Here is a 57671-nt window from a genome sequence, read left to right as displayed (position 1 = left end):
AGGCCGTGCCCGTACAGGCGTACGCGGACCTGGAGCCCTGGATCGAGCGGGCCGCGGCGGGCGAGAGCGGCGTCCTCACCGCCGACCGGCCCACCGTCTTCTTCACCAGCAGCGGCAGCACCGGCGCCCACAAGAAGATCCCGGTGACACCGAGCTTCATGCGCACCACCTTCTTCCCCTTCTACTACGCCGCCTGGGCGCCCCTGATCGAGCACTTCCCCGACGTCCTGCACCGCCCGGACGCCGTGCTCAACCTCAAGCACGACCCGCTCGCGGCCCCGCCCACCACCGCCTCCGGCCGTCCCCATGTCGGCGCCAGCCAGGTCGACTTCGGATCCGCCTTCGGTGAACCGCTGTCGGCCGAGCCCGGCACCGGCGCGCCCTGGGGAACCCTGCCGGTCGCGATCGAGGCCGACCGGCACCTGGAGAAGATGTACCTGCGGCTGCGTCTCGCCGTGGAGAGCGACGTGCGCTGCGTCATCGGGATCAACCCGGCGATGGTCGCCGCCCTGCCCCACCAGCTCGACCAGTGGTGGCCGCGCATCGTCAAGGACATCCGCGACGGCACCCTCGGCGGCGCGCCCCACGGCGCGCCGAACCCCGAGCGGGCCGTAGAGCTGGAGAGGCTGGCCCAGCGCCACGGCACGGTGCGGCCGGTCCACATCTGGCCGCACATGCGTGCCCTGTTCTGCTGGACCACGGGTCTCGCCTCGCTCTACCTGCCGCGCCTGCGCGAGGAGTTCGGCGTCGGGGTCACGGCATTGCCCGCTCCCGTCGCCGCCTCGGAGGGTCCCGTGGGCGTGGCCCTCGACCGGCACCGCTCCGCAGGCAGCCTCGTCGTGACCGCGTCGGTGTACGAGTTCGCGGACGCCGACGAGGACCTGTGCCCCGACACCGCCACCCTGCGCCCCGAGGAACTGGAACCCGGGCGGGACTATCACGTCGTCTTCAGCCACATCGGCGGCCTCTACCGCTACGCGGTGGGCGACGTCGTACGCGTCGTCGACCACGAGGACGGAGTGCCGCGCGTCGAGTACACCGGCCGCGCCACCCGGTCCGACCACGCCGGGGAGCGGCTGCGCGACGCCCAGGTCGTCCGGGCCCTGCGCAGCACACTGGACGCCGGTGGGCTCGAACTGCGCAATGTGGCCTGCCGAGTGACATCCCATCAAGAACAGGCGCCTGCCTACGAGTTCGCGCTCTCGGCGACGACGCCGTGGAGCGCGGACGAATCGGAGCGGTTCGCCGCCCGGCTGGACCAGGCCCTGCGCCACGAGTCGGCCGACTACCGCCGGGCACGCGCCGAGGGCCGGCTCGGCGCCCCCTTCCTGCGGCACCTGGACGCCGACGCGTTCCTGCGGGACTGGCAGACGCAGGTCGCGAGCGGCGTGCGCCCCACCCAGGTCAAGGACCGGCTCTTCCGGCAGGACCCGCAGCAGTGGGCCCGGCTGACCGCACCCGTCCCGAGCGGCGCCTGAGACACCGCGCCGCGAACACCCGTCACGGGCGGGCCCCCGGAGGGTCGAGCCACGGCCTTCGCACCCCGAAAGAGGACAAGGACAGCGATGACCGCATCACTGGACGCCGTCGAACGGACCGCGCTGCTGACCGCCGCCCTGCGAGCCGCCGAGACCCAGCGGCCGGACCGGCTGTACGAGGACCCGTACGCCGCGTCGCTCGCCGGGGACATCGGCCCCGATCTGCTCGCCGAGGTACGGGCGGCCACCTTCCCGCCCGGGCGGGCGCGCACCCTGCCGAGCACCCCCGACTACAACGCCATCCGCACCCGGTTCTTCGACGACTACCTGCGTCAGGCCGCGGCCGACCCGGACACCACCCAGATCGTGGTGGCCCCGGCCGGCATGGACTCGCGCGCCTATCGCTTCGACTGGCCCGATCGCGTGCGCTGGTTCGAGGTCGACCGGCCGGCGGTCCTCGCGTACAAGGCGGAACGGCTCCAGGGCGTCGCGCCGCGCACGGACCACCGCACCGTCGCCGTCGACCTCACCTCGCCCTCCTGGGAGGACGACCTCACGGCCGCCGGATACGATCCGGCCGTCCCGTCCACCTGGCTGCTGGAGGGACTGCTCTACTACATTCCGGAGCCGGACGCCCACCGCATCCTCGACCGGGTCGCGGCCCTCTCCGCGCCCGGCAGCCGCATCGCCGCGGACATCGTCAACGCCGCCGCCCTGACCCTCCCTCACATGCGCGGGCTGCTCGACGTGTTCGCGGGCTGGGGCTGCCCCTGGCTGTTCGGCACCGACGAGCCGGAGGCCCTGTTCGCCTCCCACGGGTTCACCGCGCGGGCGATCCAACCGGGGGAGGAGGGCGCCGACTTCGGACGCTGGCCCGACCCGGTGCCGCCGCGCGAGGAACGCGACGTGCGACGCGTCTTCTTCGTCCACGGAAGGCGGCGCTGACATGACGACCGCAGTGATCGCCGGTGGCAGCATCGCCGGACTCGCCAGTGCCCTGTCCCTGTCCGGCCTCGGCCACGGGGTGCTCGTCCTGGAACGCGCACCCGGGCCGCCGTCCCTCGCGGACGCGGCCGGCTGGGAGCGCCCGACCGTACCGCAGGGACTGCACGCGCACACCCTGCACTCCCTCGGCGTACGGCTGCTGGGCGAACGCGCCCCGCGGGTCCTGGAACGGGCCCGGGCCGCCGGCGCCGCCACCCTCGACCTCACCACCGCCCTGCCCCCGACGGCGACCGACAGCGCGCGCGAACCCGGCGACAGCGAACTGATCGGCCTCGGCTGCCGCCGCACCGTCCTGGAGAACGTGCTGCATCAGACCGTCCGGGACCTGCCCGGGGTCACCTTCCGGTACGACACGCTGGTGGACGGCATCGAACTGGACCGGTCCGGCACCCGCGTGCGCGCCGTCGTCACCGGCACCGGCGAGCGCGTCCCCGCCGACATCGTGGTGGACGCCACCGGCCGCCGCGCCCAGTCCCGCACCTGGCTGCGCGGCGCCGGCCTGCCGCTCGCGGCCGACCGCACCAGCCCCACCGGCATCAGCGGCTACTGCCGCTTCTACCGGCTCACGCACGGCACCTGGCCGGGACCGCTCAACCGGGGCAACGCCGTCGGCAACGTCTTCGGCCACTACGCCGGCGTCCTCCACCCCGCCGACAGCGGCACCTTCTCCATCACCCTGGCCACCTTGCCCGGAGACCGCGCCCTGCACGGACTGCGCACCGCCGAGGGATTCACCGCGGCGGCGCTCGCCACACCGGGCCTGGCACCCTGGCTGGACGACGGCGTCAGCGAGCCGATCTCCCCGATCCGCTCGATCACCTGCCCGCCCAACGCCCTGTGGGGCACGGCGAGCACCGCACAGCGCCCCGTCGCCGGACTGTTCCCCGTGGGCGACGCGGCCTGCGTCACCAATCCGCTCTACGGCCGCGGCATCTCGCTCGCCCTGCGGCACGCCTTCGAGCTCGCCGATCTGCTCCGCGCACACCCGGACGTGGACCTCGCCCAGCGCCGGGCCTTCGCCCGCACGACGCAGGAGCTGTTCCTGCCGTGGTACGAGCTGTCCGCCGCGTCCGACCAGCAGCGCATCGCCCGCTGGCGAGCCGCCGTCGAGGGCACCCCGGCACCCGTCCGGGCCGAGGGCGGCCCCACCGCATTCGAGCAGGTCATCGCCGCTGCCGCCACCGACGGCACGGTCTGGCGCGGGCTCACCCGCGTCCTCATGACGCTCGCCACGCCCGCCGAGGTCTTCGACGCGGACTTCCTCACCCGCGTCCGGCAGGCCCGGCCGCCCGCCGCGCCGGCCCCGCAGGGGCCCACCAGGGACGAGTTGGTCGCCCGGGTCAGGGCGGCCGAGGGGGCCTTTGCATGACCCCCGTCCCGGGGGAGCGGCCCGGGACCGGCCGCCACCGAGTGCTGCTCGCCCCGATCACCGTCACCCCGTCCAAGCCGCTGACCCCCAGCCACCTCAAGGGCCTGCTGTGGACGGACGTGATGTACCGGGCCACCCGGCCCCTCGCCGACGTCACCTACCGCTACAGCCACACCACGTACCACCCCACCGAACAGACCCTCGGCTTCTGGGAGTTCCTCGACCGGACCCGCGGCGACACCGACTACGGCGGGCTCACCGAGGACCGGATCGGCGAGCTCTACGTCGACTTCCGCGCCGCGCCCCGCGCACCCGCCGAGGCCCTGCGGCCGTACGCCGACGCGGCCGAACGCGGCTGGGTGCACCCCGCGAGCGCCCGCGTCCTGGAACTGTGGAGCGCGCATTACGCGGCGCTCGGCATGCACGACCCCGGACTGCTGGAACACCAGCCGCCCGGCCTCACCCTCGACGCCGCCCTGACCCGCCTCGCCGACCTCGGCATGTTCCTGGACCAGCGCGAGGTCGGCGGACCCGGCTACCTGGACCTCACCCGCTTCGGCATGCCGCTGCGGCAACTGGTCACCGCCGACGGCCGGCCCAACTACCTCGCCTGCGCCCTGCGCGAACTCCTGCCCCTGGCCCCCGACTTCGACGAGGTCGTCCTGCTCTACGACGGCGGCCTCGACCCCGACTACCAGCAACTGGAAAAGGTCCTCACGGCGCTCGGGCCCGGCGTGCGCCGGGTGAGCCTCGGTCGCGTCCCCATCGACGGCCGGATCCTCTCGGCACGCCACGGAGGATGGCGCGACGCACACGCCGGCGTCCTGCTCAAGGCCGCCTGCGAGGAGCACGACGTGGACGCCGTACGCCTGGGCATGCGCCTGTACTTCATCGCCGTGCTCGGACCCGGCCAACAGCAGTCCTTCCGGGCCGACCTGCTGCGCCAGAGCGTCAAGCGGGCCGAACGCCTCCTCAAGACCGCCCAGCACGAGGCATCGCCCTCACTGGAGGAACTGCTCGCCCGGCATCGCAAGGACCACCTGTACGTCGATCCCTACCGGCTGACGTCCTCCCTGCTCGGCAAGCGCCGCGCCGCACCCGCGGAGGAACTCCTGACGGCGGTGTTCCTATGACCCTGACCCAGCAGCACCTGCACGAGTGCGCGGCCGAACGCATCCGCGCCGTCCGCCCGGACCTGGCGGCCCGGTACCCCCTCGGAACCCGGGACGGACTCGCGGCCGCCCGGCGTGACATCGCCGCCGAGGACGCGGCCGCCGGCTCCCTGGCGGCGGTCGTCCTGCGCCGCTTCGACCTGGCCTCCTGGGCGCGGGACACCTGTGTGTTCGCGCTCGGCGTCGACCCCGACCGGGCGGCCGCCTGGCGGGCCTCCTTCACCCGCACCGTCTTCCTCGCGGGCAACCCGGAGCACCTGTGCGGCCGTTTCGACTTCGCCCACGTGGCCGCGGACCTCTCCGCGGCCTGGACCGCGCCCGGGCCACCGGAACGGACCGCCGGGCTGCGCAGGCTCCTCAAGCTGTTCGACGGCCCGGCCGGCGTGCCGAGCCGTCCCGACACCCTCGTCGGGATCCCCGGCGACCCCCGGCACACGGCCCGCCGCGCCCAGTGCCGGGACCTCTACGTCGCCACCGCCGGCGCGACGGTGTCCGAGACACTGGTGCATGTCAACCACGTGCTGGTGGAGGCCGTACTGGACGGCCTCATCGCACCGGGGGACCGGCTGGTCCTGCGCCAGGTGCCGCGCATGGTCGGGCTGTCCGCGCGCCTGGCCCGCGTGCGGGTCGTCCCCGACGACCGGCTCACCGGCCGGCTGAAGGCGACGGTCGCACTGACCGGGGAGACCTGAGGCGCCTCCCCGCCCGGAGGGGGATCTACGACGGACGCGGCGGGCCGGGCGGGAGGAGGCGGGCGAAGTCCAGCGTCCACGCGCGCTGTTCCTCCGTGTCGGGCACCCGGGTCCCCCGAGCCCGCTCCATGGCCGCCCACGCGGTCTGCGGGGCCATGCCCTCCAGGATCATCAGGGAGACCGCGATCAGCGAGGACCGTCCGATGGCGGCGCGGCAGTGCACCACGACATGGGCGCCCGCGCGCAGCTCTCCGGCGAGTTCGCGCAGCACCGGCAGCACTCGGGGGACGGAGGGCACCGTGAAGTCCGGGATGGGCAGGGCGACGAACCGCAGCCCGGCTGCCCCGGCGAGACGCGGCTCGTCGGCGAGCCCAAGGGCGGCGCGCTCGGCGTCGGGGAGCGCGCAGACGAGGACGTCGGCGCCGGCGCCGCGCACGGCCGCCAGGTCCTGGGGCAGGTGCCCGTGCCCGCGGGGCCTGGCCATGGTGCTCAGGCGCCCCGGTCCGCGCCTCCCGGCGACGGTGTGGAGGACCGGGGCGGACGGCTCGGTCACGGGGCGCTCGACCCCGGCGCGAGCCAGCGGTAGCGGCCACCGCACTCGTCGGTGAGCCAGCCGTTGAGGCTGCCCAGGCCCCGCTCGTTGACCTGCCCGTCGTGGATGCCGTAGGCCCGTTCCGGATCGACGGCGCGGACGAAGTCGATGGCCTCGTCCGTCTTCAGCCAGGACGCCTGGAGGGGGACCAGCAGCGTCTCCACCGGCCGGTCGGGGCGGTGCAGGGAGTCCCCCGGGTGGTAGAGGCGGTCCTCGACCAGGTAGCCCAGGTTGACGCAGTCGGGGAGGTCGCCGTAGATGCGCGCGTGCCGTCCGCCCGTCGCGGTCACCCGGAAGCCCGCCGCGGTGAACTCCTCGCCGGGGGAGACGCCGGTGAAGTCCAGGCCGGGGAGGTGCGCCGACTCGGGGGCGTAGACCGGCACGCCCAGCCCCCTCAGCCGCAACAGGTCCACGTGGTCGTCGTGTTGGTGGGTCACCAGGACGGCGTCCGCGCCGGCGAGCGCCTCGGGCTCGCTCCATATGCCGGGATCGATGACCAGTGTGCCGCCGTCGGGGTGCCGCAACCGGACACAGGCGTGGGTGTACTTGGTGATCCGCACCCGCGTGAGCATAGCCCGGGGGCTTTGCGATTCCCTTCGGGGAATGGCCGGAAACCGTCGGTCCGCCGGATCGCCGGATGGGTCCCCCGTCAGCAGCGACGACTAGAGGACAGGCGCGTTCCGGGGGAGTCGATATCCCGTCAACTTCGCCGTTGAGAGCCAGAGTTCACCTTGTGGTAAGGGAGGGGCCACTGTTAGCGTCGAATCATGGACATTTCAAACTCGAACGTCGAGGAGCTCGCCGACCTGGCCGAGCTGGAATTCTCTCCGATCACCCCGGAGGAAGCCGCTGACCTGGACGACCGTGTGTACCTGCTCGGTGTCCGCCCGGAGTTCGTGAACCGGTAGGTCCGCCCGCCAATCCGCCCCCGGACTCCGCGGGGGTTCGCTGCCATCAGGGGTTCACCACCGGGAACGGTGCCGGACCCCGCCACGGGGGATGGGGATTCAGTACGTGGTCAAGGATCATCTGCCGGACGGTCTTCCTGCGGATTCAGTGCTGCGGCTGCCGGTCGATGTCGCCGACGACACCCTCCGTGAGGCGATCGCCGAGCTCGATCCCGACCATCGTCTCGGGAGTGCGGAGCACCCCGTCTTCCTGACAGCCTGGCTGCCCTGCCTGAAGGGCGGCTGCCTGTCGTTCCTCGGAATGAGCCCTGCCAGTCGAGGATGGCTGGCAGGGCTCGCCGGCGACGGCTTCGCCGAACGCCGCTGGTCCGAACTCGTCGCCGCGCTGGCCGCGGTGGATCCCGACGCCGTGCTGCCGGACGACCCCGTCGAACAAGTCGTCGTACTCGTACGGGCGTTGACCGGATCCGAGTCGGGCCCGGCGCGGTTCGCGCTCGCCCGGCAGCCACTGTGGTGCGGCCCCCACGGCGGCAGCGGCCTCGCCCACTCCTGCGATCCGGCCACCGGCCGGCCCGGCCTGACCGGCTCCTACCTGGCCGGGGGATCCGGAGCCCAACTGCTGACCGAGGGCGGCGTGGATCTCGCCGAACTCATCGACACCCAGCCCTGGGGCCCCGAACTGCGGGCGGCGGTGGAGACCGCCGAGCGCGAACTCGACTGGCCGGCGAGGGTGGAGTTCGTCGTAGAACGAGGCTGTGACCGGCGGAGCAGGGTCACCGTCGTCCGGACCGCCCCGGCCCGACTGCGTGGTGCCGCTCTCCTGCACGCCGTCGCCAGCCGCTACGAAAGCGGCCGGTTGACCCCCGCGCAGGCGGTGCGCCTGGTCGAGCCCCTGGACGTCGAAGCGGCGCGGGCCGCGAGCGCGCGGTCCCTCGGGCTGCCGGTGGCCGCACGCGGCCTCGGAGTCTCCCCCGGGACCGCCTCCGGCACCGCCGTCTTCAGCGCGGCCGAGGCCGTCGCCGCGCGCGCCGACGGACAGCGTCCGGTCCTGGTCCTCACCGAGTCGAAACCGCAGGACCTTCCCGGCCTGCTGGCCGCCACGGCCGTCGTCACCGAGCGCGGCGGGCAGACATCGCACGCCGCCGTCGTGGCGCGCGGACTCGGGCTCCCGGCTGTCGCCGCCCTCGTCGACGGGGTCCTGGACACCGACGAGGCCGACGGCTCCAGGTTCCTGCGCACCACGCGCGGCGACACCGTCCGGGCCGGCGACCTGATCACCGTGGACGGACACACCGGAGTCGTCCACCTCGGCGGCCCGCAGCAGCCCTCCGCCGCACGTCACACCACCCCCCAGCTGCCCGGCTGGCTGGACGACGCGGTGTCCGGGCTGCCCGGCATCGCCGTCCGCGTGAACGCCGACACCGGCGCGGACGCCGCGGCCGGGCGGGCACTGGGCGCGAGCGGAGTGGGACTGTGCCGTCTGGAGCACATGTTCCTCGGCGAGCGCCACCAGGTGCTCCAGCGCGTCCTGATGGCACGCCCCGGCCCCGACATGACCGAGGACCTCGCCACCGTCCACACCTTCCTCCGGGCGGAGATCACCGACGTCCTCGCGGCGATGGACGGACTGCCCGTCACGATCCGTCTGCTCGACCCGCCGCGCCACGAGTTCCTCCCCGACCTGACCGAACTCGCCCTCACCGCGGCCACCACCGGCACGCCCGCCGACCGGGACCGGCTCGACATCACCCGCCGCCTGCACGAGCACAACCCCATGCTCGGAGTGCGCGGCGTGCGGATGGGCGTCCTGCTCCCCACGCTGACCGCCGTACAGATCGAGGCGCTGGCCCAGGCCACCCTCGCCCTGCGCCGCGCCGGCCGGGACCCACGGCCCGAACTCCTCGTCCCGATGGTGAGCACACCGGCCGAACTCGACTTCGTACGGGGCGTCCTCGACGAGGTCTGCGCCCGCCTGGGCACCTCCGCGGCCGAGGCCGGCATCTCGCTGGGGGCCATGATCGAGACCCCGAGGGCCGCGCTGCTGGCCCGGTCCATCGCCCGTCGCGCGGACTCCCTCTCCCTGGGCACCAACGACCTCACCGCACTCGTGTGGGGCCTGTCCCGCGACGACGCCGAACAGCATCTGCTGCCCGCCTACCAGGACATCGGCCTCCTCGACACCTCCCCCTTCGCCCGGCTGGACATCGAGGCCGTCGGAGTCCTGGCCCGCCAGGTCGCCGACGAGGCACGCGCCGTGCGCCCCGACATCACGCTCGGAGTCTGCGGCGAACAGGCCGCCGACGAGACGGCCGTGCGCTTCTTCGCCGCGGCGGGCTACCACCACATCTCGTGCGCGCCGCCACGGATCCCCCTGGCCCGGCTCGCCGCCGCCCGCGCCGCCGTCGCCCCCGAGACGGCCGCCGACCACCCGACGGAGGCGGGACGTTGAGCGAACCGGCGATCGTCGTGGAACAGCTCGGCCGCACCTTCACCGACCGCGGCCGGGACATCGTGGCCCTGCGCGACGTCAGCTTCCAGGTCGGGGCCGGCGAGATCGTGGGCCTGCTCGGCAGCAACGGTGCCGGCAAGACCACCCTCACCAAGATCCTCGCCACCCTGCTGCTGCCCACCACCGGCTCCGCCCGCGTCTTCGGCCACGACGTCACCCGCGACCTGCGCGCCGTACGCCGTATGACCGGCGTCGTCCTGGGTGGCGACCGCGGCCTCTACGCCAAGCTCGACGCCCGTGACAACCTGCGCTTCTTCGCCGTGCTCGCCGGCGTGGGCCGAAGGGGCCTGAACGCGAGACTGGACGCCGCCCTGGAGGAGGTCGGCCTGGCCGGGGCGGCCGACCGCGCTGTGGAGACGTACTCCAAAGGCATGCGCCAGCGGCTCCACATCGCCATCGGCATGATCGCCGAACCGCGCGTGCTGCTGCTCGACGAGCCCACCGTGGGCCTCGACCCGGTCGAGGCCGAACGGTTGCGCGGCACCGTCGCCGCACTGCGGGACACCGGCGTCTCCGTCCTGCTCACCAGCCACCATCTGCTCGACATCGAACGCCTCGCCGGCCGGGTGATCATCCTCGCCGACGGCACGCTGGCGGCGGATCTGCCGGTCGAGGAGTTCGCCCGGCAGGCCGGCTACACCGCCACCGTGATCGTGCGCGGCACCGGCAGCCCGCCCGACGCCGGAGCCCTGGCGTCGCCCGACATCGCCGTCGGCGGCGTCGACACGGCCGACACGGCCGACGGGGGGTGGACGCTCCGGCTGCATGTGCGGGACTGGAGCGTCGGCTCGTTCGGCCTGCTGGAGAAGGCGCTCGCACACGTCAGTGTCCTGGACGTGCGGATCGAGCCGGTGCGGCTGGAGGACGTCTACGCGCACGTGGCCGCGCGCCTGGCCGCCGGCCGGCAGGTGGGCGGAGTGCGATGAGCGGCGCCCTGTGGATGTTCGTGACCGCGTTCCGCATGGAACAGCGGGCGATGCGGCGCAACCCGCTGCTGCTGGTCAACTCCGGCATGCTGCCCGCCGTGTTCCTCGTCATCGCCGTGGAGACCGGCCGCCCCGGCCCCGACGCCGCCACCGAACTCGTCGTGGCGGTGATGCTCACCGCGCTGTGGGGCTCCACGGTGTGGATGAGCGGAGGCGTCCTGCGCCGCGAGCGCAGCTTCGGCACCCTCGCCCGCTGTGTCTGCGGAGTCTGGTCGCCGTATCTGGTGCTGCTGGGCAAGAGCCTGGGCGCGACCGTCACCAGCGTCGGCGCGATCCTCCTGAGCACCGGCGTCACCGCGGCCGCGCTCGACCTGCCGCTGAGCATGGCGCACCCGGCGTGGATCGTCCTGTCGCTGCTGGTGCTGGTGTGCTCCGGCACCGCGCTCGGCGCCCTGGTGTCCTGTCTCTTCCTGGTGACCCGCAACGGGCTGGTGTGGTCGCACGCGCTGATGTACCCGGTGTTCGCGGTGGGCGGGCTGCTCATCCCCGCCGACGCGCTGCCCGCGTGGCTGCGCTGGGCGCCCGATCTGCTCAGCCTGCACTGGATCAAGAACTGCCTGGTCGACGGCGCCACCGGCGGCGTCACGGCCGGGCCGCTCGGCATCGCGACGCTGCTGACGCTCGGCTACTTCTCCGCCGCGGGCCTCGCCTACCACCGGTCCGTCGAGACGTCCCGGAAGGAGGGGACGCTTGACCTCGCTTGACAGCGCCCAGCCCCCTTCCCTGCCGGTGCCCCTCTGGCGGGCGGCCGAGGCTGCCCGTATGGGCTGGCTGGAGTACCGGGCGGTCCAGACGCCCTCCGGCCTGCTCGGCGCGACCCTGCCGCGCGGGGTCCTGCAGATCCTGTTCTTCACCACGCTCGCGGGCGTGCTCGCCGGCCCCGGACACCGCGAGTACGCCTTCGCCGGATCGCTCGTCCTCGCCCTCAGCGGCACCAACGTCAACGGTGTGGTCGCCGTGCCCGTCCTGGACAAGCAGTACGCCACCTTCGCCCGGGTGCGCACCGGCGTCCTGTCGCCCACCGTCACCCAGATCGCCCGGGCGCTGCCCTACCCGGTCATGGGCTGGCTCCTGCTCGTCGTCCAGGGCGCGATCGCGGCGCCCCTCCTCGGCATGACGGACTTCGCCCTGCGCCTGCTGCCCTGGATCTGGGTGTACGCGCTGATCGCCCTGACGCTCAGTGTGCTGGGGCTCGCCGGAGCGACGATGACGGTCGGCAAGCGGGCCGACGTCGTGGCCCCGAACGTCCTGTCCTACCTGGTCATGCTGTGCAGCGGCGCGATCGTCCCGCCCGGACGGGTGGCCTGGGTGGACGCGATCGGCCAGGTGCTGCCGGCCCGGCACGGCCTGGACGCCGTCCGCGCGGGCATGGCCGGCCGGCCCTGGCTCGGCGACCTGGGACTGGAGCTCGCCGCCGGTGCCGGCTTCACCGTCCTCGCCGCCCTGTCGATCCTCGTCCAGGCCCGGCGCGCGAGCCGGCACGGCCACGACGACTTCGAGTGACCGATGCGCCCACACCCGAGGGGAAACCGATGAGCATCATCCGACTGCCCCTGGCCGTACGGACCGAGGCGGACGACACGGCGTCCGCCGCGCCGCCGAGCAGGGCCCTGCGCGTCGCCCTCGTGAACATGCCCTGGGCGCGCATCCACGCCCCCTCCATCCAGTGCGGACTGCTGCAGTCGATCACCCGCGAGGCCGGGCACGAGTGCGACAGCCACTACCTCAACATCGAGTTCGCGTCCCTCTTCGGCAGCAAGGAGTACGACGCGATCGCCAACATCGCCTCGGAGCGGCTCCATCTGATGGGGGAGTGGCTGTTCTCCTACGCCGCGTTCGGCGAAGTGACCCCCGACGACGACTACTTCGCCGCCTACCCGGAGGTGAAGTCCATCTGGGACGAGCTCACCGGCGAGGGTCTGGAGGACCTCGTCGCACTGCGCCGCGAGAAGCTGCCGGAGTGGATCGCCGCGTGCGCGGCCAGACCGGAGTGGGGGACGTACGACGTCATCGGGTTCACCTCCACCTTCCTGCAGAACACCGCGTCGCTCGCCCTCGGCCGGAAGATCAAGGAACTCCACCCGCACGTCACCCTCGTCTACGGGGGCGCCAACTTCGACGGGGAGATGGGCGCCGAGTACGCGCGGAAACTGCCCTGGCTCGACCACGTCGTGACCGGCGAGGGCGACCTCGTGTTCCCCGCCCTGCTGAAGAACATCGCCGACGGCACCGACACCCCCGTCCCTGGCGTTCTGGGCCATCACACCGCGGACGCGACCGGCGACGCCCCGCGCCCCCAGACCCTCGACGACCTGCCCACCCCCGACTACCGCGACTACTTCACCTGGCTGGACCGCTTCGACCGCGACCGGCTCCTGGGCCGCACCGCCGTACGCCTCCCGGTCGAGTTCTCCCGGGGCTGCTGGTGGGGCCAGAAACACCACTGCACCTTCTGCGGCCTCAACGCCCTCGGCATGGCCTACCGCTCCAAGTCCGGCGAACGCGCCTTCGCCGAACTCGACGCACTGCTGCGCGACTACCCGGCGGTCCACGTCGACACCGTCGACAACATCCTCGACATGGGCTACTTCTCGTCGCTGTGCGCACGGCTCGCCGAGGAGCACTGGGACGTCAACCTCTTCTTCGAGGTGAAGGCCAACCTCACCCGCGACCAGCTCGCCACCCTCAAGAGCGCCGGTATCCTGCGCATCCAGCCCGGCATCGAGAGCCTCAGCACCCATGTCCTGAAGCTGATGCGCAAGGGCGCCAGCAAACTGATCAACATCCGGCTGCTGAAATGGGCCGCCTACTACGGCATCGACGTGGCGTGGAACATCCTCGCGGGATTCCCCGGCGAGACCGAGGAGGACTACGCCGAACAGCTGCGCCTGCTGCCGCTGCTGCACCACCTCCAGCCGCCCGGCGGCTGCGGACGGATCTGGCTGGAACGCTTCAGCCCCTACTTCACCGACCCGTCGTTCCCCATCGACAAGGTCCGGCCCCGGGCCAGCTACAGCCACGTCTACCCGCCCTCGCTGGACCTGGAGAAGATCGCGTACTTCTTCGACTACGAGGCGACCGGCACCGTCTCCCACGAGACGGTCGCCGCGCTCAACGCCGCCGTCGCGCAGTGGCAGACCCGGTACAGCGAGGCGAAGCCCAGCCTCGTCCACCAGCGCCTGCCCGGGAAGCTGACGCTCATCGACCGCAGGACCGACCGGCCGGGACGGGCCGTCCTCGAAGGCTGGAAGGCGGCGGCCTACGAGGCCTGCGGCGACGCGCCCCGCACGGCCGGCGCGGTCTCCCGCCGGCTGGCGGAGCAGGACCTGTCCGTCTCCGAGGAGGCGGTCACGGCCTTCCTCGAACAGTGCTGCCGCGCGGGCGTGATGGTGTCGGACGACGGCAAGTACCTCGGGCTGTCGCTGCCGGAGAATCCCGGCTGGTAGCCGCCCGTGGCAAGGAGGGAGAGCGTATGACCGCCGTCTCGTCGGCCGGCGACCGGGTGCGTCTGGGCAGGAGCATCGCCTCCCGTCTGGCCGCGTCCACGGACGCCGACGCCGCGTTCGTCGCCGGGAGTTCGGTGGTCGGGCTCGGCAGCGCCACCAGCGACATCGACGTCTACCTCGTCGGCTCCCGGGCGGGCGAGAGACGGCAGCAGATGTTCACCGGCACCACCCGTGTCGACGTACAGCATCTCCGCCTGGACACCCTGGAGGCGCTCGTCGACCGGGTCCTCGGCCCCGGGCTGCGCTCGGACCACGCGGGACCGCCGCTGTCCGACCGGGAGATCGCGCTCACCGTCCGGCTGCTCACCGGTGACGTCGTCACCGACTCGGGCGCCCTGGCCGCCCTGCGCAAACGGCTCGACGAGCATCCCCTGCGGCTGGCCCGGCTGGTCATGAACAACTGGACGCTCGCCGCGTACTTCGCGGCCGAGGACTGCCTCGGACTGCGCCGCTCGGACGACCCGCACGACCTGGACCCGGCCGCGCTCGCCGGCCGCCGCGCCCTGGTGTGCGCCGGGAAGGCGCTGGCCGCGGCGGGCGGTGACCTCTACTTCGGCGAGAAATGGGTGTGGCGGCAGCTCGCCCGCAGCGGCCCCGACGGATTTCCCTTCGCGCGGTTCCAGCGGCTGCTGCGCGACGACCCCCTCGCCACCGACCCACAGGCCGGCCTCACCGCCCTCACCTCGTTCGCCCAGACCTGTCTCATCGCCACGGCCACCCTCGGCTGGCAGGGCGTCGACGTCTCCCACTGGCCGTCCTGGTCGCAGGGCCGCGCTGCCCCGCGCAGATCCCCGGAATTCTTCCCGCGCGCCTACGACGACATGGTGACGCTGGTCGAGCCCGCCGGCCGGCACTTCCGCCTGCCGCCCGACGCGGCACTGGTCTGGGGTCTCAGCGACGGCCTGCCCGCGCGGGCCGTCACCGGACACGCACTGCGCCTGGCCACCCGGTCTCCCGCGTACGCCGCGCTGACCGAGGAGCGCTGCGCGCACATCACGGCCGAACTGCGGGACGCGGGCCTGCTCATCGACGATCACGGACAGCGGGGCGCGATGTGAGACGTTGTCAGGGCGCGCCACGGGAGGCGACATGAGGTTCCGGCACCGGCGCAGTACCACCCTCGACCTCGCCCTGGCGCTCCAGCGCGAGCTGATCGGCCGTACCGGCTCCTGGGAGCTCACCTTCCTGCCCCGACCGGTCACCCCGGACGCGGACCTCCTGCGGGACGGCCTGCGGTCATGGGCGGGGACCGTCGGCTCCGGCCTGCCCGCGTTCCTGGCCGCCGCCGACCGGCCCGAGGATCTGCCCGCCCTCGTCGACGACGACCGCCTCCGCCCCGGAACGGAACTCGTCACCACCGCGCTCACCGCGGCCGCGCCGGCCCTCGCCGAGGCACTGCCCGCGTTCGAGGAGCTCCGCAAGCAGGCGGCCGCGGAGATCAACGACCTCCTCGCGCCCGAGCGGTACCTGGCCCCCCTCCGCGCGGCCCTGGGCACCGCCGGGACCGAGCGGACCCTGGACCTCCACCTCGTGCCGCTCGCCCCCGCGCCGCCCGCCACCGGCTTCCTGATCGACGCGGGCAGCATCACGGGCCTCTACGTCGACTGCCGCCGCTTCCGCGGACCGACGCTCGCGGACGCCACCCTGACCATGCTGGGCTGGGCGCAGCTGAGATCCGGGACCATCCCCGAGAGCCATCTCTCCTCCGAACTGGTCCGCCGCCTGCCCGGCAGCGCCCCGTACCAGCGTCGGCTGCGCGTCCTCCTCACCAAGATCCTCGTCGAGATGACGGCCGGTCACCTGGTCCGCGCGCTGGACCCGGCGCACCGGCCCTGCGTCGACGTGCTCGGCACCAAGTGGCGCTACGCGCGCCTGTACTCCGTGGCCGAACGGCACTGGCCCCGCTATCTCGACGGCGACCTGGACCGCGCGGAGGCCCTGACCCTGCTGGCCGAGGACCTCGCCGCCCACAGTCCGCGCTGGTTCGTGGACTCCGTCGACCCCTCCTCCCTCGCCGCCGACTTCTACCTGCTGGAGTGGCTCACCTCGGCGGGCGACCGCACGGCCAGGGCACGCCTGTTCCGCTGGCTGCCCCACCTGTGCGCCGACCTCGCGGGACACCTCGACAATGTGATCGGCAACGAGCTCGGACACTACGAACGCGCCAGGATCCACCAATACCCGCGCGAACTGGCCGAGTTCATCACGGAGATCAACCAGGGCGACAGCCGCGTCACCTGGCAGCGGCAGCGCCGCGAACGGGGCCACGGCCCGGCCCTCAAGCTCGCCACGGAAGCGTTCGCCGGCCCGGGCGTCGAGTTCGGCGGAGAGGCCTGGGCGCCGGTGGCCGCCATGGTCCGGCGCTATGTCCAGCACGAACTGCCCGACCGGGTCTTCGTCGACCAGTGCTTCACCCTGGAGCACAACAACGGCTCGCTGTTCGACAAGTACCACGACACGACGACCATGCGTGAGGTGCTGGACGCCCAGGCGGCGACCGACCTCGACACGCTGCTCACCCACGCCTCCGCCGAGGTCCGTGAGCTGTGGCGGGCCTGGCGCTGCGACAACGCGCAGGGCCATCCCGTGTGGCTCGGCTCCAGCCCTACCGCTCCCGCCTCCGCTCCCGGCCCGCACACCGGGGCACCGGGCACGGTCGGCTGCGGCGACCGCGCCGAACGGGACGCGTACGACCCCCTCGGCGACCCCCTGCGTGACGCGGCCGTACGGGTCCGCCAGACGCCCGCCCGGCGTCCCTTCGCCGCCTCCCTGCGGACGTACCGGACCCTGGCCGCGGTCCTGCACACCGAGTGCGGCGACATCCATCTCGCGCTGCGCCCCGACGAGGCCCCCTACACGGCGGACAACTTCGTGGCCCTGGCGACCGGAAGCCGCACCTGGACGGACCCCCTGACCGGCGCCACCGGCGAGGGCGGCTTCTACGACGGCACGGTCTTCCACCGCCGTGTGCCGGGCTTCGTCGTCCAGGGCGGCGACCGGCTGGGCACCGGGCACGGCAGCGCCGGATACCGGATACCCGAAGAGATCCGTCCCGACCGGGGATTCGAGCGGCCCTTCCAACTTGCCATGGCGAACCTCGGCCGGGACAGCACCGGCTCGCAGTTCTTCATCACCCTCGCGCCCGCACCGCACCTCAACGGGCAGTACACGATCTTCGGCGAGGTGGCGGACGCCCCGTCGAGGGACGTGGTCGGTGCCATCGCCGCGTCCCCGACGGCCGTCCGCCTCGAACGGGTGACGATCTCGGCGAGCTGACGACGGGCCGTTGTCGGTGGGTGGGGTTAGGGTCCACTGACAGCCTGTACGGAAGATCCGCTTGGGGGAGAACTCGCATGAGCAGCACCGAGGACGGCGCGTACGAGGGATTCACGGCCGAGGAACGGGCCGCGATGAAGGAGCACGCCCAGGAGATGAAGAAGGCGGCGCGCCGCCGCTCGCGCGCCGACAAGGAGGCGGAGGCGGAGCGCGACGTGCTGGCGAAGATCGCCGAGATGGCCGACCCGGACCGGATCATGGCGGAGCGCGTCCACGCCGTCGTCACGGAAAGTGCCCCGACGCTCGCGCCGAAGCTCTGGTACGGCATGCCGGCCTACGCCCTGGACGGCAAGGTCGTCTGCTTCTTCCAGAGCGCCGAGAAGTTCAAGTCGCGCTACGCCACGTTCGGTTTCAGCGACCAGGCCAAGCTGGACGACGGCCCGATGTGGCCGGCCGCGTTCGCCCTGACCGAGGTCACGCCCGAGGTGGAGGCGCGGATCGCCGAACTCGTGAAGCGGGCCGTGGGCTGATACGTCAGCGCGGGGTGTCCGTCGCCGCCAGCGGTCGGAGCGTCCGTGCGCCGGTCGGCGGCGCCCCGCTGAACTCGGCCTCCAGGTGTTCCGGCAGGGCCAGCCGGTACAACGGAAGGGTCGCGGCACTGGTGATCACGGCGACCACCACCAGGACGGAGAAGACCGGTTCGGTGATCAGCCCCTGCGTCAGGCCGATGTTGATGAAGACGAGAATCATCAGGCCGCGGGCGTTCATCAGACCGCCCACGGCGAAGGACTCCCGCCAACTGAAGCGCAGCGCCCGCATCGTCAGGGCGCTGCCGAAGTACTTGCCGGCGACAGCGGCCGGCAGCGCGATCGCGCCGAGCAGCAGGGTGGCGGCCGAGACGCCCTGCAACCGGGTGGCGAGACCGGACTGCGCGAAGAAGATCGGCAGCATCAGGGTGGACACCGTGTCCATCATCCGGTCGTGCACAGCCTTGCGGAACTCGACGTTGCGGGGCATGGCGAGACCGGCGACGAACCCGCCGAGGACGGCGTGGACCCCGATCCGGTCGGTGACGTACCCGCAGATCAGCGGGACGAGGACGACGACGTACATCGCGCCCGGACCGAGCGTTCCCGTGCGGGCCACCCGTTGTCCCACAGGACGCAGCAGCCGCGGGGCGACCAGCGTCATGACGGCGACGAACAGGGCGCTCCAGCCGATCACCGTCAGGGCTCCACCGGGCCCGGAACCGGTGTGGACGGCGGTCAGCGCCGCGAGGAAGCACCAGGCCACGGCGTCGTCGATGGACGCGGCGAGCAGACACAGCCGCCCCAGACGCGAGTTCTCCAGACCCCGCTCGTACAGCACGCGCGCGAGCATGGGCAGCGCGGTGATGGACAGCGCGCCGCCCAGGAACAGGGCGAACTCCCACCGGCCGACGTCGTCGCGCGACACCTCGTCCCACATCAGCAGGCCCACCAGGGTGCCGAGGACGGCCGAGGGAAGAAAACCGGAGGCCGCCAGCGCCACCGCGTGACGAGGCCGGTCGGCCGAGCCCCCGCCGTGGTCGAGTCCGGCGCCGACGAGGAACATGTACAGGGTGAGCCCGATGGTGCTCAGGACGTACAGCACGGACCGGGCCGACGCCGGGAACAGGTCGGCCTGAAGACCGGGTGCCAGCCAGCCGAAGAAGGTCGGGCCGAGCAGGATGCCCGCCACGATCTCCCCGAGCACCCGCGGCTGTCCGACCATGAGGGCGAGCCGCCCGCACACGGCCGCCGCGAGCAGGATGACCGACAGCGCGGGCAACACCTTGAGCGTGAGTTCGAGGTTGGGATCGGTGGCGGCCGCGGCCAGGGAATCGTGCACGGGAACGTCGCCCTCCTCAGTCGGGTGCGCGTACGGCACGGTGTGCGGGAGGGCCGTCAGGAACCGGGGGCGAGGCGGCGGCGCGCGCGGGCGGCGCGCCACATCAGGTCCAGGAGCGCGGTGCGCGGGCTGCGCGGCTGGTCCATGCGCAGCAGGGAGCGGACGCACCACAGCTGGGTCTCCGCCGTGTGCCTCGGGGCCCCGTGCACATCGTCGTGCTCCAGCAGGCTGAGCGAGCGCACATGGTCGCGCAGCCGCCGTGCCTCGCTGCCCGGGATGATCTCGTCCCGGCGGCTGACCGTGTAGTGCACCGGTATGTCCAGCGCCGCGAGCTGGTCGTCGCCGAGGGCGAAGTCGGCCATGTCCGCCAGGACATGCGGCGGGGTGCCGCCGGTCAGCCGGGCCAGGGTGGCCACGGTGATGCGCGGAACCCGGGCCTGCCACTCGGTGTCGGTGAAGAAGTCGTGCACCGGCGCCCCGACGGTGATGACACCCCGGATCCGGGCGTCGTCCAGGGCGCACCGCAGCGCCATGTGCCCGCTGAAGCTCAGCGCCATGGCGTACGTCCGCTCGACGAGCGCCCGGTCGGCGACCGCGTCGAGGATGCCGGACAGCATGCGCCAGCTCTTGGCGTCGTAGGGCAGGGTGTTCTCGCCGACGCCGGGCATCTCGGTGACGACGGCCGCCACGCCCAGCCGCCGCATCCGGACGAGAGCGGGCACCCACTGCTCCTTCACGGTGACGATCCCGCCCATGATCAGCAGCAGCGGGAGACGCCGTGTCGTGGACAGCCCCGTGCTCCAGCAGCGGACCCGGCCGCCGGGCAGCACGACGTCCAGGCGTTCCAGTCCGGGCGCCTGCGCCCGCTGCCACTCCTCCAGGGTCTGCGCGCAGCGCTCCAGCGCGTGCCGGCGTCCGGGGCCGTCGACGAAGGGGAAGCGCCCCATGGCGAAGTGCCGTGACGCCTCCAGCGGGCGGCCCGCCCGGGCCAGACTCTCGCCGGCCCTCGACCACTCCGCCACCCAGGTCCCGGGGCCGTCGCCCTCGTCCGAGTCGATCCGGTCGAGGACGTCGCGGTAGCCCTCGATGCGCTGGCCACGGGCGTGCACGTCGACATATCGCTTCAGCTCGACGACGTCGTTCATGAGTCTCCGTCCGCAACGTCCTTGAACGATTCGAGGCCTTCCTTGATCTCCGCCAGCACGTCGGCGGCCTCGGCGCCGTCGATGACCCGGTGGTCGAAGGTGAGGCTGAGGCGCATCAGCGGCGCGATGGCGAGCCGCCCGTCCCGTACCAGCGGCCGGTCGGCCGTCGCGCCGAGACCGAGGGTGACGGTGGTCCCGCCCACCGAGTAGAAGCCGTCGACCGGCCGGTGGGCGAGGGAGGTGACGGCGAACGTGCCCATCACCGCGGGCCGCCGGCGCAGCGGGCGGGTGCCGGCCCGGAAGGCCAGGGTGCGCAGCGGCCAGGGCAGCCGATGCAGGGCGCGCGTCGGGGCGAACTCGGGCATGGTCCCCGGATCGCCGTGGCGGAAGTGGTCGATCCGGTCCTGCACGGCGTTCAGGCCGGTCCGCTCCAGGTCGCGCAGCACCGTGGAGAGCACCACACGGTGGCCGTCCAGGACACGGTCCAGGGTGAGCTTGCCGTGCACCCCCTCGTACCGGGCGATCCTCGGCCTGGCCCGGCCCCGGATCGCGGCGTTCGCCTCGGGGTGGCGGGCCAGCACCCGGGCGGCGGTGTGCAGGACGTACGCCGTCGTGGAGTAGCGGCGGCCACGGGCGCGGGCCTCGGCCCGGTGGTCACGGATCGCGGTCATGTCCACGGTCGTGTCGAGGAACACGGGCGAGAACGACCGGATCTCCTCCAGGAAGCTCAGCGTGTGGCGGCGCTGCCGGGCCACGGGCCGTGGCGTGACGGGGTCCTTCCCGGGGGCCGTCATGCGGCCACCGCGAGCCGGTAGATGTCCTCGAGGCTGTCCGCCTCCAGCGCGTCCGCCAGCGGAAGGGACCGGCCGGTGGCGCGTTCGAGGAGCGTCAGCAGGGACAGCAGGTGCACGGAGTCCCAGCCGGGGACCTGGTCCAGTCCCGCGCCGACATCCGTACGCGTCACCGGCAGGCCCAGGTCGTCCTGGAGCAGGACGAGGAAGTCGTCGATGGTCTTCACGCGTTGTCGTCTCCGTCGTGGTCGCGCTCGGTGAGCCGGACGTGGTCGGGGACGGCCGGCAGGGTTGTCATGTCGTGTCGGTAGGTCGCCGTGGTGCCGTCGTCGGAGACCGTGGTGAAGCCGTGGCGCGGATAGAAGTCCTTGACCTTGCCGTTCTTGGCGGTGGCCCGGTACTCGGCGCGAGCCTCCCGGACACCGTCCCGCCGGGCCCGGCGCAGCACCGCCGCCAGGACGGTCTGCTCGATGCCACGGGAGAACACACGGCAGCTCAGCACGAAGTTGTCGAGATGCAGGGTGGCGCCGTCCCGACGGGTGAACACCGCGCCGACGACGCCGTTGTCGCCGAACCGGTCGGCGGAGCCGATGACAAGGACCTCCGCCGCCGGATCCGCGATCAGGGCGGTGACCTCGGCGGGCTGAAGGCGCCGCGTCGTCTGGTTGAACTGATTGGTGCGCAGCGTCAGTTGGGACACCCGGGCCACGTCGGCGGGGCCGGCCGGGAACAGCCGCACCCGCACCTGGAGCCGGCTCAGGTACTCCTCCAGGGAGTCGAAGCTGTCCAGGAAGTCCTTGCGGACCAGCTCGTCGCGGTACTTGGCGACCCGGGTCAGGTCCTCACGCGTCAGCTCCTGCGTGTCGAACCAGCCGTCGCGCAGCAACGCCTCCATGTGCAGGGCCGGTTCGTCGCTCACCGGCACCACGGCCACCGCCGGCAGTTCGTGCCGGACCAGCCCGCACTCGTAGGGGCTGTCGTCGACGAAGACGAAGCTGTCCACGCCCACGTTGAGCGAGGCCGCGAGCTCGGTGAGATTGTCGTGCTTGGGGCGCCAGTTGGCGACGACACGGACGAAGTCGTCCTCGCGCAGCGTCATGTCCGGGTGGTCGCGCAGCACCTCCCGCACCGGCTCCGGGTCGTTCTTGCTGACCGCGGTCAGCAGCACTCCCTGGGCGCCCAGCTGTTTGACGACGCGCTGGAAGGCGCGGTGCGCCTCCCCTCGGTAACTGCCACCGGCCTCGATGCCGTCGGGGCCGTCCTCGCCCAGGACGCCGCCCCACAGCGTGCCGTCGAGGTCGAGGGCGAGCGCCTTCTTCGTCCGTCCCGCCCGCAGCCGCGCCAGGTGGCCCACCTCGCGGGCGTAACCGCTCAGCAGGGCGGCCGACAGATGAGCCTTCGTGTACAGGCTCAGACGGGGCTCGCTGACCGGGCCGCCGTCGCCGATCAGCGGATCGAGGTCGAGGACGACGACGTTGGGGTGCGCCTCGGCCAGGCGCAGCAGGCGGGTGTTGGCCGCCCGCCACACCACGCCGAGCCGGGCCCGCGAGCGGTGGTCGACGAGCTGCGCGGTGAACCGCCGTGGCAGCGGCAGGGTGTTGAGGACGAGCGTCGCCTTGGACGTCTCGGCGAATTTCGCCGCGAGCCCGGCCACGGTCTCGGTCCTCGCGCGCGCCAGGCGCTCCACGTCGTCGCAGTTCCACGGCACGGGCACGTCGTCGAAGACGACCATCGGATCCAGCACGCACAGCACCAGATCGGGCTCGGCCCGGTACAGGTCGCTGCCGGGGTCGCCCAGGTCGAAGACGTACGAGTCGAAGTCGCCGAAGTGGGGGCGCAGCAGCAGGCCGTGGCGGGCCAGTTCGGCGGTGAGGGGGGCCCGCAACGGGGCCAGGGTGCCGTGCCCGGTGACCGCGATGGTCACCGTGGGGGTGGTCGGGTGGAGGGCCAGGACGTCGTCGGGGTCGAGCCGGGCGAGAAGCTGTCCCGCGCGGGCCAGCTCGGCGTCGTCCAGGCCGGTCAGCAGCGCCGGAAGGCGGGGGTAGTCCTGGGCCAGCCGCCCGGCGCGGTGGAGATCGAGCAGGGTGGGCTCGGCGGGCGTGGCGGGGCCCGGCGTGGTCGACGTGGCAGAGCCATGGGTGGGGGAGTCAGGGGTGGTGGAGGTCGGAGAGTCGGTCATGGTTCAGGCCTTCTCCAGTGCGAAGCCCGCCTGGATCCACTTGCTCGACTCGACGGCCACCGCCAGCGCCCGGTCCCCGGCGACCATCCGGGGCAGCAGCCGCTCCAGCTGGAAGAACGGCAGTGCGTTGCCCGTGTTGCCGGTGTCCCTGATGCAGGACACCTCGTGGGCGCCCGTCAGGCCCAGCCGGGCGACGATCCGGTCGGTCATCCGGCCCGACAGCTGCGGCGGCAGCACGTAGTCGATCTCGGTCTCCTTCCAGTCGAGCACGTCGAGCACCTCACGGGCCACGTCGGCGGCGAGCACCGGCACGGACTCCTCGATCGCCTTGTAGTCCTCGGCCACGGGTGGCCGCTCGCGCCCCCGGTCGGCCCGCCCGTACCAGTCGATGACCTGGCCCGGTTCGCGGCCCAGCCCGACCAGCCGGTTGTGCACATGGCGTACGGCCACGGCCTGCGCGGACGGCTCGGTGCTCAGGACCAGGGCACCGGCGCCGTCGCCGAACAGCGCCCCGTTGATCTGTTCCGCCGGGGGCAGACGCGCGGCGTCCAGGGTGACGTCCAGGTGCTTGGCGCAGGAGTCGGCGCCCATGACGAGGGCCGTGCGATGCCGCCCGGTGCGCAGCATCTGCACCGCGACGTCCAGCGCCTGCACCGCGCCCGCGCATCCGGACTGGAGCTGGTACGTCGCCACGCCGTCGATGCCGAGCCGGTCGGCGACGGTGTTGACGGTCGCGGGCATCAGCAGATCGGGCGACGAGGTCCCCAGCACCATCAGGTCGATCCGCGACGCGTCGACCCCGGCCGCCGACAGGGCGCGCCGGGCGGCCGTCTCACCGAGATCGGCGAGGCTGTGGCGGACGTCCCCGGTGGCGAGGTCGACCGCGAAGTGCCGGCTGCGGGTGCCGACGAACGTCTCGACCCACTCCTCCCAGGCCTTGGGCATCCCGAAGCGCCGGGCCAGGGCGGCGTTGTCCACGGCGGGGCCGGGCAAGGCGGTGCCGGCCGACCGTACGTAGATGTCGGATGCGTCGCTCATCGGTTCCTCCATCGGCCCCTGCGCGGCCGGGATCACGGGCGGCTTGCACGGCTGTCGCACGCGAAGAGCGCACGCCCGCCGTGGCTGTGCACGCCGCCCATCGTCGGCGCCCCCGCTAAAGCTGTTCTTTCGCACACCAAAGCCGTCCCCGACACGCCAAAGTCGTCCCGGACGCCCCGTGCCGGACCCGTCCCAACCGCCTCCAGCTCCCGCCCCCCCGCGAGCGCACCGGGGCCGATGGGAAAGCCGGGGCCAAGGGGTGCTTTAGCCGAGGCTTCCAGGCTGGCCCGTGACAGGAGCCAACGGCGGCGACGACCAGCCGGCACAAGAGGGAGCGGCCGAGTGCCTGACAGTGAGACGACCGTGACAGCGGGCGCGACGGAGCCGGACGGGCTCGACCAGCGGGCCCTGGATTCTGGACAGCTCGCCTTCCAGGGGCAGATGCCCGCGACGAGCCTGGTCGAGCCGCGTGATCTCGCGCTGGCCGCCGCGGCGGCGGCCGGGATCTACGACCCCGCCAAGGACTCGGCGGAGGAGGTCCTGAAGCAGTGCGTCATCGTCGAGGGCCTCACCGAGGTCATCGAGAAGATGGCCATCCACGACGAGGGCACCCACGGGGCCGCCGCGCTCGCCGAGTACCAGGACGGGTTCTTCGACGCGGACGGCAACCGGGTCGGCACGGTGATCGGCTCCGCGCGTGTCCTGTCCATGGCACCGCACATGTGGCAGTACCACCAGAGCCGTACGGAGTTCGAGGGCGGCACCTTCGAGACGCACGGTGTCATCGACGGCACCGCGATCCTGCACGGCTTCACCCAGATCTTCCAACTCACCGGAAAGACAGGCCGGTTCGCCGGCAAGGTGGGCTTCATGACGCTCACCATCGACGACCCGACCCAGCGTCCGCCGCGCTATCGGACGTCGTTCGCCCTGGCGTGATCGCGCGCGGCGGGAGATGACATGGCCCGTACCCGGGAGCCCCGGGTACGGGCCATGTCCTGTGCTCAGTCCCCCTCTGCGGCTTCCGGGCCGAACCACCGTACGGCGGCCGCGGTCAGCCCGGCCTGGTCGGCGGCCGCTCCCGCCCACGCCACCCGCCCGTCGGGCCGCAGCAGGACTCCCTCCGGAAGACCCTCTACGGGCGCACCGGTCACCACATCGATGAACCCGCGCCGGCCGGCCACGGACGCGCCCAGCACACCGCCCGGCGACAGATCGAGCAGGATCCCCAGCCCGGAGTGCGATGCCTCGCTGACGGAGACCGGTCCGTCGGCCGTCGCCACCTCGGTCAGCGGAAGCCTGCGCCCCACCAGGTCGTGGGCGCCCTCCCCGACGAGGGACGCGTAGCGGATGTCGAGGCCGCCCACCAGCGCCACGAGATGGTCGTTGACCTGGTCGAGCCGCACCAGTTCGGTCAGCAGCTCCCGCAGGGGGCCCGTCCCGCCGCCCGGCCGCAGCAGGGTCATCTGGGCCCGTGTCGTGGAGCAGGCGCGGGCGCCCACGGGGTGCCGCTCCTCGTGATAGGTGTCCAGCAGGTCTTGGGGGGCCCGGCCGCGCAGGGTCGCGGCCAGTTTCCAGCCGAGGTTCACGGCGTCCTCGATGCCGGTGCTCAACGCCTGCCCGCCCAGCGGGAAGTGCACATGTGCCGCGTCGCCGGCGAGGAACACCCGGCCCTCCCGGTAGCGCTCCGCCTGCCGGGTGGCGGCCGTCCAGCGCGACAGCCAGCGCGATGTGCCCCGCGTGGCCAGTTCCTCCCCCGTCAACCGCCTTACGTGCGCGGCGAGTTCGTGGGCGGTGACCTCGGCGGCGGAATCGTCCGGTGCCGCGTCGAACTCCCCGGTCGTCACCCGCAGGACGTTCTGCGACACCGGTCCCACCGTGAAGAACCCGGCGTCGTGCTGGTGTACACCGAGCCGGTCGAACAGCGGATCGCCCGCCTCGACGTCCAGATCGCCGATGAGCCCGTAGAAGACCTCGTCGACACCGGGGAAGCCGATCCCGGCCAGCCGTCGCACCGCGCTGCCCGCGCCGTCGCAGCCCACCACGTACGCGGCCCGGATCACCTCCGTCCCACCGTCGCGGCGTACGTCGAGCTCGACGCCGGAGGCGTTCTGGCGCAGGCCCACCACCTCGGCGCCGCGCCGCACCTGAGCCCCCGCCTTCGTCGCGTGCTCCTCAAGCCGCTGCTCCACGCGATGGTGGGGCACCAGGAACGTGTACGGGTGCGATCCGGCGAGCGGCGCGGGGTCGAGCCAGATGTGGGCGAAGTGGGCCCGGGGGAACTCCATGCCGTCGCCCTGAAGGCTGTCCATGATGCCGCGCTGGGCGAGCAGTTCGACGACGGCCGAGTTGATCGCCATGCCGGGCGCCTGCTCCCCGGCCTCGGCGCGGCGCTCCAGCACCAGCGTGGGCACGCCGGCCCGGGCCAGTTCGGCGGCCAGCATCAGGCCCACGGGGCCCGCGCCGACGACTACGACGGAGTGGTTCATGATGCCTCCAGGAGATCGGCGGACGCCGACGAGGTGTCGGAGTCGCCGAGGTGGGCGTGCAGGTGCCGGGCGAGCGCGGCCGGGTTCGGATGGTCGTAGACGTCGGCCGTGGACAGTTCGATGCCCACCGTGCGCAGCCGGGTGCTCAGTTCCAGGGCGGTGAACGAGGACAGGCCGAGGGCGATGAAGTCGCTGTCGTCCGCGATGGTCTCCGACGCGGAGTGGCCCAGCACGGAAGCGATCTGACGGCGGATCAGATCGAGAAGGAAGTCGAGCCGCTCGGCGGCGGGGACGTCGGCGAGCCCGCGCAGCTCCGGTCCGTCCGCGGGCGGGGTGGCGTCCAGGGCCGAGCGCGCCTCCGGCACTCCGAGGAGCAGCCCGCCCGCCCGGCCGCCCGCGAGGCGCGGCACGAGGCGCTCCCAGTCGAAGTCGGCCACCACCTGCGTGTGTTCCCCCAGGTGCGGGGCGCGGGCCAGCAGCGCGGTGATGTCCTGGGGCGCTGCCGCGGTCACCCCGGGGCCGCCCGCCCCGGCGGTGACGGACTCGTCCCAGGGAGCCACCAGCAGGGACAGTGCGGGCAGCCCCCGGGCCCTGCGGCCCGCCATGAGCGCGTCGAGGGCGGCGTGCGCGGGCCCCGTGTCACCGAAGCCGGGCAGCCCGAAGACCCCGGTCAGGGACGAGACCGTGACGAACGCGGTCAGGTCCAGGCCGCGGGTGAGGTCGTCCAGATGCCCGGCGGCCATGACATCGGCCGAGGCCCGCACCAGGGCGTCCTTGTCCAGCGGGCGCAGTGTCGCGTCCCTCGGCGGGGCGGCGAGATGGATCACCGCCGTCAGCGGCAGCTCGTCGGGAACCGAGGCGAGCAGGCCGGCCACGGCCGACCGGTCGGTGAGATCGACGTCCGCGACCACCAGGCGTTCGCCCAACTCCTGCCGCAGTTCGGCCAGTTCGGGGTCCCTCGCCTGGCCCGGGGGCGGTACGGCCAGGACCTGGGCGCCTTCGTGTCCGGCCACCCAACGGGCGACCTCGGCCCCCGGAGAGGACAGCAGGGTTCCGCAGACGAGCACCGTGCCGGCCGGCTGCCACCGGCGGGCGTCCGCGTCCCGCCCACCGTCGCGCCCGCCCGGCGCGAGCCGCCGCACCCGGGTGCCCGAGGAGCGCAGCGCGACCTGGTCGTCGGCGCTCTGGCCCGCCAGCAGCCGGGCCAGCCGGGCGGCCGAGCCGGCCGTCAGGCCGCCGTCCGCCGGGAGGTCCACCAGACCGAAGCGGCGGTGCACCCGCTCGGCGGCGAGGGCCTGGCCGAGGCCCCAGAACATCGCCTGCGCCGGATCGGGCGCCGGATCCCGCTCGTCCACCGCCGTCGCGCCCCGCGTACCGATCCACAGGGGGACGGCGAGCCCCAGCTCGTCCAGGGCGTCGGCCAGCGCCAGGGTGGCGGCGAGGGCGGCGGACGAGTCCTCGCCCCGATCGCCCTCGCCCGGCGCCGGCAGGGCCAGCACGCCGTGCACGTCCCCGACCCGAGCCAGCGCGCCGCGCAGGGCCCCGGTCAGGTCCGCCGCCGAGGCGGTGGCCACGTCGACGACCACCGGCACCGCCCGCAGGGACGGGCCGTCCAACGCGTCCGTCACCCGGGCGGCCCACGCCTCGTCGGGCACCGCCACCAGCCACGTGCCCGCCCCGGCGGTACCGGGAGCGTCGGCGACCGGCTCCCAGCCCAGCCGGAGATGGCGCCGCTGCCGGCGCCGCCACCCCGCGAAGGAGGGCAGCAGCGTCTTGAGCGCGGCCAGCCCCTCCTCGCCGATGTGCAGGTCCGCGGCGAGCGTGTCCAGGTCCTGCTGCTCCACGGCGGTCCAGAACCGCGCCTCCGGCGCAGCGCCGGCGCCCGTTCCCGCACCGCGTGCGACCGCGTCGATCCAGTGCCGCCGGTGCTGGAAGGCGTACGTGGGAAGGTCCACCGTCCCCGTGCCGTACTCCGCGAAGTACGTGGCCCAGTCCACGTCCGCCCCGTGCACATGGGCGTGCCCCAGCGCGGCCAGCAGCGTCTGGGCCTCGGGCCGCCGGGCGTTCAGCACCGGCACGGGCATCGGGACGTCCGACGGGAGGCATCCGGCGGCCAGCGGCGCCAGCACCGAGTCCGGTCCCAACTCCAGGCAGACGGTGACCCCTTGGGCGTACAGCGTGGCCATCCCGTCGGCGAACCGGACGGCCTGCCGGGCGTGCGTCACCCAGTACCCGGGATCGCACAGCTGACGATCGGTGGCCAGCTCCCCCGTCACGTTCGACACCACCGGGACACGCGGCGCGTGATACGTCAGCGACCGGGCCACCTGCTCGAACTCGCGCAGCGCCGGGTCCATGCGCGGGGAGTGGAAGGCGTGCGACACGCGCAGCCTGCTCGTCCGGCGGCCCTGCGCGGCGAAGCCGTCGGCCACCGACCGCACCACGTCCTCGTCGCCGGAGACGACGACGGCCCGCGGCCCGTTCACCGCCGCGACGGACACCTGCGCGCCGAGCCCGTCGAGGGCGGCGACGACCTCGCTCTCCTCCGCCTCCAGGGCGATCATGGCACCGCCCGGGGGCAGGTCCTGCATGAGCCGTCCGCGCGCCGCGACCAGCGTGCACGCGTCGGTGAGCGAGAGGACCCCGGCGACGTGCGCGGCGGTCAGCTCGCCGACGGAATGGCCCATCACCGCGTCCGGCCGCAGCCCGTAGTGGTGCAGCAGCCGGAACAGCGCCACCTCCACGGCGAACAGCGCGGCCTGGGTGTGCGCGGTCCGGTCCAGGAGCCGTGCCTCGGCGCTGCCCCGCGCCGCCCACATCACCTGCTTCAACGACCGGCCGAGCAGCGGTTCGAGGCGCTGGCACACCTCGTCGAGCGCGTCGGCGAACACCGGGAACGCCTGGTGCAGCTGGCGGCCCATGCCGAGCCGCTGGGAGCCCTGACCGGAGAACAGGAAGCCGATGCCGCCCCCCGAGGCCGTGCCCCGCACCAGGTTCCCGGCGGGCTGCCCCTCGGCGAGGAAGCCCAGCCGCCGCACGAACTCCTCGGTGTCCTCGGCGATGAGCACCGCACGGTGGTCGAGCTGGGCGCGCGTGGTGGCCAGCGAGCGGCCCACCTCCGTGACGCCGAGGTCCGGGGAGGCGGCGACGAAGGCGCGCAGCCGGTCGGCCTGGGCCCGCAGCGCGGCGGCGCTCTTCGCGGACACGATCCAGGGGACGGGACCACCGTGCCGGACGGGCTGCCGCTCCTCCTCAGGGGAGTCATCGGCGGCGGGCGCCTCCTCCAGGACCACGTGGGCGTTGGTGCCGCTGATCCCGAAGGAGGACACCCCGGCCCGCCGGGGACGGCCGCCGCGCGGCCACGGCACCGGCTCGGTCAGCAGCCGCACGCCACCCGACTCCCAGTCCACATGCGGCGACGGCGCGTCCACGTGCAGGGTCCGGGGCAGCTCCTCGTGCCGCATCGCCTCGACCATCTTGATGATGCCCGCGACCCCCGCGGCGGCCTGGGTGTGCCCGATGTTCGACTTGATCGACCCCAGCCACAGCGGCCGGTCCGCCGGCCGGTTCCTCCCGTACGTCGCCAGCAGTGCCTGCGCCTCGATGGGATCGCCGAGCGTCGTGCCGGTACCGTGCCCCTCCACCACGTCGACATCGGCGGCCGACAGACCGGCCCGGGTCAGGGCCTGCTGGATGAGCCGCTGCTGCGCGGGACCGTTGGGCGCCGTCAGACCGTTGCTCGCGCCGTCCTGGTTCACGGCGCTCCCGCGCACCACCGCGAGGACCGTGCGGCCGTTGCGCCGGGCGTCCGACAGCCGCTCCAGGGCCAGTACGCCCACGCCCTCGGACCACCCCGCGCCGTCCGCGGCCGCCGCGAACGACTTGCAGCGCCCGTCCGGGGCCATGCCGCGCTGCCGGCTGAACTCCACGAACAGCATGGGCGTGGCCATCACCGTCACCCCACCGGCCAGCGCCAAGGAGCACTCCCCGCGCTCCAGTGCCTGGCAGGCCATGTGCAGCGCCACCAGCGACGACGAGCAGGCCGTGTCCACCGACACGGCGGGCCCTTCGAGACCGAGCGTGTACGACACCCGGCCCGAGGCGACACTGCCCGCGCTGCCGTTGCCGACCAGGCCCTCGTACTCCTGCGCGTCGCTGCCCATCAGCCGGGCCCCGTAGTCGCTGTACATCACGCCCGTGAACACCCCGGTGCCGCTGCCGCGCAGCGTCACCGGATCGATGCGGGCGCCCTCCAGCGCCTCCCAGGACGCCTCCAGCAGCAGCCGCTGCTGTGGATCGACGGCCATCGCCTCACGCGGGCTGATCCCGAAGAACTCGGCGTCGAACTCCGCGGCGTCGTACAGGAATCCGCCCTCGCGCGCGTACGACGTCCCCGGGTGCTCGGGGTCGGGATGGTACAGCTCCGCGATGTTCCAGCCCCGGTCCGAGGGGAACGACGACACCGCGTCGGTGCCCTCGGCCAGCAGCCGCCACAGGTCCTCGGGCCCGCGCACGCCCCCGGGATAGCGGCAGCCCATGCCCACGATCGCGCTGGGCTCCCGCACACCGGACTCCAGCTCCTCCAGACGCTGACGCGTCCGGTGGAGGTCGGCGGTGACCCATTTCAGGTAGTCGACCAGTTTCTGTTGGTCCGTCATGCGTACATCAGCCCTTACTCGGTCATCAGCTCCTGCCCCCGTGCCCGGGGACCGTCGTCTGCCGCCGCCGGCGCCGCTCAGCGCCGCAGCTCTCGGTCGATGAAGTCCAGGACCTCCTCCGCGGACGCCTCCTCGAACTGCTCGGTGACCGCCTCGGCGCCGCCCGGGCCGGTGCCGTACTTCGCCGCCAGGGCGCGCAGCCGCCGCCCGACGGCCGCGTCGCCGTCGCCGTCCCGGGCCGCGAGGGCCTCTTCGAGCCGGTCCAGTTCCTCCATGAGGTGCTCCACGGTGCCCGCCCCGGCCGGCGCCAGCAGGTCGCGCAGATGCCCGGCCAGCGCACCGGCGGTCGGAAAGTCGAAGACGACCGTCGCGGGCAGCCGCACCCCGGTGACCAGGCTGAGCCGGTTGCGCAGTTCGACCGCGGTCAGCGAGTCGAAGCCCAGCTCCTGGAACGGCCGCCCCGCGTCGACCTGCTGGGGCGAGGCGTGCCCCAGCACCGCGGCGATGTGCCCGCGGACCGTCTCCAGGACGAGACGGTGCTGCTCCCGTTCCTCCAGCCCCGTCAGCCGCTGCGCCAGCGACGGCCCCGACGCGTCGCCCCGCCGCGCGGGCGCCCGTACGAGACCGCGCAGCACCGGCGGCAGCAGCCCCGCCGCCGCCCGCTCCCGCAGCCCCCGCGCGTCGAGCCGCACGGGCAGCAGCACCGGCTCGTCCGCTCCCGCGGCCAGCGCCGTGTCGAACAGCGCGAGTGCCTCGCCGGTCGCGAGCGGCACGAGCCCGCCGCGGGCCATCCGGCCCACGTCCGCCTCGTCCAGGTGCCCGGTCATGCCGCTCGACTGCGCCCACAGGCCCCAGCCGAGCGCCGTCGCGGGCAGGCCGAGCGCGTGCCGGTGCTCGGCGAGGGCGTCCAGGAAGGCGTTGGCGGCCGCGTAGTTGCCCTGGCCCGGACTGCCCAGGACACCCGTGGTCGAGGAGAACAGCACGAACGCGTCCAGGTCCAGGTCCCCGGTCAGCTCGTGCAGATTCCAGGCCGCGTCGACCTTCGGACGCAGCACGGAGTGCAGCAGGCCGGGCGTGAGCGAGGCGATCGTGGCATCGCCGATCACCCCGGCCGCGTGCACCACACCGGTCAGCGGCCGGTCGGCCGGGATCGCGCCGAGCACCTCCGCGAGCCGCTCCCGGTCCGCCGCGTCACAGGCGGCGAACGTCACCTCGGCGCCCAACTCGGCCAGATCCGTGCGCAGTTGATCGGCGCCCTCGGCGTCCTCGCCGCGCCTGCTCGCCAGCAGCAGATGCCGTACGCCGTGCTCGGCGGCCAGATGCCGGGCCACGACCGCGCCCAGCGTGCCCGTCCCGCCCGTGACCAGCACGGTCCCCCCGGAGGCGAACACCGGCGGCGCGCCGGCGCTCTCCTCCCGCTGCGGCGCCCGGCTCACCGACGGCACCACGAACTCGCCGCCCCGCAACGCCCCTTGAGGTTCGTCGGCCGCCATCGCCCGGCCGAGGGCGGCCAGGGACGCCTCGTCGTCATCGATGTCGAGCAGCCCGAACTGCCCCGGATGCTCGGCCTGCAGACTGCGGACGAGCCCCCACACCGCGGACGCCGCGAGCGCGCCCGTGTCCTCGCTGTCGGGGGAGGCGACACCGCCGTGCGTGAGCATCACCAGCCGGCTGCTCGCCAGCCGCTCGTCGGCCAGCCAGTCCTGCACCAGCCGCAGGTGGTACTCCGCCGCCGCGTGCGCCGCCTCCGCCGGGTCGACCGTGCCGTCCGGCCACGACGGCGCCACCACCAGCGGCGGTACGGCCCCGCCCGCGTCCAGCGCCTCACGCAGCGCGGCGATGCCCTCGTGCGTGACGGCGGCGTACCGGCAGTCCCGGGTCACGCCCGTACCGTCGTCCAGAGCCACCCACCCGGTGATCTCCTCGCCGCGCAGCGGCCGTGGCAGCCACTCCACCCGGAACAGCGAGCCGCCGGGCGCCGCCGTCCGCAGCGCCGCCAGCTGCTCCCCGGTCACCGGGCGCGACCCGAGCGACCCGACGGAGGCGACCGGCTCGCCCGTCTCGTCGGCCACCTCCACCGACACCGCCCCGTCCGGGCCGGCCGGCGCGAGACGCACCCGCAGGGCCCTGGCCCCGACCGCGTGCAGCGACAGACCCGACCAGGCGAACGGCAGCCGGATCTCCGGCTCCGCCTCGCCGGCGCCGAGCAGCATCGCGTGCAGCGCGCTGTCGAGCAGCGCCGGATGCACGGCGAACCCGTCGGTCACCGCGTCGGCGGGCAGATCCACCTCGGCGAAGACCTCCGCGCCACGCCGCCACGCGGCCCGCAGGCCCTGGAACGCCGGCCCGTAGTCCAGCCCCATCGCGGAGAACCGGTCGTACACCTCGCCGACCGCCACCGCTTCCGCACCCGCCGGCGGCCACACCCGCAGCTCCCCGGACGGCGCCACGGTCGCGCCCGGAGCGGCCAGGACACCCGTCGCGTGCCGCGTCCACCCGTCGTGCCGATCGGCGGACTCGGCCCGCGCGTGCACCGCGACAGGACGCCGGCCCGACGGGTCGGCCGCGCCGACCACCACCTGCAACCGCACCCCGTCGTCCTCGGCGAGGACCAGCGGGGCCAGCAGCGTCAGATCCTCCACCCGCTCACAGCCGGCGTGCCGCGCGGCATGCAGCACCAGATCCGCCAGGGCCGTTCCGGGCAGCAGCACGGTGCCGAGCACCGCGTGATCGGCCAGCCACGGATGGGTGCGCAGCGACACCCGCCCGGTCAGCACCCAGCCGTCGTCACCGGCCAGCTCGACGGCCGCGCCCAGCAGCGCGTGCCCGCCCTCCGTGAGTCCCACGCCCGCCACGTCACCGGCGGTCCGGGACGGCTCGAGCCAGTAGCGCTCCCGCTGGAAGGCGTACGTCGGGATCGGCACCCGGCGCCCGGACGCCGCCGGCAGCACCCGCGCCCACTCCACCGGCGCACCGTGCACGTGGGCCGCGGCCAGTGCCGTGATGAACTCGCGCGGCCCGTCCTGCTCCCGGCGCAGACTTCCCACCACCGTCGCCGGCACATCCGCGTCGTCCACACCCTGCTGCACACCCACCGTCAGGATGGGATGCGGGCTCGCCTCCACGAACAGCCGGTGACCGCTTCCCAGCAACGCCTGGACCGTCTCCCCGAACCGCACCGTCTGCCGCAGATTCCGGTACCAGTACTCCGCGTCGAGCGCTCCCGTGTCCAGCAGCCCACCGGTCACGGTCGAGTAGAACGGCACCCGCGACGGACGCGGCTCGACGGGGGCGAGGACCTCCAGCAACTCCTCGCGCAGCGCCTCGACATGCGGCGAGTGCGACGCGTAGTCCACGGGCACCGTACGGGCCCGCACCCCCCGGGCACGCAAATCGTCGACCAGCGTGTGCACCGCGTCCGGATCGCCCGCCACGACCGTGGCGGCCGGCCCGTTGACCGTGGCGACCCCCACCCGGCCATGCCACCGCTCCAGCTCCCGCTCCGCCTCCCGGGCGGGCAACGGCACCGCGGCCATCGCCCCCGTGCCGGCCAGCGCCAGCAGCGCCCTGCTGCGCAACGTCACCACGCGGGCCGCGTCATCGAGCGACAGAGCGCCCGCGACATGCGCCGCCGCGATCTCGCCCTGCGAGTGCCCGATCACCGCGTCCGGCTCGACACCCGCCGACCGCCACAGCTCCGCCAGCGACACCATGACCGCGAACAGCACCGGCTGCACCACGTCCACCCGCTCCAGCTCCGGCGCGCCCGGCGCCTGCCGCAGCACCTCCACGACGTCCCAGTCCGCGTACCGGCCCACCGCGTCGGCGCACTCCCGCAGCCGCCGCGCGAACACCTCCGAACCCGCCAGCAGGTCCAGGGCCATGCCCGCCCACTGCGAGCCCTGCCCCGGAAACACGAACACCGTCCGGCCCGGCGCCGGTTCGGCCACCCCCGCCACCAGACCCGGCCGGGCCTCACCCGCGCCGAGCGCCGCCAGACCGTCCAGGAGCTCCGTACGATCCCGGCCGACCACCACCGCCCGGTGCGCGAACACCGACCGGGTCGTGGCCAGCGCGTGCGCCACATCCACGGGCGCGACCTCCGGCGACGCCTCCAGCCACGCCCGCAGCCGCAGCGCCTGAGCGCGCAGCGCCCCCTCCCCGACGCCCGAGACCGGCAGCGCCACGACCCCGCCCCCGGCCTGCGCGGGCTCCACCCGGTCCCCGCTCTCGGCGGGTTCCACCCGGTCCCCGCCCTCCGCGGGCTCCACCGCGTCCACGGCCGGAGCCTGCTCCAGAACGATATGAGCGTTGGTGCCGCTGATACCGAAGGAGGACACGGCCGCACGACGCGGCTCACCCGTCTCGGGCCAGGGCCGCTCCTCCGCCAGCAGCTCGACCGCCCCGGCACCCCAGTCGACATGCGGCGTCGGCGCGTCGACATGGAGCGTGCGCGGCAGCAGCCCGCGCCGCATCGCCTCCACCATCTTGATCACACCGGCGACACCCGCGGCGGCCTGCGTATGACCGATGTTCGACTTGATCGACCCCAGCCACAACGGCCGCTCCGCGTCCCGCTCCCGCCCGTACGTCGCCAGCAGCGCCTGCGCCTCGATCGGGTCGCCCAACGTGGTGCCGGTCCCATGCGCCTCGACGGCGTCCACCTGCACGGGCGTCAGTCCGGCGGCGTCGAGTGCCGCCCGGATCACCCGCTGCTGCGACGGCCCGTTCGGCGCCGTGAGCCCATTGCTGGCCCCGTCCTGATTGACGGCCGACCCCCGCAGCACCGCCAGCACCTGATGCCCGTTGCGCCGCGCGTCCGACAGCCGCTCCACCAGCAGCAGACCGACCCCCTCACCCCACCCGGTGCCGTCCGCGCACGCCGCGAACGGCTTGCACAGCCCGTCGGGCGCAAGCCCGCGCTGCCGGCTGAACTCGATGAAGATGCCCGGCGACGCCATCACCGCCACACCCCCGGCCAGCGCCAGATCGCACTCTCCGTTGCGCAGTGCCTGCGCGGCCAGATGCAGCGCCACCAAGGACGACGAGCACGCCGTGTCCACCGTGATCGCCGGCCCCTCGAAGCCCAGCGCGTACGCCACCCGGCCCGACGCCACACTCGTCGTCGTGCCCGTCAGCAGATAGCCGTCCAGCCCGCCCGACGACTGCTCCGCGCCCACCGCGTAGTGCTGGGACGACATGCCCACGAACACCCCGGTCCTGCTGCCCCGCAGCCGCGCGGGCGCGAGACCCGCCTGCTCCAGCGTCTCCCAGGCCGTCTCCAGCAGGATCCGCTGCTGCGGATCCGTGGCCAGCGCCTCCCGTGGACTCATCCCGAAGAACTCCGCGTCGAACAGGTCCGCGTCGTCCAGGAACCCGCCCTTGTCGACATACGTCGTCCCCGACCGCTCGGGATCCGGATCGACGAGCCGCTCCAGATCCCAGCCGCGGTCCGTCGGCAGCCCCGAGATGCCGTGCCGCCCGTCGGCGACCAGCCGCCACAGGTCCTCGGCGGACCGGACACCACCCGGATACCGGCACGCCATCCCCACGATCACGATCGGCTCGTCCACCGGCCCCACGTCCCCGCGCGGCCGCTCGACGACCCGCCGGGACTCCGGCTCGGCCACCGCCACCTCCTCGTACAGATGCGAGGCCAGCGCGGACGCCGTCGGATGGTCGAAGATCAGCGTGGCGGGCAGCCGCAGTCCCGTCGCCACATTCAGGCGGTTGCGCAGCTCCACCGCCGTCAGCGAGTCGAAACCGAGGGACTGGAAGGGCAGTTCGGGATGGAGCGACCCGGCGTCACCGTGCCCCAGCACGACACCGACATGCCCCAGCACCAGATCGAGCAGCACCCGGCGCTGGTCCGCCTCGTCCCGCCCCGCGAGCTTCGCCCGCAGCTCCGCCGTACCGCCCGCCCCACCGGCCCGCGCCCGCCGCGGAACCGACCGCAGCAGACCGCGCGCCATCGGCGGCAACGCCTGCGCCTCGGCCATGCCCCGCAGCGCCCCCGCGTCGATCCGCGCCGCGACCACCAGCGCCTCGACACCGGCCCACCCGGCGTCCAGAAGCGCGCACGCCTCCCCGCTCTCCAGCGGAATCATTCCGCTGCGGTTGAGTCGGGCGCGGTTGGTGGTGTCGAGGGTGGCGGTGATGGTGCTGGTTTCCGCCCAGGGTCCCCAGGCGAGGCTGGTGGCGGGGAGTCCTTGGGTGTGGCGGTGGTGGGCGAGGGTGTCGAGGAAGGTGTTGGCGGCGGCGTAGTTGGCCTGTCCGGGGTTGCCGAGGATTCCGGCGGCGGAGGAGTAGAGGACGAAGGCGGCCAGGTCGAGGTGCTGGGTCTGCTGGTGGAGGTGCCAGGCGGCGTCGACCTTGGGTTGGAGGACGGTGTGGAGCTGGTGGGGGGTGAGGGTGGTGAGGGTGGCGTCGTCGGTGATGCCGGCGGTGTGGACGACGGCGGTGAGAGGGTGTTCCGACGGGATGTCGGCGAGGAGGTCCGCGAGTTGGTCGGGGTTGCTGGTGTCGCAGGCGGCGATCGTGACGCGGGTGCCCAACTCTGCGAGCTCATCGCGTAGCTCGGCGGCGCCCTCGGCCCCAAGTCCCCTCCTGCTGGCGAGCAGCAGGTGTCGTACGCCGTGCCGTGTGACGAGATGGCGGGCGGCGACGGCGCCCAGCGTGCCCGTACCGCCCGTGACGAGGACCGTGCCGTCCGGGTCCAGCGGCGGCGGCACGGTCAGCACCAGCTTTCCGACATGCCGGGCCTGACCCATCAGCCGGAACGCCTGCGGCGCCTGACGCACGTCGAACGCCGTCACGGGCAGCGGCCGCAGCACCCCCTTGGCGAACAACTCCCCGAGATCCGCGAGCATGTCGGCGATCCGCTGCGGACCGGCCTCGATCATGTCGAACGCCCGGTACAGCACCCCCGGATGGCGCGCGGCCACCTCGTCCGCGTCGCGTACGTCCGTCTTGCCCATCTCGATGAACCGCCCACCGCGAGGCAGCAGCCGCAACGACGCGTCCACGAACTCCTGGGCGAGCGAGTCGAGGACGACATCCATGCCGGCGCCGTCCGTGGCGTCCAGGAAGGCCCGCTCGAAGTCGAGGGTGCGGGAGTTGGCCAGATGCGCCTCGTCATACCCCTGCGCACGCATCACCGGCCACTTCGGAGTGCTGGCCGTGCCGAACACCTCCGCGCCCCAGTGCCGGGCGAGTTGGGTCGCCGCCATGCCGACACCCCCGGTCGCCGCGTGAACGAGCAGCCGCTGCCCGGCCCGCAGCTCCGCCAGGTCGGCGAGGGCGTAGTACGCCGTCAGATAGACGATCGGCACCGATGCCGCCTCGGCGAAGGACCACCCGGCCGGTACCGGCGCCAGCAGCCGCCGGTCGGCGACGGTCACGGGCCCCATCGCCCCCTGCATCAACCCCATCACCCGGTCACCGGGACGCAGATCCGCGACCCCGGGACCCACCTCCAGAACCACGCCGGCGCCTTCGCTGCCGATGGCCACGGGCCCCGGATACATGCCCAACGTCATCAGCACGTCACGGAAGTTGAGCCCCGCCGCGCGTACCGCGACCCGCACCTGTCCCTCGGCCAGCGGCTGCTCGGCCTCCGGGTACGGCACCAGGGCCAGGTTCTCCACCGTGCCCGCCTCGGTGACGTCCAGGCGCCACGCCCCGGCACCCTGCGGAGCCAGCACCCCCTTGCCGTCGACGACGGCCAGCCGGGGAACGAACGCACCCGCGTCACGCAACGCCACCTGCGGCTCGCCCAAGGCCACCGCGCCCGCCAGCAACGCCCCTGCGTCAGCGGTGCCGTTGACGTCGATCAGCACGAAGCGACCGGGCTGCTCGGACTGCGCCACCCGCAGGAACCCCCACGCGGTCGCCGCGGCCACGTCCCGCACCCGCTCACCGGCGTGCACGGCCACCGCCCCCTCGGTCACCACGACCAGACGGGAGGCGGCGGTCCGCTCGTCGGACAGCCAGACGGTGACCAGCCGGTGCAGGTCCTCGGTGAGCCGGTGCGCCCGCCCTGCCGGGTCGGGCTGGTCGTCCGGGGAGCACAGGCACGCCACGACCGTCCCCGGCAGCGGGTGCGCCTCGTCGGCCGCGCCCAGGAGGGAGGGCAGGTCGGGCACGTGCTGGAAGGCGGGTCCGTCGGGTGCTTCGGCGAGTGCGGGCAGGAGGTCACCCACAGCCGCCCAACCGCCGTTCTCGTCAGTACCGTTGGTCATGCTCGGGTCGTTGTGGCCGGTCTCGTCGAGGGCGAGTGGTGTCCAGTCGACGCGGTACGACGGATGGGTCCGGCGTCCGCTTCCCAATGCGGCCATCCGCTGCACGTCGAGGGCGCGTACGGTCAGCGCGTCGACGGAGATCACCCCGGCGCCGGTGGCGTCGGCCACCGTCACGGAGACGGTGTCGGGGCCCTGCGGGGTGAGGCGGACCCGCACCCTGTCGGCGCCCGTCGCGTGCAGGGTGATCCCGGACCAGGAGAAGGGCAGCCGGGGCCCGGACGGGTCGTCCGTGGAGAGGGCGGTGGCGTGCAGCGCGGCGTCCAGGAGAGCGGGGTGGATGCCGTAGCCGGTGGTGTCCGTGTCGTCGGGGAGCCGGACCTCGGCGTAGAGGTCGTCGCCGTGTCGCCAGGCGGCTTCGAGTCCTTGGAACGTGGGGCCGTATGGCAGCCCGAGGTCGGCGAAGCGGGGGTAGACCTCGTCCGTCGGCAGCGGTGTCGCTCCCGCCGGCGGCCAGGTGTCACCGAGCGGGGCGGGGGGTGCGGGGGGTGTGGTGGTCAGGACGCCCGTCGCGTGCAGGGTCCACTCGGCACCCGGTTCGGCTCCCGCGGCCTGCGAGTGCACGGCGATGCGCCTCAGGTCGGGACCGTCCTCCCCGGCGTCCTCGGACGGCTCGACCGTGAGCCGCAGCCGTACGGCCGCCTGGTCGGGGAGGACGAGCGGCGCGTGGAGGGTCAGCTCCTCGATGTGGTTGTGGCCCGTGTGGTCGGCGGCATGGAGGGCGAGGTCGAGGAGGGCGGTGCCGGGGAGGATCGCCGTGTCCTGGAGGGTGTGGTCGGCGAGCCAGGGATGGTCACCGAGGGAGACGCGGCCGGTGAACAGATGGATGTCGTTGGGGAGTTCGGCGATGGCACCGAGGAGCGGGTGGGAGGAGGGCGTCTGGCCGACGTCGGTGGCGTCGGTGAGAGTGGGGGTGTGGCGAAGCCAGTAGGGGTGGCGCTGGAAGGGGTAGGTGGGGAGGTCCGTGGTGGGGTGGTCGGGCCCGTAGAGGGTGGCCCAGTCGACGGGGGTGCCGTGGGTGTGGGCGGTGGCGAGGGCGGTGAGGAGGGTGTGCTGTTCGGGCTTCTCGGGGTGGAGGAGGGGGATGGCCGTGGCGTCGGTGGTCGTGCGGGTGAGTGCGGTGAGGGTGGTGTCGGGGCCGAGTTCGAGGCAGAGGGTGGTGTTGAGCTCCGCGAGGGTGCTGACGGCGGGGTGGAAGCGGACGGCTTCACGGAGTTGGCGGGTCCAGTACTCGGCGGTGACGAGGTCGTCCCCTGTGGCGAGACGACCGGTGAGCGTGGAGACGACGGGGAGGGTGGGCCGTCGGTAGGTGAGGGTGGCGGCGACGGCGTGGAAGGCGTCGAGGATCGGGTCGAGGTGGGGGGAGTGGAAGGCGTGGCTGACATGGAGTGACGTGGTCTTCCGGCCCCGTTCGGCGAACGCGGTCGCGATGCGCGCGACCTCGTCGGCGTCGCCGGAGATGACGGTGCTGTCAGGGGTGTTGAGAGCGGCGACGGTCACGCCGGGGTGACCTTGAAGGGCTTCTTCGACTTCGCTCTCGGTGGCCTGGAGCGCGGCCATGGCGCCGCCGGTCGGGAGTCGGTGCAGCAGGCGGGCGCGGGCGGCAACCAGGGTGCAGGCGTCCTCCAGGGTGAGGATTCCCGCGGCGTGGGCGGCCGCGATCTCGCCGATGGAGTGTCCGGCGAGGTGGTGGGGGGTGACGCCGAGGTGGCGCAGGAGCCGGAAGAGGGCGGTCTCCAGCGCGAAGAGGGCGGGCTGCGTGTAGAGGGTGTCTGCCAGCAGGGCCGCCTGTTCGGTGCCTTCCTGGGCCCACATGACCTGACGGAGAGGGGTGTCGAGGTGCGGGTCGAGCAGGGCGCAGACCTCATCGAGGGCCTGGGCGAACACCGGGTGGCTCTCGTACAACTCGCGTCCCATGCCGAGGCGTTGGCTGCCCTGCCCGGCGAAGAGGAACGCGATCCTGCCCGGTGCGGTGGCATCGCCGCGTACGAGCCGAGGATGCTCGGCGCCGGCGGCCAGGGCGTCGAGGGCGGCGAGCACGTCGGCCCGGTCCTCGGCCACGACGGCCGCCCGCCGGTCCAGATGGGCGCGGGTGGTGGCCAGCGAGAACGCGATGGTCGCCGACGGGAGATCGCCGCCCGCCAATTCCCGTACCTGTGCGGCCTGTTTCCGCAACGCGCCCTCGCTCTTGGCGGACAGCACCCACGCCACCGGCCCACCCAGCGGGGCACCCGCCTGCTCCTCGTCCGCCGGGGCCTGCTCCAGGATGATGTGGGCGTTGGTGCCGCTGATCCCGAAAGAGGACACGCCGGCGCGTCGCGGCTGCCCGGTCTCCGGCCAGGGGCGCGCCTCGGTGAGAAGGGAGACCCCACCGGCCGACCAGTCGACATGAGGGGTGGGCTCGTCGACGTGCAGGGTGCGCGGCAGCACACCGCGCCGTATCGCCTCGACCATTTTGATGATGCCGGCCACGCCCGCGGCGGCCTGCGTGTGACCGATGTTCGACTTGATGGAGCCCAGCCACAGCGGCCGCTCCGGAACGCGCCCCTGGCCATAGGTGGCCAGCAGCGCCTCCGCCTCGATGGGGTCGCCGAGTGTGGTGCCGGTGCCATGGGCCTCGACGGCGTCGACCTGGTCGGAGGTCAGCCGGGCGTTGTCGAGAGCCGCGCGGATGACCCGCCGCTGGGAGGGCCCGTTGGGTGCGGTGAGGCCGTTGCTGGCCCCGTCCTGATTGACGGCGGAACCCCGCAGCACCGCCAGAACGCGGTGACCGTTGCGCCGGGCGTCCGAGAGCCGCTCCACGAGGAGCAGGCCGACACCCTCGCCCCAGCCCGTGCCGTCGGCCGCCGCCGCGAAGGGCTTGCAACGGCCGTCGGGCGCGAGACCGCGCTGCCGGCTGAACTCGATGAAGATCGACGGGGTGGCCATGACCGTGGCACCGCCCGCGAGCGCGAGATCGCACTCGCCGTTGCGCAGCGCCTGAGCGGCCAGATGCAGGGCCACCAGCGACGACGAGCAGGCCGTGTCGACCGTCAGGGCCGGCCCCTCAAGACCGAACACATACGAGATACGCCCCGACGCCACGCTCGCGGAAACACCCGTGGCGAGATAACCCTCCACGTTCTCGGTGCCTGACAGCAGCCCCCGCGTGTAGTCCTGGCCATTGGTACCCGCGAACACCGCCGTCCGGCTGCCCCGCAGCGACTCGGGATCGATACCGGCGCGTTCGAAGACCTCCCAGGATGTCTCCAGCAGCAGGCGCTGCTGCGGGTCCATCGCGAGCGCCTCGCGCGGATTGATGTTGAAGAACTCCGCGTCGAACTCATGGGCGTCCTCGACGAATCCGCCCTCGCTCACATACGTCTTCCCGGACCGCGCGGGATCGGCGTCGAAGAGCGCCTCCGTGTCCCAGCCCCTGCTGACCGGGAAACCCGACAGGGCGTCCGCCCCGGAGGTGAGCAGCCGCCACAGGTCCTCCGGAGAGCGCACGTCCCCGGGGAACCGGCACGCCATGCTCACGATGGCGATGGGCTCCCGGCTCTTGGCCTCGACCTCCTGCAGCCGCTGATTGACCTGACGCAGATCCGCGGTCGCGCGCCTGAGGTAATCGCGGAGCTTGTCTTCGTTCATGAGAAGGCCGCCTCCTGGGCAGGGGTCGCTGTCAGTCGTGGGTGCGCGCGATGCCGAGTTCGTTGTCCAGCACGCTGAAGAGCTCGTCGTCCGAGGCCGACCCGAGGTCGTCCTCGGGGGCCTGCCGGGTCGCGGTGTGCGGGTCCGCGTCGAGCTTCCAGAGCAGCGCGCGCAGACGGGCGGCGAGCCCGGGACGCAGATCGCTGTCGGGGGACAGCGACAGAACGGTCGCCTCGAACCGCTCCAGCTCGGCGAGCGCGGCGCTCGGGGCGGAGCCGCCGACACGGAGTTCCCTGTGCAGCCGGTTCGCCAGGGCGGCGACATTGGGATGGTCGAAGATCACGGTCATGGGGAGCCGCAGCCCGGTGACGGTGTTGAGCTGATTGCGTAGTTTCACCGCCGCCAGCGAGTCGAACCCCAGCTCCTGGAACGCCCGTTGAGCGGCGATGGCATCCCCCGAGGCGTGCCCGAGCACGGCGGCGGCGTGCGTGCGCACCAGCTCGACTAGCAGCGCGGACTGCTCCTCTTCGGAAAGACCGGCGAGGCGCCGCGCCAACGTCGGCTCCGCACGGCCGCGCCTGCGCGGCGCCGACCGTTCGACGAGCGCGCGCAGCGGTGCGGGAAGAACCCCGGCCTCGGCGGCGGTGCGCAGCGCCCGCAGGTCGAGACCGATCGGGGTGAGCTGCGGCCGACCACTGGCGAGCGCCGCGTCGAAGAGGGCGAGCGCCTGGTCCGTGGGGAGGGGGGTGACACCAGCGGCGCCCAAGGTCTGGTGGTGGTCGGGGTGGAGGGTGGCGGTGATGGTGCTGGTCTCCGCCCAGAGTCCCCAGGCGAGGCTGGTGGCGGGGAGTCCTTGGGTGTGGCGGTGGTGGGCGAGGGTGTCGAGGAAGGTGTTGGCGGCGGCGTAGTTGGCTTGTCCGGGGTTGCCGAAGGTGCCGGCGGCGGAGGAGTACAGGACGAAGGCGGCCAGGTCGAGGTACTGGGTCTGCTGGTGGAGGTGCCAGGCGGCGTCGACCTTGGGTTGGAGGACGGTGTGGAGCTGGTGGGTGGTGAGGGTGGTCAGGGTGGCGTCGTCGGTGATGCCGGCGGTGTGGACGACGGCGGTGAGAGGGTGTTCCGACGGGATGTCGGCGAGGAGGTCCGCGAGTTGGTCGGGGTTGCTGGTGTCGCAGGCGGTGATGGTGACTTGGGCTCCCAAGTCAGTGAGGTCCGCTTGGAGTTGGGTGGCGCCGGGGGCGTTGGGTCCGCTTCTGCTGGTGAGGAGGAGGTGGTGGGCGTTGTGGTGGGTGATGAGGTGGCGGGCGGTGAGGGCGCCGAGGGTGCCGGTTCCGCCGGTGATCAGGACGGTGCCGTCCGGGTCGAGGGGGCGGGAGTTGGCGGCCTCCGTGATCTTCGGGTCCGATTGCCTCGTCAGGTGCGGGGTCAGCACCTTCCCCTGGCGGAGGGCGATCTGTGGCTCACCGCTGTCGATGGCGGCGGCGACAGCCATGAGGGAGGCGTCGGTCTCGTCGGTGTCGACAAGCTGGAACTGCTCCGGATTCTCGGACTGCGCGCTCCGCAGCAGGCCCCACACCGCTGCCGCGCCCAGGTCGCACAGCCCGTCGGCGTCGGCGTCGGCGTCGGTGGCGGTAACGGCTCCTCGTGTGAGGACAACCAGTCGGGAAGCGGCCAGACGAGGCTCGGCCAGCCAGGACTGTAGGACGGTGAGGACGCGTTCGGCGAGCGTGTGCGCGGCCTCGGCGGCGTCGTCGGTCTCCGGACTGACGCAGGGCATCACGACCGATTGCGGTACGACGTCGTCGAGCGCCGTGAGCAGATCCTTCATGTCGGTATAGGTGCCGATGCCGACATCACCGGCCGTCTCCAGAGCGGCGCGCAGACCGAGGGCGTCCTCTCCGAGCACACCCCACGCACCGGCACCGCGATCTCCGCGCTCCGGTTCGGTCTGCTTCCAGTCCAGGCGGAAGAGGGCATCGGCCATCGCGTCGGGGCGCGGACCGGCGTCGGCCAAGGAGTCGGGGAGGGGGCCGAGCCGGACAGACGCGGCTGTCAGCACCAGGTCGCCTGCGTCGTCGGCGAGGTCGACAGCGACGGTGTCGTCGGTGGCCCGGGTCAGCCGTACTCGTAGGACTGAGCCGGCTTCGGCATGCAGCGAGATACCTGACCAGTGCAGGGCGGTGCGTCCGTCGGCTCCTTGGGTGCGGAGTGCCGGGTGGAGCGCGGCGTCGAGGAGGGCCGGGTGGATGCCGAATCCGTCCGAGACACCGTTGGCCGACGTCGGCTCTTCGGGGAGATCCACCTCCGCGTAGACGATGTCACCGTGCTGCCACAGGCCCCGGACCCCCTGGAAGACCGGCCCGTACGTGAGGCCGGCGTCCGCGAGATCCTCGTAGAGGTCGTCCACGGCGAGGCTGCGGGCTCCCTGCGGGGGCCAGCTCTCCGGGAACGATTGCTCGTCCTGGGCCTTCGGAGGCGTCGGATCGAGGGTGGCGGTGGCATGGGTGACCCAGGCGGACTGCGGGTCCGACTCCGGCTGCGCGTCGAGGGTGAGGCTGGCCGGCGCGTCCTCATCGGCTGCTTCGACCGTGACGCGGAGACGTAGGGCCGCGCCTTCTGCGAGGGTCAGGGGGGCGTGGAGGGTCAGGTCCCGGACGCCGGTGTTGCCGGTGTGGTGGGCCGCGTACAGGGCGAGGTCCACCTGGGCTGAGGAGGGCAGGACGGTTGTGCCGTGGAGGGTGTGGTCGGCGATCCAGGGGTGGTCGTTGAGGGAGAGGCGGCCGGTGAAGAGGTGGGTGTTGTTGGGGAGTTCGGTGGTGGCGGGGAGGAGGGGGTGGGTGGTGGGGGTTTGGCCGAGGTGGGTGGCGTTGGTGGGGGTGGGGGTGTGGTGGAGCCAGTAGGGGTGGTGTTGGAAGGGGTAGGTGGGGAGGTCGATGGGGGTGGGGTGGTGGGGGGTGTAGATCGTGGTCCAGTTGACGGGAATACCGCTGGTGTGGGCGGTGGCGAGTGCGGTGAGGAGGGTGTGGTCTTCGGGTTTGTGGGGGTGGAGGAGGGGGATGGCTGTGGCGTCGGTGGTGGTGTGGGTGAGTGTGGTGAGGGTGGTGTCGGGGCCGAGTTCGATGTAGGTGGTGGCGTTGAGGTGGTCGATGGCGGGGTGGAAGCGGACTGCTTCGCGGAGTTGGCGGGTCCAGTACTCGGGGGTGGTGAGGTCGTCGGGTCCGGCGATCTCTCCAGTGAGGGTCGAGACCACAGGGATGCGGGGTTGGTGGTAGGTGAGGGTTGCGGCGACTGCGCGGAACTCGTCGAGGATGGGGTCGAGGTGGGGCGAGTGGAAGGCGTGGCTGACGTGGAGCGGTGTTGCCTTCCGGCCCTGCTCGGCGAATACGGCCGCGATCTGGGCGACCGCGTCGGCGTCGCCGGAGATGACTGTGCTGTTGGGGGTGTTGAGGGCGGCGATGGTGACGCCGTCGTGGCCTTCGAGTGCGGTGAGTACTTCTGTTTCGGTGGCTTGGAGGGCGGTCATGGCGCCGCCGGTCGGGAGGTCGTGGAGGAGGCGGGCGCGGGCGGCGACGAGGGTGCAGGCATCGGCAAGGCTGAGGATGCCGGCCACATGGGCGGCCGTGAATTCGCCGATGGAGTGGCCGACCAGGTAGTGGGGTGTGACGCCGAAGTGCTGGAGGAGGCGGAAGAGGGCGGTCTCCAGGGCGAATAGGGCGGGCTGGGTGTACAGGGTGTCTTCCAGCAGGGCCGCCTGTTCGCTTCCTTCCTCGGCCCACATAACCTGGCGGAGGGGCATGTCGAGGTGCGGGTCGAGCAGGGCGCAGACCTCGTCCAGGGCTTGGGCGAAAACGGGTTGGCTGTCGTACAACTCCCGTCCCATGCCCAAGCGTTGGCTGCCCTGCCCCGCGAACAGGAATGCCGTTTTGCCTGATCCGACGGTGGTCCCTCGGATGAGGTAGTCGTGGTCGGCGCCCGTTGCCAATGAGGTGAGGCCCGCCAGGAAGTCTGCTCGGTCCTCGGCTACGACGGCGGCACGGCGTTCCAGGTGCGCCCGCGTGGTGGCGAGGGAGAATCCGATGTCCGCGAGCCCGAGGTCGCCGTCCGCCAAGTCCCGTAGGCGTGCGGCCTGTTCGCGTAGCGCGTCCTCGGTCTTGGCCGAGAGTATCCAGGCCAACGGGCCGCCGATTGTCCCCGGTACTGGTGCGTCGGCTTCCTGGTCCGGGGCTTGTTCCAGGATGACGTGGGCGTTGGTGCCGCTGATGCCGAAGGAGGACACGGCGGCCCTGCGCGGCCGTCCCGCTTGCGGCCAGGGACGGGCCTCGGTGAGCAGGGAGACCGCGCCCGCCGACCAGTCGACGTGGGGGGTGGGTGCGTCGACGTGCAGGGTCTGGGGAAGCGTCCCGTGACGCATGGCCTCGACCATCTTGATGATGCCGGCGACGCCCGCGGCGGCCTGGGTGTGGCCGATGTTGGATTTGATGGAGCCGAGCCACAGGGGCTGTTCGGGGTCGCGGTTCCGGCCGTAGGTGGCGAGGAGGGCCTGTGCTTCGATCGGATCGCCCAGGCCGGTGCCGGTGCCGTGGGCCTCGACGACATCGACCTCGTCCGGTGTGAGGCGCGCGTTGTCCAGCGCCGCGCGGATGACCCGCTGCTGCGAGGGGCCGTTGGGCGCGGTGAGCTGGCTGCTGGCGCCGTCCTGATTGCTGGCGCTGCCTCGGAGGACGGCGAGTATGTGGTGGCCGTGGTGTTGGGCGTCGGAGAGGCGTTCGACGAGGAGGAGGCCGATGCCTTCGCTCCAGCCGGTGCCGTCGGCGGCTGCTGCGAAGGGCTTGCAGCGGCCGTCCGCCGAGAGTCCGCGTTGGCGGCTGAATTCGATGAAGGTGGACGGCGTGGCCATGACGGTGACGCCGCCGGCGAGGGCGAGGTCGCATTCGCCGTTGCGCAGTGCCTGGGCCGCTAGGTGCAGGGCCACGAGTGAGGAGGAGCAGGCGGTGTCGATGGTGACGGCCGGCCCCTCCAGGCCCAGGGTGTAGGCGACACGGCCGGACGCCACGCTCGCGGAGGTCCCGATGCCGATCTGTCCCTCGAAGTCCTGCGGCACGTGATGGTAGAGACGGCTGCCGTAGTCGCCGTACATGATGCCGGTGAAGACGCCGGTGCGGCTGCCGCGCAGGGATTGGGGGTCGAGGCCGGCGCGTTCGATGGTCTCCCACGCGGCTTCCAGCAGAAGGCGCTGCTGGGGGTCGGTGGCGAGGGCTTCGCGGGGGCTCATGCCGAAGAAATCGGCGTCGAACTCGTGCGCGTCGTGGAGAAAGCCGCCGTGGCGGGCGTAGCTGGTGCCGGGGTGGTCGGGGTCGGGGTCGTAGAGGGCGTCCAGGTCCCAGCCGCGAGTGGTGGGGAAGGTGGTGATGGCGTCGGTACCTTCGGCGACCAGTCGCCAGAGCTCTTCGGGGGACGTCACGCCGCCCGGGTAGCGGCAGGCCATGCCCACGATGGCGATCGGCTCGCGGGCCTTCTCAGTGGTCCGCTGGTTCTCCTGCCGGAGCCGTTCGTTCTCCAGCAAGGATGCTCGAAGCGCCTCGACGATCTTCTCGGGGGGTGTCACCGTCATGGGTTCCTCACTCACGCTGTCCGGCCGGGTCATGCGCTGTCGTCGCCGAGCGCCAGCCGGATGAGGTCGTCGACGTCCGCGGATTTGATGAGGTCTTGCTGCTGTTCGCCCTGAGACTCGGCCTCGTTCTCGCCCGTGCCGTCGGCGAGCCGCAGCAGGGCCTGAATGAGTCCGGCCTCCCGAATCCGTGACACGGGAATGGAGTTGATGACCCGGCGCATGGTCGTGTCGTCCACCTGACCGCTCTCGTCCACGAGGCCGAGTCCGTCATTGGGGGCGAGTTCCGCACGCAGATGTCCAGCGAGCGCCTTCGCTGTCGGGTAGTCGAAGACGAGCGTGGGCGGGAGCCGGAGTCCTGTCGCCGCGTTCACACGATTGCGGAGTTCCACGGCGGTGAGCGAGTCGAAGCCCATGTCGAGGAGTCCCTTGTCCGGGTCGACCAGTAGGGGAGTGGCATGGCCGAGGACGTGCGCGATGTGCGTACGCACCAGGTCGAGCAGGAACACGTCCCGCTCCGCCCCGTTGAGCGACACCAGCTGCCGGAGCATCGCGTCGGAGTTCCCGGGCTGCGCGCTGCGACGGGTGGACGGCTTCACGAGCTTGCTCAGCATGGAGGGGAGCAGACCGCCGTCGGCGATGTCGCGCAGCGCCCGCAGATCAAGACCCATCGGCACGAGGTGGGGGTGTCGGGTGGTGAGTGCGGTGTCGAGGTGGGTGAGGGCTTGGTGGGTGGGGAGGGGGCGGATGCCGCTGCGGTTGAGTCGGGTTTGGTGGTCGGGGTTGAGGGTGGCGGTGATGGTGCTGGTCTCCGCCCAGAGTCCCCAGGCGAGGCTGGTGGCGGGGAGTCCTTGGGTGTGGCGGTGGTGGGCGAGGGTGTCGAGGAAGGTGTTGGCGGCGGCGTAGTTGGCTTGTCCGGGGTTGCCGAGGACGCCTGCGGCGGAGGAGTAGAGGACGAAGGCGGCCAGGTCGAGGTGCTGGGTCTGCTGGTGGAGGTGCCAGGCGGCGTCGACCTTGGGCTGCAGGACAGTGTGGAGCTGGTGGGGGGTGAGGGTGGTGAGGGTGGCGTCGTCGGTGATGCCGGCGGTGTGGATGACGGCGGTCAGCGGGTGTTCCGCCGGGATGCGGGCGAGGAGGTCCGCGAGTTGGTCGGGGTTGCTGGTGTCGCAGGCGGTGATGGTGACCTGGGCGCCCAACTCCGTGAGGTTCGCTTCGAGTTGGGTGGCGCCGGGGGCGTTCGAGCCGCTCCTGCTGGTGAGGAGGAGGTGGTGGGCGTTGTGGTGGGTGATGAGGTGGCGGGCGGTGAGGGCGCCGAGGGTGCCGGTTCCGCCGGTGATCAGGACGGTCCCGTCGGGGTCGAGCGGGCGGGAGCCGGCGGGAATGTCGGCGTGCGTCAGGCGTGGAGCCAGGAGGGCGCCGTCGCGCAGCGCCAATTGGGGCTCCCCGGCTGTCATGGCCGCCTGGAGTTGGGCGGTCGAGGCGTCCAGGCCGTCGGTGTCCAGCAGGACGATACGGTCCGGATTCTCGGACTGGGCGGCGCGGACCAGGCCGTGCACGGCCGCTGCGGGAAGGTCTTGGACCTCCTCCTCGTCCGACACGGCCGTGGCCGCGCGGGTCACGACGACCAGCTGGGAGGCCTGGAGCACATCCGCCGTGAGGAACTCCTGCATCGCGACCAGTACGCGCTCAGCCACCTCATGTGTGTTCGTGACGGGGTCGGCAGCGCTGCCGCCGCCCATGCAGGGCAGGGCGATCACAGTGGGCGTCGGCTCGCCCGCTTCGACGGCATGGATCAGGTCCGCGAGCTGTGTGTACACGGGCACCGGTGCCTGATCGCCGCCGAGGGCGCTCGCCAACTCGCCTCCGCCCACGCCGAATACAGCCCACCGTGTCGGGGACGCGGACGTCGGCTGAGTGATCGGATCCCAGGTCAGCCGGAAAAGGGAGTTGGGGAGGGCGGCCGATGCGCCGATCTCCCTGGGGGCCAGAGCACGTGTGGCCAGGGACCCGATCGTCGCTACGGGGATGCCGTTCTGGTCCGCGAGTTCCAGAGTGACGGCGCTGGTCCCGGACGGCGTCAGGCGGACCCTCAGGCCAGTTGCCCCCGTGGCGTGCAGGGTGACGTCGCTCCACGAGAACGGGACGCGTGCCGTGCCCCCGTCGTCGGTGGTGAGTGCGGTGGTGTGGAGGGCGGCGTCGAGGAGGGCGGGGTGGATGCCGTAGCCGGTGGTGTCGGTGGTGTCGGGGAGGTGGATTTCGGCGTAGAGGTGGTTGTTGTTCTGCCAGGCGGTGGTGAGTCCTTGGAAGGTGGGGCCGTAGGTGAGTCCGAGGTTGTTGAGGTGTTCGTAGAGGTGGGTGGTGTCGAGGGGTGTGGCGTTGGTGGGGGGCCAGGTGGTGAGGGGGGTGGGGTGCTGTTCGGCGGGTGTGGAGGTGAGGACACCCGTCGCGTGCAGACTCCATTCGGTGCCGGGGGCGGCATCGTCGGCCTGCGAGTGGAGGGTCAGCTGCTGACGGGGTGCCGGAACCGTGTCCGCGCTTTCGCCGTCCGGCTCGATGGTGAGGCGGAGTCGAAGGGCCGTTTCATCCGCCAATACGAGCGGACTGTGCAGGGTGAGCTCTTCGACGTGCCGGCTGCCCGTGTGCTCGGCGGCGTGCAGCACGAGGTCGAGAAGCGCGGTGCCGGGAACGATCGTCGTGCCGTGGAGGCTGTGGTCCACCAGCCAGGGGTGGCTTTCGAGAGCGAGGCGGCCGGTGAACACATGGGCCCCACCCGGTAGTTCGACGGCTGCGGCCAGCACGGGGTGCGTCGTCGGAGTCTGACCCATCCGGGACGGGTTGGTGGTGGTCGGGGTGTGGTGGAGCCAGTAGGGGTGGTGTTGGAAGGGGTAGGTGGGGAGGGCGACAGGGGTGGGGTGGTGAGGACCATAGACAGCGGTCCAGTCGACGCGTGTCCCGTGGGTGTGAGCGGTGGCCAGCGCGGTGAGGAGGGTGCGGACCTCGGGCTTGTCGGGATGCAGGAGCGAGACGGCGGTGGCGTCTGTCACGGAACGCGCGAGAGCGGCGAGGGTCGTGTCGGGGCCGAGTTCGATGAGGGTGGTGGCGTTGAGTGTGCCGATGGCGGGGTGGAAGCGGACCGCTTCGCGGAGCTGTCGCACCCAGTAGTCGGGGGTGGTGAGGTCGTCGGGTCCGGCTGCTTCTCCGGTGAGGGTGGAGATGATGGGGATGCGGGGCTGGTGATAGGTCAAGGTCTGGGCGACCGTGCGGAACTCGTCGAGGATGGGGTCGAGGTGGGGGGAGTGGAAGGCGTGGCTGACGTGGAGCGGTGTGACCTTCCGGCCTTGTTCGGCGAATGAGGTCGCGATGCGTGTGACGGTGTCGGTGTCGCCGGAGATGACGGTGCTGTTGGGGGTGTTGAGTGCGGCGATGGCGACGCCGTCGTGGCCTTGCAGTGCGGCGAGTACTTCTGTTTCGGTGGCTTGGAGGGCGGTCATGGCGCCACCGGAGGGGAGTTGGTGCAGCAGGCGGGCGCGGGCGGCGACGAGGGTGCAGGCATCGGCAAGGCCGAGGATGCCGGCCACATGAGCGGCCGTGATTTCGCCGATGGAGTGCCCGATCAGGTAGTGGGGCGTGACGCCGAAGTGCTGGAGGAGGCGGAAGAGGGCGGTCTCCAGGGCGAAGAGGGCGGGCTGCGTGTAGAGGGTGTCTTCCAGCAGGGCTGCCTGTTCGCTTCCTTCCTCGGCCCACATGACCTGCTGCAGAGGCGTGTCGAGGTGCGGGTCGAGCAGTGCGCAGACCTCGTCGAGGGCTTGGGCGAACACGGGCTGGCTGTCGTACAACTCCCGACCCATACCCAGGCGTTGGCTTCCCTGCCCCGCGAACAGGAACGCGGTCTTGCCTGCACCGGCAGCTGATCCTCGTACGAGATGGGGATGCTCGTCCCCGTCGACCAGTGCTTGGAGTCCGGCCAGGAAGTCGTCCCGGTCCTCGGCTACGACGGCGGCCCGCTGCTCCAGATGCGCCCGCGTGGTGGCGAGGGAGAACCCGACGTCCGTGAGGGGGAGGTCGCCGTTCGCCAACTCCCGTAGCCGTGCGGCCTGTTCCCGCAGTGCGTCCTCGCTCTTGGCGGACAGGACCCAGGCCGTCGGCCCGCTTTGCGGGACCCGTGTCGGCGTTTCCTGAGCGGGCGCCTGTTCCAGGATGATGTGCGCGTTGGTCCCGCTGATGCCGAACGAGGAGACGGCGGCCCTGCGGGGGCGTCCGGTGTCGGGCCAGGGTTGTTGCTGGTGGAGGAGTGTTACGGCTCCGGTGGTCCAGTCGATGTGAGGTGAGGGTTCGTCGGCGTGGAGGGTCTGAGGCAGAACCCCGTGGTGCATGGCTTGGATCATTTTGATGATGCCGGCGACGCCTGCAGCCGCTTGGGTGTGGCCGATGTTGGATTTGATGGAGCCGAGCCACAGGGGCTGTTCGGGGTTGCGGTTCTGGCCGTAGGTGGCGAGCAGGGCTTGTGCTTCGATCGGGTCGCCGAGAGTCGTGCCGGTGCCGTGTGCCTCGACCGCGTCGACCTCGTCGGGGGTCAGTTGGGCGCTGTCGAGGGCCGCCCTGATGACGCGTTGCTGGGAGGGTCCGTTGGGGGCGGTGAGGCCGTTGCTGGCGCCGTCCTGGTTGACGGCGCTGCCTCGGAGGACGGCGAGTATGTGGTGGCCGTGGTGTTGGGCGTCGGAGAGGCGTTCAACGAGGAGGAGGCCGATGCCTTCGCTCCAGCCGGTGCCGTCGGCCGCGGCCGCGAAGGGCTTGCAGCGGCCGTCGGGGGAGAGTCCGCGTTGGCGGCTGAACTCGATGAAGGTGGAGGGGGTGGCCATGACGGTGACGCCGCCCGCGAGCGCGAGATCGCACTCGCCGTTGCGTAGTGCCTGGGCGGCCAGGTGCAGCGCCACCAACGAGGAGGAGCAGGCGGTGTCGACGCTCACCGCGGGGCCTTCAAGACCGAAGGCGTAGGCGAGGCGGCCGGAGGCCACGCTGTAGGAGCTGCCGGTTCCCAGGTATCCCTCGAACCCCTTGGGGATGTCGTGGTGGAAGCGGCTGCCGTAGTCGCCGTACATGATGCCGGTGAAGACGCCGGTGCGGCTGCCGCGCAGGGACTGTGGGTCCAGGCCGGCGCGTTCCAGTGTTTCCCAGGCGGTTTCCAGGAGGAGGCGTTGCTGGGGGTCGGTGGCGAGGGCTTCGCGGGGGCTCATGCCGAAGAAGTCGGGGTCGAAGTGGTGGGCGTCGTGGAGGAAGCCGCCGTGGCGGGTGTAGCTGGTGCCGGTGTGGTCGGGGTCGGGGTTGTAGAGGGTGTCGAGGTCCCAGCCGCGAGTGGTGGGGAAGGTGGTGATGGCGTCGGTACCTTCGGCGACCAGTCGCCAGAGCTCTTCGGGGGATGTCACGCCGCCCGGGTAGCGACAGGCCATGCCCACGATGACGATCGGCTCGTCCTCGCTGTACGCGCGTGTGCCGGGTGCGCTGACACCTGACGGTCGTGCTGATGTGCCCTGGACAGCGGTGAGTTGCGTGTGAAGGTGTGCGGCGAGGGCGTGGGGGGTCGGGTGGTCGAAGACGAGGGTGGCGGGCAGGCGTAGGCCGGTTGCCGCAGTGAGCCGGTTGCGCAGTTCGACGGCGGTGAGGGAGTCGAGGCCGAGGGACTGGAAGCTCTGCTGCTCGTCGACCGGGTGGTTGTGCGCATGGCCGAGCGCGGTGGCCGTGGTTGTGGTGATGAGATCGAGGACCGTCCGCTGCTGCTCGTCCGTGCTGAGTGCGGCCAGCCGTGCCGCCCACCGGGAGGCCGATGCGTCGGTCCGGGCACGGGCGGGGACGAGCTGACGGAAGAGCGCGGGCAGCTGGTCGGCTCGGGCGCGCAGTACCGCCGTGTCGAGCAACGCCGGTACGAGGTGCGGGCGGACGTCGGCCAGCGCCGCGTCGAGGAGGTCGAGCGCCTGGTCCGTCGGCAGGGAGAGCATCCCGTTGCGGTTGAGTCGGGCGCGGTTGGTGGTGTCGAGGGTGGCGGTGATGGTACTGGTTTCCGCCCAGGGTCCCCAGGCGAGGCTGGTGGCGGGGAGTCCTTGGGTGTGGCGGTGGTGGGCGAGGGTGTCGAGGAAGGTGTTGGCGGCGGCGTAGTTGGCCTGTCCGGGGTTGCCGAGGATTCCGGCGGCGGAGGAGTACAGGACGAAGGCGGCGAGGTCGAGGTGCTGGGTCTGCTGGTGCAGGTTCCAGGCGGCGTCGACCTTGGGTTGGAGGACGGTGCGCAACTGATCGGGGGTGAGGCTGGTCAGCGTGGCGTCGTCGGTGATCCCGGCGGTGTGGATGACGGCGGTGAGGGGGTGTTCCGCCGGGATGTCGGCGAGGAGGTCCGCGAGCTGGTCGGGATCGCTGGTGTCGCAGGCGGCGATCGTGACGCTGGTGCCCAACTCAACCAAATCATCACGGAGTTCGGCGGCGCCCTCGGCCTCGAGTCCCCTCCTGCTGGCGAGCAGCAAATGTCGTACGCCGTGCCGCGTGACGAAGTGACGGGCGACGGCCGCGCCGAGCGTGCCCGTACCGCCCGTGACCAACACCGTGCTGTCCGGACTCAGCTGGACAGTCGATGCGCCGCTCTCCTCCACCGTCGCCCGGACCAGCCGCGGCACGAACCACCGTTCGCCGCGCCGGACCAGCTGTGCCTCGTCCGCGAACACCAGAGAGGCCAGTTGGTCTCCGTCGTAGCCGCCCTCGTCAACGTCGATCAGGCCGAACCGGCCGGGCTGCTCCGACTGGGCCGATCGAATCAGCCCCCACAGCGGCGCGGCCCCGAGATCGTCCAGCCCCTCATCCTCCGGCACCGCCACCGCACGCCGCGTCACGAAGACCAGCCGCGTGGACGCCCATGCACCGTCGGCAAGGAACTCCTGCGTCAGGCTGAGCGCCCGAGCCGTGAGCCGATGCACCTCCTCTACGACGCCACCGGCCCCTTCCCGCGAGGTGAAGGAGGCGAACAGCACGTCCGGGGCCGGGGCACCGGCATCGATGGCGCGTCGCAGCTCCGCGAGGTCCGGGGTGCCGGTGTTTTCGATGCCCACCAGTGAGGTGTCCCCGAGCACCGCCCACGTGGCGGCTTCAGGCCGTGCGCCGGACGGCTCCGCGAAGGGCGCCCACTCGACCTCGTACAGCGCCTTGCGGCGAAGCTGAGCCTGCGCCCCGAACTGCTCCGCGTTGACGGGGCGGCTCACCAGCGATGTGACCACCGCGAGGGGTGCGCCCGTGCCGTCGGCGATCCGCAGCGACGTCCCGTTCCCCGTACTCGTCGACAAGTGGACACGCAGGGTCCTGACGTTCTGGAGGCTCCCGTCCGTGACCGTGGTGACGCCGGTCCAGGAGAAGGGCAGTTGGGGCGCGTTGTCGGTGGTGAGGGTGGTGGTGAGTGCGGTGGTGTGGAGGGCGGCGTCGAGGAGGGCGGGGTGGATGCCGTAGCCGGTGGTGTCGGTGGTGTCGGGGAGGTGGATTTCGGCGTAGAGGTGGTTGTCGTGCTGCCAGGCGGTGGTGAGTCCTTGGAAGGTGGGGCCGTAGGTGAGTCCGAGGTTGTTGAGGTGTTCGTAGAGGTGGGTGGTGTCGAGGGGTGTGGCGTTGGTGGGGGGCCAGGTGGTGAGGGGGGTGGGGTGCTGTTCGGCGGGTGTGGAGGTGAGGACCCCCGTCGCATGGAGAGTCCAGGGGGCTGCTTCGCCGTCGAGGCCGGCCGTGTCGTACGGGCGGGAGTGGATGGAGACAGGGCGCGTCGTCCCGGCATCACTGCGGGGGCCGACCGTGACGTGCAGCTGCACGGCGTGACCCTCGACGAGAACGAGGGGGCTCTGGAGCGTCAGCTCATCGATGTGCGGTGTATCGGTGCGGTGAGCGACGTGCAGGGCGAGGTCGAGCAGGGCCGTGCCGGGGACGACCGTGGCGCCCAGAACGACGTGATCGGAGAGCCAGGGGAGTTCGTTGAGGGAGAGACGGCCGGTGAAGAGGTGTCCGTCGCCGGTGGGTAGTTCGAGGGCGGCGGCGAGCATGGGGTGGTCGGCGCCGTTCAGACCGAAGCGGCGGGCGTTGCCGGAAGCGGTCGGCTTGTTGATCCAGTAGGGGTGGCGCTGGAAAGGGTAGGTGGGGAGGTCGATGGTGGTGGGGTGGTGGGGGGTGAAGAGGGTGGTCCAGTCGACGGAAACACCGCTGGTGTGGGCGGTGGCGAGGGCGGTGAGGAGGGTGTGGTCTTCGGGCCTGCGCGGGTGGAGGAGGGAGATGGCTGTGGCGTCGGTGGTGGAGCGGGTGAGTGTGGTGAGGGTGCTGTCGGGGCCGAGTTCGATGAAGGTGGCGTTGAGCTGCTCGATGGCGGGGTGGAAACGGACTGCTTCGCGGAGCTGGCGCGTCCAGTACTCCGGGGTGGTGAGGTCGTCTGCTTCTGCCGCCTGGCCGGTGAGGGTGGAGACGATGGGGAT

At 72.5% G+C, this 57671-nt stretch carries 28 protein-coding genes (1 of these 28 running past the window's edge); 15 read left to right on the top strand and 13 right to left on the bottom strand.

What is annotated here, in order from left to right; genetic code table 11:
* The 5 genes from ACZ5NW_RS19735 to ACZ5NW_RS19715 form a co-directional block, all read left to right on the top strand.
* On the top strand, positions 1 to 1478 hold the 3' portion of the coding sequence (locus ACZ5NW_RS19735; RefSeq protein ID WP_468745139.1) for a GH3 auxin-responsive promoter family protein. The gene continues 211 nt to the left of window position 1, outside the view; 1478 of the gene's 1689 nt are visible here — the last part of the coding sequence; its start codon lies off the left edge, out of view; the stop codon is at positions 1476 to 1478.
* A gap of 87 nt (positions 1479 to 1565) precedes the next feature.
* Positions 1566 to 2423: a class I SAM-dependent methyltransferase gene (locus ACZ5NW_RS19730; protein ID WP_468745138.1), complete on the top strand. Its 858-nt coding sequence runs from the start codon at positions 1566 to 1568 to the stop codon at positions 2421 to 2423.
* A 1-nt stretch (position 2424) separates the two neighbouring features.
* Positions 2425 to 3852 (top strand): FAD-dependent oxidoreductase, encoded by a 1428-nt coding sequence (locus ACZ5NW_RS19725; RefSeq protein ID WP_468745137.1) that lies wholly within the window; start codon positions 2425 to 2427, stop codon positions 3850 to 3852.
* Positions 3849 to 4985, top strand: coding sequence for a hypothetical protein (locus tag ACZ5NW_RS19720; RefSeq protein ID WP_468745136.1), 1137 nt, complete (start codon positions 3849 to 3851; stop codon positions 4983 to 4985). Before ACZ5NW_RS19725 ends, ACZ5NW_RS19720 begins: the two co-directional genes overlap by 4 nt.
* Positions 4982 to 5716: a DUF6182 family protein gene (locus tag ACZ5NW_RS19715; RefSeq protein ID WP_468745135.1), complete on the top strand. Its 735-nt coding sequence runs from the start codon at positions 4982 to 4984 to the stop codon at positions 5714 to 5716. Before ACZ5NW_RS19720 ends, ACZ5NW_RS19715 begins: the two co-directional genes overlap by 4 nt.
* Before the next feature lie 25 nt (positions 5717 to 5741).
* On the opposite strand, the gene ACZ5NW_RS19710 is transcribed toward ACZ5NW_RS19715, so the two are convergent.
* Positions 5742 to 6200: a phosphatase domain-containing putative toxin gene (locus ACZ5NW_RS19710; RefSeq protein WP_468745134.1), complete on the bottom strand. Its 459-nt coding sequence runs from the start codon at positions 6198 to 6200 to the stop codon at positions 5742 to 5744.
* 65 nt (positions 6201 to 6265) lie between these two features.
* On the bottom strand, positions 6266 to 6880 hold the full coding sequence (locus ACZ5NW_RS19705) for an MBL fold metallo-hydrolase (protein WP_468745133.1): 615 nt from the start codon (positions 6878 to 6880) through the stop codon (positions 6266 to 6268).
* Between the two features lie 195 nt (positions 6881 to 7075).
* On the opposite strand from ACZ5NW_RS19705, the gene ACZ5NW_RS19700 reads away from it, so the two are divergent.
* From ACZ5NW_RS19700 to ACZ5NW_RS19660, 9 genes are all read left to right on the top strand, one after another.
* On the top strand, positions 7076 to 7216 hold the full coding sequence (locus tag ACZ5NW_RS19700) for a hypothetical protein (RefSeq protein WP_345651480.1): 141 nt from the start codon (positions 7076 to 7078) through the stop codon (positions 7214 to 7216).
* Between the two features lie 106 nt (positions 7217 to 7322).
* On the top strand, positions 7323 to 9665 hold the full coding sequence (locus tag ACZ5NW_RS19695; RefSeq protein WP_468745132.1) for a putative PEP-binding protein: 2343 nt from the start codon (positions 7323 to 7325) through the stop codon (positions 9663 to 9665).
* Positions 9662 to 10651, top strand: a complete 990-nt coding sequence (locus ACZ5NW_RS19690; protein WP_468745131.1) for an ABC transporter ATP-binding protein — start codon at positions 9662 to 9664, stop codon at positions 10649 to 10651. Before ACZ5NW_RS19695 ends, ACZ5NW_RS19690 begins: the two co-directional genes overlap by 4 nt.
* On the top strand, positions 10648 to 11415 hold the full coding sequence (locus tag ACZ5NW_RS19685; RefSeq protein WP_468745130.1) for an ABC transporter permease: 768 nt from the start codon (positions 10648 to 10650) through the stop codon (positions 11413 to 11415). The genes ACZ5NW_RS19690 and ACZ5NW_RS19685 overlap by 4 nt, the downstream gene beginning before the upstream one ends.
* A complete protein-coding gene (locus tag ACZ5NW_RS19680; protein WP_468745129.1) occupies positions 11402 to 12214 on the top strand; it encodes an ABC transporter permease in 813 nt (270 codons plus the stop codon). The genes ACZ5NW_RS19685 and ACZ5NW_RS19680 overlap by 14 nt, the downstream gene beginning before the upstream one ends.
* Positions 12215 to 12243: 29 nt before the next feature.
* The gene (locus ACZ5NW_RS19675) at positions 12244 to 14157 is read left to right on the top strand and encodes a RiPP maturation radical SAM C-methyltransferase (protein ID WP_468745128.1); all 1914 of its coding nucleotides are present in this window, start codon (positions 12244 to 12246) and stop codon (positions 14155 to 14157) included.
* 26 nt (positions 14158 to 14183) lie between these two features.
* Positions 14184 to 15275: a hypothetical protein gene (locus ACZ5NW_RS19670; protein WP_468745127.1), complete on the top strand. Its 1092-nt coding sequence runs from the start codon at positions 14184 to 14186 to the stop codon at positions 15273 to 15275.
* 31 nt (positions 15276 to 15306) lie between these two features.
* Positions 15307 to 17493 (top strand): peptidylprolyl isomerase, encoded by a 2187-nt coding sequence (locus tag ACZ5NW_RS19665; protein ID WP_468745126.1) that lies wholly within the window; start codon positions 15307 to 15309, stop codon positions 17491 to 17493.
* Positions 17494 to 17570: 77 nt separating this feature from the next.
* Positions 17571 to 18023, top strand: a complete 453-nt coding sequence (locus ACZ5NW_RS19660) for an iron chaperone (RefSeq protein ID WP_468745125.1) — start codon at positions 17571 to 17573, stop codon at positions 18021 to 18023.
* Positions 18024 to 18027: 4 nt separating this feature from the next.
* Here the strand turns inward: ACZ5NW_RS19660 and ACZ5NW_RS19655 are convergent, their stop codons facing one another.
* The 6 genes from ACZ5NW_RS19655 to ACZ5NW_RS19630 are packed head-to-tail and all read right to left on the bottom strand — an operon-like array spanning position 18028 to position 24515.
* Positions 18028 to 19362 (bottom strand): cation:proton antiporter, encoded by a 1335-nt coding sequence (locus tag ACZ5NW_RS19655; RefSeq protein WP_468745124.1) that lies wholly within the window; start codon positions 19360 to 19362, stop codon positions 18028 to 18030.
* A gap of 56 nt (positions 19363 to 19418) precedes the next feature.
* Positions 19419 to 20507 carry an alpha/beta hydrolase gene (locus tag ACZ5NW_RS19650; protein ID WP_468745123.1) on the bottom strand — a complete coding sequence of 363 codons (1089 nt, stop codon included), beginning with the start codon at positions 20505 to 20507 and terminating at the stop codon, positions 19419 to 19421.
* On the bottom strand, positions 20504 to 21301 hold the full coding sequence (locus ACZ5NW_RS19645) for a 2-oxo acid dehydrogenase subunit E2 (protein ID WP_468745122.1): 798 nt from the start codon (positions 21299 to 21301) through the stop codon (positions 20504 to 20506). The genes ACZ5NW_RS19650 and ACZ5NW_RS19645 overlap by 4 nt, the downstream gene beginning before the upstream one ends.
* The gene (locus ACZ5NW_RS19640) at positions 21298 to 21525 is read right to left on the bottom strand and encodes a phosphopantetheine-binding protein (RefSeq protein WP_468745121.1); all 228 of its coding nucleotides are present in this window, start codon (positions 21523 to 21525) and stop codon (positions 21298 to 21300) included. The genes ACZ5NW_RS19645 and ACZ5NW_RS19640 overlap by 4 nt, the downstream gene beginning before the upstream one ends.
* Entirely contained in the window at positions 21522 to 23477 is a 1956-nt protein-coding gene (locus ACZ5NW_RS19635; protein WP_468745120.1) for an HAD-IIIC family phosphatase, read from the bottom strand. Before ACZ5NW_RS19635 ends, ACZ5NW_RS19640 begins: the two co-directional genes overlap by 4 nt.
* A 3-nt stretch (positions 23478 to 23480) precedes the next feature.
* On the bottom strand, positions 23481 to 24515 hold the full coding sequence (locus ACZ5NW_RS19630; RefSeq protein WP_468745119.1) for a 3-oxoacyl-ACP synthase III family protein: 1035 nt from the start codon (positions 24513 to 24515) through the stop codon (positions 23481 to 23483).
* Between the two features lie 342 nt (positions 24516 to 24857).
* Here ACZ5NW_RS19630 and ACZ5NW_RS19625 point away from each other — a divergent pair, with 342 nt between their 5' ends.
* Entirely contained in the window at positions 24858 to 25454 is a 597-nt protein-coding gene (locus ACZ5NW_RS19625) for an allene oxide cyclase barrel-like domain-containing protein (RefSeq protein ID WP_468745118.1), read from the top strand.
* A gap of 65 nt (positions 25455 to 25519) precedes the next feature.
* Here ACZ5NW_RS19625 and ACZ5NW_RS19620 read toward each other — a convergent pair whose 3' ends face one another.
* The 5 genes from ACZ5NW_RS19620 to ACZ5NW_RS19600 form a co-directional block, all read right to left on the bottom strand.
* Entirely contained in the window at positions 25520 to 27004 is a 1485-nt protein-coding gene (locus tag ACZ5NW_RS19620; protein ID WP_468745117.1) for an FAD-dependent monooxygenase, read from the bottom strand.
* A complete protein-coding gene (locus ACZ5NW_RS19615; protein WP_468745116.1) occupies positions 27001 to 31662 on the bottom strand; it encodes a type I polyketide synthase in 4662 nt (1553 codons plus the stop codon). The genes ACZ5NW_RS19620 and ACZ5NW_RS19615 overlap by 4 nt, the downstream gene beginning before the upstream one ends.
* Positions 31663 to 31739: 77 nt before the next feature.
* Entirely contained in the window at positions 31740 to 43589 is an 11850-nt protein-coding gene (locus ACZ5NW_RS19610) for an SDR family NAD(P)-dependent oxidoreductase (RefSeq protein WP_468745115.1), read from the bottom strand.
* A gap of 31 nt (positions 43590 to 43620) precedes the next feature.
* The gene (locus tag ACZ5NW_RS19605) at positions 43621 to 49191 is read right to left on the bottom strand and encodes a type I polyketide synthase (RefSeq protein ID WP_468745624.1); all 5571 of its coding nucleotides are present in this window, start codon (positions 49189 to 49191) and stop codon (positions 43621 to 43623) included.
* 35 nt (positions 49192 to 49226) lie between these two features.
* The coding region (locus ACZ5NW_RS19600) for a type I polyketide synthase (protein WP_468745114.1) at positions 49227 to 57671 on the bottom strand (8445 nt) is incomplete at its 5' end.

It is taken from the genome of Streptomyces sp. NPDC032126 (assembly GCF_055580085.1).
The sequence above is the reverse complement of the archived record's forward strand: the minus strand, read 5'-3'. Positions and strand labels throughout refer to the sequence as shown.

What these genes read in the sequence shown, in the direction of transcription:
- ACZ5NW_RS19635 (WP_468745120.1), bottom strand. Translation starts at nt 23,477, where the DNA reads ATGACCGACTCTCCGACCTCCACCACCCCTGACTCCCCCACCCATGGC.
- ACZ5NW_RS19685 (WP_468745130.1), top strand. Translation starts at nt 10,648, where the DNA reads ATGAGCGGCGCCCTGTGGATGTTCGTGACCGCGTTCCGCATGGAACAG.
- ACZ5NW_RS19650 (WP_468745123.1), bottom strand. Translation starts at nt 20,507, where the DNA reads ATGAACGACGTCGTCGAGCTGAAGCGATATGTCGACGTGCACGCCCGT.
- ACZ5NW_RS19720 (WP_468745136.1), top strand. Translation starts at nt 3,849, where the DNA reads ATGACCCCCGTCCCGGGGGAGCGGCCCGGGACCGGCCGCCACCGAGTG.
- ACZ5NW_RS19615 (WP_468745116.1), bottom strand. Translation starts at nt 31,662, where the DNA reads ATGACGGACCAACAGAAACTGGTCGACTACCTGAAATGGGTCACCGCC.
- ACZ5NW_RS19645 (WP_468745122.1), bottom strand. Translation starts at nt 21,301, where the DNA reads ATGACGGCCCCCGGGAAGGACCCCGTCACGCCACGGCCCGTGGCCCGG.
- ACZ5NW_RS19730 (WP_468745138.1), top strand. Translation starts at nt 1,566, where the DNA reads ATGACCGCATCACTGGACGCCGTCGAACGGACCGCGCTGCTGACCGCC.
- ACZ5NW_RS19630 (WP_468745119.1), bottom strand. Translation starts at nt 24,515, where the DNA reads ATGAGCGACGCATCCGACATCTACGTACGGTCGGCCGGCACCGCCTTG.
- ACZ5NW_RS19725 (WP_468745137.1), top strand. Translation starts at nt 2,425, where the DNA reads ATGACGACCGCAGTGATCGCCGGTGGCAGCATCGCCGGACTCGCCAGT.
- ACZ5NW_RS19665 (WP_468745126.1), top strand. Translation starts at nt 15,307, where the DNA reads ATGAGGTTCCGGCACCGGCGCAGTACCACCCTCGACCTCGCCCTGGCG.
- ACZ5NW_RS19715 (WP_468745135.1), top strand. Translation starts at nt 4,982, where the DNA reads ATGACCCTGACCCAGCAGCACCTGCACGAGTGCGCGGCCGAACGCATC.
- ACZ5NW_RS19700 (WP_345651480.1), top strand. Translation starts at nt 7,076, where the DNA reads ATGGACATTTCAAACTCGAACGTCGAGGAGCTCGCCGACCTGGCCGAG.
- ACZ5NW_RS19660 (WP_468745125.1), top strand. Translation starts at nt 17,571, where the DNA reads ATGAGCAGCACCGAGGACGGCGCGTACGAGGGATTCACGGCCGAGGAA.
- ACZ5NW_RS19670 (WP_468745127.1), top strand. Translation starts at nt 14,184, where the DNA reads ATGACCGCCGTCTCGTCGGCCGGCGACCGGGTGCGTCTGGGCAGGAGC.
- ACZ5NW_RS19620 (WP_468745117.1), bottom strand. Translation starts at nt 27,004, where the DNA reads ATGAACCACTCCGTCGTAGTCGTCGGCGCGGGCCCCGTGGGCCTGATG.
- ACZ5NW_RS19675 (WP_468745128.1), top strand. Translation starts at nt 12,244, where the DNA reads ATGAGCATCATCCGACTGCCCCTGGCCGTACGGACCGAGGCGGACGAC.
- ACZ5NW_RS19705 (WP_468745133.1), bottom strand. Translation starts at nt 6,880, where the DNA reads ATGCTCACGCGGGTGCGGATCACCAAGTACACCCACGCCTGTGTCCGG.
- ACZ5NW_RS19710 (WP_468745134.1), bottom strand. Translation starts at nt 6,200, where the DNA reads ATGGCCAGGCCCCGCGGGCACGGGCACCTGCCCCAGGACCTGGCGGCC.
- ACZ5NW_RS19610 (WP_468745115.1), bottom strand. Translation starts at nt 43,589, where the DNA reads ATGAACGAAGACAAGCTCCGCGATTACCTCAGGCGCGCGACCGCGGAT.